This is a genomic window from Bdellovibrio sp. ZFWA1, assembly GCF_056175665.1.
This window is the reverse complement of record NZ_JBJKJH010000001.1, coordinates 1,898,753-1,944,437: the sequence shown is the minus strand read 5'-3', so window position 1 is coordinate 1,944,437 and position 45,685 is coordinate 1,898,753. Positions and strand designations below refer to the sequence as shown.

The window sequence follows — 45,685 nt, the reverse complement described above, 5'->3', positions numbered from 1 at the left end:
CTATTTTGAGAAAAGGCACTAAATTACATATTTAAATTATTTTAAGTTTACCAAAGTCTAGTTAGTTTGCTTAAAAAAAAAGAGATGCTCATCAGCATCTCTTTTTTTTGATTAACTTTCCAATGCCTCATTTCCAACGGTTTCGAAGGCTTTTTTCACTTCGGCGCGGCTTTGATCGCGCTTACGGAATCGGTCCATCAAAAGATAGCAAGTTGGCACTACGTACAAAGTTAAAACTGTCGACAAGAACACCCCACCAATCAAAGTGATTGCCATGGAACGATAAGTTTCAGCCCCCGCTCCAGTCGCGATTGCCGAAGGAATAGCCCCAGCAATGGTTGCCAATGAGGTCATCAAAATTGGACGCAAACGAACAGGACACGCTTCGATCAATGCGCGCTTGGCCTCGTCAACACCCGAATCGCGAACTTGGTTTGTAAACTCAATCAATAAAATAGAGTTCTTTTTTACAATCCCCATCAACAGTAAAAGTCCAATCATCGAATACATATTCAATGATTGCTGAGTGATCAGTAAGGCAATAAAAGCCCCCGCAATACTAAATGGCAATGCCATCAAAATTGAAACCGGATCCAAGAACGAATTAAACTGGCTGGCAAGCACCATGTAGGCTACTACCAACCCCATGATCAGAGCAAAGATCAAACCCTGGAAAGATTCCTTCATCGTCTTCGAAGCACCACCGGAATCAACAGCATATCCCACAGGCAGAACTTCTTTTGAAATTGCTTCGACCTTTTGCATCGCTGCAGTCTGTGAAATGCCTTTGTTTAAATTGGCCGTGATCGTGATCGCTCGCAAACGATTGGTTCTATTAATACTTTGAAGTGACTTTGTTTCTTCCACTTTTGTCACCCGAGTCAAAGGAATCAAATTTGCTCGCGCATTGCCGATCATCAAATCCTTTAGGTCGGCAATTTTATCACCGCTACTTTCAAGCTTCATTTTGATGTCATAACGTTTACCATCCTGAGGATAAGTTCCCGCCTTTACACCACCGATCAATGCATTGATCGTATTTCCAATCGACGACATGCTGACGCCATGTAAAGCAGCAGCCGTTCGATCAGGTCTAACTTGAATCTCGGGCATGCCTTTTAAGTAGTTCGAGTCCACGTCCACCATCAGGCCAGATTCTTCCATCTTTTTCATGATTTGATCTGCAGAATCCGCTAACTTTTCCCAGTTAGGTCCCAATATCGTGAATTCAACAGGGAAACCACGCCCCCCTGAAAATCCTCGCTGCGAAAGATCCATCAGAACCGGTTTTACATCTGGAATTTTAGAAAGCTCTTTACGAGCCACGTTCATAAACTCTTGCTGCGACAAACGCTTACCCGTCTCTGGGTCTACACCACGCTCTTTAGGTTCTTTTAAAGTAATAAACATCATCGTGACGTTGGAGTCAGAAGCGCCTCCACCAAAACCACCAATGCTGGCATAAACTTGTTTAATCTCGGGGCGACTACGCAACCAAGCTTCTGCTTTCTTAGTTTGCTCGTCTGTATACGCTAAAGAAGTGCCCACAGGTAATACCAAACGACCCATAAAAATCGACTGATCCTGAGCCGGCGACATTTCCTTCGGTAAAAATTTAACAAGTCCAAAAGCCACTACCATCACGGCCATCGAACCAAAGAAAACTTTTTTGGGATGATTTAAGGCCCAAGTTAATTGGTGAGTGTACTTGTCTCGAGTATTGTCCATCAAGCGTTCAAAAGCTTGCCCCATCTTCGAAGTTCGCACTCCATGCTCAACGAAGCTTGCACAACGCATAGGCGTGATCGTCAATGACTCTAACAGTGATAACATCACCGCCAAAGAAATCGTCACCCCGAACTGCAAGAAGAAAGCCCCAATAACCCCTTTCATGAAGGCCACGGGAAGAAAGATTGCAATAACCGCTACTGAAGCTGCCATTGCAGCAAAACTGATTTCTCGGGCTCCGACGATGGCAGATTCAATTCGCCCACGGCCTTTTTCAAAGTAACGGAAAATATTTTCAAGAACCATGATCGCATCGTCGACCACAATACCAATCGCCAAAGTCAAACCCAACAATGTAAAGGTGTTCAACGTAAAGCCGAAGAAATAAAGACCGATGAAGGCTCCCATGATCGAAGTCGGAATTGACAGCAAGACGTTAAATGTCGCCGACCAGCTTCCTAAGAACATCCAGCACACCAACGAAGTCAGGATCACGGCCAACACCAAGTGTTTGTTCATTTCGTTAACCGACTGCTTAATAAAAATAGTCGAATCAAAGTTGACCGCTAATTCCATTCCTTTAGGAAGATCTTTTTGAATTTCGCCCAATTTTGCTTTGATCGCATCCGCCACTGCCACCGCATTTGAGCCACGCTGCTTACGAATACCCAAACCCAAAGAAGATTTTCCGTTAAAGCGAGACACTCGGCGAATTTCATCAAGCCCCTCTGACACCTCGGCGACCTGACCAATTTTTATGGCCTGAGACGGATCCGTAATTCCTTGTCCTGCCCGCTTTGAAATCACAATATTTTTAAACTCTTCAACCGAGCGGGCCTCACCCATCGTGCGCACGTTGAAATTCACTTTCGGTGTTTCAACATAACCGCCCGGAAGTTCAGAGTGCTCTGCGCGGATCGCATCTTGGATATCGTTTGCAGATAAGTTGTAACGTCTTAAAGCCTCGGGCTTCACATTCACCCGCAAAACTGGGTCTGTGTAACCCGCAAGCATGATGTCACCAACTCCTGGCACTGTAGTGAAGCGATCTTTCAAGAAGTCTCGTGCATAACGCATCATAAACTCTTTGTCGCCGTCATAGGTCAATGCCAGCCAAATGATTGGCTGATCATCGGGATTGGTTTTGGAAATCGTTGGAGCTTCCGTATTTGTCGGCAAACGACGTTGTGCCTGCGCCACTTTTGCTTGCACATCTTGAAGAGCCGCATCGATGTCTCGGCCCAGCTCGAACTCGATGGTCACGTTGGCAGAACCCGTTTTCGATGTCGAAGTGATAGAGCGCACACCCTCTACGGTCATCAATGAATCCTCGAGGATATCAACCACCGAAGTTTCCATGACCTCTGGAGCTGCCCCATCTAAGGTGACCGAAACAGTAAGGACTGGAAAGTCGACATCAGGCAGCTGACTGACTCCTAGCCTAGAAAAAGAAATCGCCCCAAAAATAATTAGGGCTGCCATTATCATCCACGCAAAGACCGGGTTTTTAATTGAAATATCTGATGCTCTCATAATGTAGACCACTTTAGGCTGTATATTTGGGGTTTGTCATGCTGTGATTTATTCAACACATCGCTCTTTGTTGACTTGCCGCCCCCTCACTAATAAGCAGAAGGGCATCAACAAAAAGAGGTGTGCCTAATGAATACGAATTTAATTAGAATCTCTCGTGAGTTTAAATCGGTTTTCATTGTGTTTGCATTTGCAAGCGCAGCCATGACTGCCAAAGCCAAGCCCATGCTGTCAAAAAGCAATGAAAATACTCCATCGCTGATGACTATGGCCCTTAATGAAGTCAACGCTTCTGCCACTGATGTTAAAAAAGCCAACAGCGCTCAAATCCAGACGGACAATCAAATCACAGGCGCCTTGACTCTGGAAGATCCCAAGAAAGAAATTCTGGAACGAGATTTCAAATATTTATTTTCAATGAAGCTAAGCAACTTAAAGCTTCAAGGACAAATCTCCAACGACGTCAATGCCCAACTAAATCTTTCGCAGTCCAAAGCAAGTATGGGCCCCGCCTTGGAGTTTGGTATTTTCGCTGAAGCTTTGCACTTTACGAATTTCAAAGTTGGATTTGGCCTCAATGCCGGAGCGGCTTACTTTAATTCGGCCAATAACATGACGCTGCAAAGCGGTTATGTTGTCGACGATGCCCGACTAGTCACTTACATGGGGTATCTGAACCCTTACCTGTCGGTGCGTAGCCGCTGGCTTCCTCGTTTTACTTACTCTGTCGGGCCGCAGAATGGATATTTAAACGTTCTTCAATCAAGCAAAAGCGAATACGCTAATTTTAGCGCGAACACACGCTTTAATGGACTGACTCAAAGAATCGACTTCAAGCTTACGCAAAAATGGTCGGCTCTTGTCGAGTATCAAAAAATCGGAAGTGTCGCATCAACTAAGGACTCTAAAATTTCTTTAGATGATAGCGCTCTGATTGGAGTTAAAACCTTATGGTAAAAGCATCACTCTCTATCCTTCTAAGTCTTAGCCTTGTTTCGACAAGCTGGGCCGCACCACTTAAGATTTCGCAAAAGGAAGCCGCAGAGATGGCCTTAAACAAAGGCTCTCAGGCTAAGGAAATAAATCTTAACTACTTACAAAAACGCTTGGCTCCGGCTCAGGTCCTATCTGGCTATGACTGGAACTTGACCGCCCAATCAGGCTACGAAAAAGACCGAGCTGCTACATTCACAACTTTGACAGCCGATTACGAACGCTTCACGACGACGGCTCAATTGAAGAAGTCCTTCATCACGGGTACAGCTTTGACATTTGACTATTCACGAGTTTCGCAAAAAGCCAACCTGGGATCTAGTCAAGGATCTGTGCCGCCACAAGCGACTCTAGATAGTTTCGGTTTGATTTTAGAGCAAAGTTTGCTGGCCAATTCTTTCGGAGTTTCTGATCGCGCCAAGGTTCGCGCCGCGGAAACCCAATTCAAAGCAGACTCGATGACCCGAGCAAATGATCTTGAGGATTTGGTTTTACAAACTTTAAATAAATATTGGAATGCCTACGTGGCCCAACAAAACTTTAAAGAAAGTATGGCGGCTCGTGACCGCTACAAAAAACTTGTGGACAGTGTCCGCCGAAAAAGTGGCTACGGTTATTCCTCTCCGGGAGAGCTAACACAAGTCCAAGCCGAGCTAGAGGGCCGAGAACAAAATGTTAAAAAAGCATCTTTGGATTTTCTACAACAGATGGATGCCCTGAACGTTTGGTTGGATCTTCCCCCAGGAACCGAAGTCGAATTCGCCGTTCCTGAAAAACTGCCCACTCTACCGAATTTCGAAAAGAAAGATATATCTCAACTGCGTGAAACTCGCGCCCAAGAGATGAAGGTCAATGCCGCCAAAGACAATTTGCGAGCCAGCCGCTCGGCAAGTTGGCCCAATCTCAGCTTCATCGGACAATACTATGGATCGGGCCGAGACGAATCTGCCGATGGTTCGTGGTCGTCAACTTTAACAGGCACAAATAACAAATATTATGCTGGATTAAAGATGACGTACAATTTTGGCAGTGACGTAAAAAACGAAGACATCATTGCCAAGAAAGCGGCATTAGATATCGAAAAATCAAAACTCGAGCGCCAAACTCGTGAAGCTGCCGACAAACAAGAAAATGGCATCCGCAAAGTACAAAGCACCTTCGCCATCGTTGAAAGTGCAATGTTACAAAAAAGCTTCCGCGAAAAAACAGTCAATGAGTTAACGAAGACTTACACTCAAGGGCGAACAGATATAAGAGCCTTGATAGAGGCTATGAACTCTTATTTCACATCACAAGTCGATTACACCCGGGCGCTGGGCAACTATTATGTTGCTCTGAATGAATGGGCCGCTCTTCGTGATGAATTGATTCCAGAAATTAACGACGAAAACGCTATTGTTATTAAAGAGGACTTCGAATGAAAAATTTGATTTTAATCGTATTAGCAGCCACCAGTTTCGTTTCTTGCGCCTTCCGCGAAACCGATACTATCAACAAGCAAGAATCAGAAAACAATCTAAAGCTTGAAAAAGTGTATAGCGATATTCGCGGCGAGTACCAAGGCCGTATTGTCGGCGGTGCCACAACTCAAGAAGTCACCATTCAAATCTACACTTTGACCGAAAAAGACGGTTTGAATTCAGATGGAACAAATAAATTTCGCCTTGTGCCTAAGGCCTACATCAAACGCACCAATCCCTTAGGCGCATCACAGGTTATGGACGTGCGCTACATCCCTGAAAGTGGACAGGTGACTTTTATTGTCGAGCAGAACCAAAAACCGGGAGTCGATGATATTCACACAATCAACGCAACGGTCACCGGCCAAATACTGAAGGGGGAAGTCTTAAAACCCACTGGCCCCTACGGTCTTATTGAAGCTTCATTGGTTTCCCGTGAAGCCAGCACTCCAAAAAATGGCAGCGAAAAAGAAGAGATTGCTAGAAATCTTCTAGCGGAATACGAAAAAATTTCTGGCGAATACCAGGGGACTTTGAATAATTCGAAAGTCGACAATGGACTTAGCTACCCAATCCAAGTGCGCCTTTTTGTTGTCAAAGAAGTCGTGAATGGCAACATCTTCCCAGTGCTAAAAGGCTTCTTCAAACGTCTGGACGACGACGCCCAACTATTTGATTTAGCTTTGAATGTTGCTTATGACCCAACCGTTATCCCATCGACTATTACGATGAGTGGAAAAGGCGAGGGTCGCTTCTTTATTTCTATGGATGGCGTCGTTACAGGTGGGAAAGTTTTGGTGAATTTTAGTACCCACCGTGGCTACGCTGGCCAAGTAGAGCTTTCTAAAACCAAGTAAGCCTTGCTCTATGGATTAATTTAGCCTACAAAGGGGCCCTAAAGGCCCCTTTTTTTTATTACGAGGAAGAACAATGAAATTGATCCCATTTCAAACGGTAGACGCTGCCATTGAACTTGTTGCAAGCATCGACAACGACAATGACATGATTAAATTTTCTGATGCTTTTTTTGGAGCACAACCTGAATTGGCTCAGTTTCTTGTCGATTTTACGGCGGACCTTAACGAAGAAGCTCAAGACCTTATCGTTGTTATGGGTCTTATTGTATGGAAGTCTTTTGAGTCCGCATACGGTTCGTTAAGAACTATGACTCAAGAAGAAGTAGAAAAGGCTTACGAAGCTTTTGAAGCGGCAATGCCTGATGATGAAAACCTCACTGAAGAGTGGTTCTTATCTTTAGTTCAAAATGCCGACAGCTTCTGCCAACCAGAGGTCTTTAAATACGTTATCTCTGAACTGTTTACAGATGCGCCTGAAGAAGACACTTCTTTAACCGACGTTGAAAATACACAACTGACTTTGGGAATGAGATTCTTTACTCAGGCTCTTCATGAACTAGCCAAAGAAAAACAGCACTAACAATAAAGCCGGCCATCAAAGCCGGCTTTTTTATGAATTCGCACCTGCAACCTTTGCTTCCAGCTCTCCCCAGCGGGCATACGACTGCTCGATAAGAGACTGAAGCTTGCCAATTTCAGCATACAGCTCGGTGACCCGATTGGCATTACTAACCACTTCAGGCCTTTCACTTTCAACTTGAAGCTCAGCTAATTTTTGTTCCATCTCTAGAATTCGAGCTTCCATATTTTCAAGCTCAAATTTTTCTTTAAAGGACAGCTTACCCGGCTTTTTGGCACCGCCATCACTAGAAGACTCTTTGATGTTTGAACTATTCTTTTCTGACTGCTTTTTGAAACGATCTTTTTCCAACTCTTCCTGCTCGGTGAACCACTCTTCCCACTGAAGATAACCAGCAAACCGATGTAAAGAATTGTTGCCATCACTTTCCTTATGAAAAGCCAAAATATCGTGGGCGACCTGATCCATAAAATAACGATCGTGGGTTACTAAAATAACTGCGCCCTTAAAATCCCGAAGCGAATCTTCTAGAACCGTTAAAGTTGCCACATCAAGATCATTTGTCGGTTCATCCAGAACTAAGACTTGTGCTTCTCGCAGCATCAATTGCGCCAATCGCAGACGAGCCTGTTCTCCACCTGAAAGTCTTCCGACAGGCAAATCATGCTGATCCCGAAAAAACAGAAACCTTTCAAGATAAGAGCGTCCATACACAAACTGCCCCTGATATGAAACATAGTCCCCTTCGGGGCAGATATTTTTTAAGACTGACTCCTCGGGCTTTAGCGAGTCTCGGTTTTGTTCAAAATATGCGACCTTTAATTTTTCGGCCTGATAGATTGATCCGACATCAGGGTTTTCCAAACCCAGCAATACCCGAATCATCGTCGACTTACCACAACCATTATCCCCTAACAATGCTATGCGAGACTTGGGACTGACCAAAAGATCGAAGTCTTTAAATAAAACTCTTCCCTGATAAGCTTTTGATATATGCTTGGCTTCAATCAACTTCTGCGGAGACTTTTCACCCTCTTTAAATTCGATAGCAACATCACGAGATCGATTCTTTCCTTGAAGATCTTCAACTTCACCCTTCAGCGCATGTGCATTTTGAATACGGGCTTTTTGCTTTGTCTGTCGTGCCTTCGCTCCACGGCGAAGCCACTCAGTTTCACGTCTTAGTGTATTCTTAAGCACCTGCTCTTTTTGCTCTTGAGCCGCCAAAGTCTGCTCTTTAAATTCCAGATACTCCATGTAGCCACCTTGGCAGCTCATCAAATAGCCAGGGTTGCGCGGATCTAAATCAAATATTTTATTGCTGACTCGTTGTAGGAACAAACGATCGTGGGTAATGATCAAAGTCGCAAAAGGCGCTCGGGCTAAAAACTCTTCCAACCACAAGATCGACGTAATATCCAAATGGTTCGTTGGCTCATCCAAAAAAAGAATCTCGGGATCAAGCATCAACTCGCGGGCCAACGCCACTCGCTTACGCCAACCACCAGAAAGTTTTGAAACTAAAAAGTCCTCTCCAAACTGAGTCAACTCTAAACGCGCCATCCACTCGTAAGCCAAGGCCAAAGATTCTGTTGCATCTTGTACCTTAGACAGCAAGGCCTGCATGATAGTTTCTTCTTTTGCAAACTCCGGGGTTTGCTCTAGAAATCCCACGCGAAGACCTTTTTTGGTGGTGACTTGACCGGAATCAGAACTCATTCGACCACTTAAGATTTTTAAAAGAGTCGATTTACCAGCACCATTAGGTCCCACCAAGCCCACTCGTTCCCCGTCAGAGATCCCCATATTCAATCCCTGAAAAAGAGTCTTTCCTGCAAATGATTTTGAAACCTGAAAAGTAGAAATCAATAATGCCATAACAACCTTTAAATAGAGGCCTAAACCAGAGGCTCAAAGCCTGCCGCACGCTGAGCCGCAGCCAACATTTTTAAATAATCTTCACGCCCCACATAGGAGCCACCAAAGGACTCTGTGACCGGAGTCACCATCTGTATATCCATCCACTGATGCCCCGCAAGTTTCAGATACTCGACCAGCTCCCAAAACGCAATCTTTGAAGCATTCGGCGTTCGATGAAACATGGATTCCCCGGAAAACACTCCTCGCACTAGAACTCCGTATATTCCACCAACCAAAATATTGTTCAAACGCACTTCAACTGAAAGGGCAAATCCGGCTTCATAAAATTCGTTATAAGCTTTCTTAATCGCCGGAGTGATCCAGGTCCCTTGTTGATCCGGTCGCTTTTGCCGCGCACACTCTTCAACGACTTGACGAAATGACTGACTGACCGTGATCTCGAACTCTGGATGTTGGCGCCGAAACTTGGTCAAACTTTTTGGCACATGAAAATCCTTGAAATGAAGGACACCCCTTTTTTCAGGACAGAACCACAACATCGGATAGCCCTCTTGGGGCCACGGGAAAATACCACGAATGTAGGCATTGTAAAGAGTCCCCACATCAAGCCGTCCACCAACGGCAATCACCCCTTCAACCATGGCCAAGCTAGGATGTGGAAAATCAATCGATGACTTAAATACGCTTTCGTCAATCATCGTCGGAATCTTTCGGGACTGGATTTAGACACAGATCACATTGACCACAGATATCGGCCTGGTGGCCAAAATAAGAATAAATTTTTTGCAAGCGGCAACCTTCATCCATACTTGCATAACGGACCATTTCCAAAAGCTTCGAATTTTGATTTTTTAACTGAAGCTCTGCATTTTCCTCTTTTAATAATTCCATTGAAGGACGCTCGATGACCTTGAATGGGAACCGATCTTCCGACCGAGCCAAGCATCCCAAGCGCTCTAATATATTTACTGCGGCCTCTACGCGGAAATCTCGCCGATTTTTAAAACTCATCTGTTCACGCAAAAAATCAAAGCCTTCGGCATCCAAGCGCAGACGATTCGCTTCGATTAAGTCAAATACTTTAACAACGAAAGAATCCTCGGGATGGGACCACTTCAAAAACTCCATCTGGATACTGATGTCATCCTCGTCATACAGAAGATGGCAGTAGGAATCCAGACCATCACGGCCTGCGCGACCAATCTCTTGAAAGTAGCTTTCTAAAGAGCCCGGCGTTTCCAAATGCACAACAGCTCGAACATTCTGCTTATCAATCCCCAAACCAAATGCCGGAGTGGCTAACATCAACGGAGACTCTTGGCTTTGAAAGTCCCGCAACGAGCGCCGACGGGCCCCGGAATCTAAGTCTCCGTGATAAACTAAATGTTCAATTCCCAATTTGCGAAGTTCGGCACTGACTTTTTTTAATGTTTGAATAAGGGATACATAGACAATCTTGGCACCCACAATCTGGTGACTTAAGCCAACCAACTGACGGACTTTATCTTCGATGCCATAAACGGAGTGCACCTGCACACGTAAGTTTGGGCGTTCTAACCCCGCAGATATTACCGCCTCAGACCATAAATCTTTGTCGATGTCTTTTTGATTGCACAAGCCAATTTTTAAAAGAATATCCTTTTGAACTTCTGGAGTCGCCGTGGCCGTTAATGCCAGGGTTAAAGGATTTCCTAAGCGCTGACGAATCTCGCCGACTTTGCCATAATCAGGACGGAAATCATGCCCCCACTGCGAAATACAATGAGCCTCATCAAAAGCCAGCAATTGTATTTCGCCGCCCTTGTTTAGCATAGCCTGGATCGCAGCTACAAAATCGTTTTTTCGAAAACGCTCCGGAGTCACAAATAGTAATTTTAATTTATTTTCCGCCAATCGCCCTAGGACCTTGTCACGCTCTTCACGTGATTGAGCGGAAGACAAATGGGCCGCAGCGATCCCCATCTTCTGGGCTTTGTCCGTTTGATCTTGCATCAGTGCAATCAGGGGGCTGATTACTAAAACCAGTCCTGGATTCACCACTGCGGGAAATTGGTAACAAAGACTTTTACCCGTCCCCGTTGGCATCAAACAAAGCAGACTTTCACCCTCAGCCATACGCTGAAGGACTTCTTCTTGAACACCCCTAAAGTGATCAAACCCAAAATACTTCTTTAATTGATCAGATAAACCCACGTCGAAAACTTTAACATGGGACAAGATTATTGCACCAGATTATTGTAGTCTTAATGCCATTAAAACATTGGATACGGATTCGCCTTTGATACGGTAAGCATCAGGCACAATCCCCTGCTCTTCAAATCCAAATCTTTTATACAATCGAAGTGCTCGATGATTAGATTCGAAGACCTCTAAATCAATCCAGTTCAACCGAGACTGAGTGCGTGCCCATAAAACTGCAGTCGCTAAAAGAGCACGGCCATAACCATGACCACGATAAGCTTCTTCGATACCCATCCCTAACTTTACACGATGCCAAGCCGAGGCCAAAGGATGAGATTTCAAAGAGCAATGCCCCACAACCTTTCCATCAACAACTAATTTCCAAGCTATTTCCCAATTCGGACTCATCTCGGGTAAAGACCAACGAAGCATTAATTTTTCCGCAAAGTCCTCTTCATTCCAAATATGATCGGGCGAAAAGGGATGAGCAAACCCACCATCATCTGTCAGCTCTTTCATTTGCCGAACGCAATGGGCGCTAAAATCTTCTAGGTCTTGGGATTGCACCCGCGATATCATAGCGTCTAGCATTGAGAGGCCTCGACATGGGGAACAACAGCTTCAGCTCGCAGAACTGATGCAAATACATCAGAGTCTACATTCCCACCGGTCAAAACAAAGCCGGCTTTTAGACCTTTTAACTTTTCTTGCTCTATTAACATGGCTGCCAAACCCGCAGCGCCCGCCCCTTCGGCCACATTGTGGGTATCTGAAAACAAAATACGCATCGCCGACGACAGCGAAGGCTCGCAAACTTTTACAATTCGCGACACTCGTGATTTCATAAATTCAAATGCACAGGGGTGAGCCTTTTTACAGGCCAACCCATCAGCTAATGTAAAGCTCACCTCTGAAGAGGTGGGTTCTCCACACTGAAAAGAGTCATAATAAGCTGTCGCCTTCGTTGTGACGACGCCGACCAGCTCGGCTTTGTGTCCGATCAACTCTTTCACCAAGGCCATGGCACAAATTCCAGATCCCTGACCGATTGGAATATAAATCACATCCAAATCTGGGCAGGCCTGCAAAAACTCGTAAGCCGCAGTAGCAACCCCTAATAACAACTGTTTATGATAAGAGGGCACAAAGTGATAATGAAGTTGGTCCGCTAAATAGCGAGCGTACTCAACAGACTCTTGAAAATCTTGGCCATATTCAATGACCTCAGCCCCAAGGGCTCGCATGGCCGCATTTTTTTCCTTTGAGTTTCCAAAAGGCACAACCACCTTGCAGGCAATATCACCTTCGCGACAGGCGTAAGCCAAGGATTGGCCATGATTTCCTCGGGTCGCACAGACGACCCCCTCAAGAAATGGTTCTTCCTGCAAAAGCCAATCGATATATGTGAGTCCGCCTCGAACCTTAAAGGCCCCAACCGGAAGATGATTTTCGTGTTTAATCCAGGTTTCAAAACCCAGCCGTTGATTTAATAAGGGCCAAGAATATTGGGGTGTCGCAGGCATTCGCGAATAGATCAATTCTGCTGCAGCTTGAATGTCTTGCAACCCCAACCCCAGTCCAGTACTACTCACAGCCCCATTTACGAGAGACGACATAGGCCCCACTCCCTGCCCTTTAAACGGCTTGAAATTCTTATAGAAAAAAGGGTTAAAACCTTCCCCTCCCGTTGTCCAAAACAAAATATGACACGGTGAATCTAATATCTAGACTCCAAACTTTCTTTGCACTTAGTAACATTTGATGTTACTTCGAATTCTTCGAAAACAAGCACATATTAACAAAGGGTACAATCATGTCCAAAAATTGGAATATTGATAAAGTTCGTAATATCGGTATCTCTGCACACATTGACTCCGGTAAGACGACAACTTCTGAGCGTATTCTTTTCTACGGTGGTAAGATCCACGCTATTCACGAAGTTCGTGGTAAAGATGGCGTCGGAGCAACCATGGACTCCATGGACCTCGAGAGAGAAAAGGGTATCACTATCCAGTCAGCTGCAACGCAGGTTAACTGGAAAGACTACACTATCAACCTAATCGACACGCCGGGGCACGTTGACTTCACAGTTGAAGTTGAGCGTTCACTTCGCGTACTTGATGGCGCAATCCTTCTTCTTTGCGGTGTATCTGGTGTACAATCTCAGTCTATCACTGTTGACCGTCAGATGAAGCGCTACAGCGTTCCTCGTCTTGCATTCGTTAACAAATTGGACCGCCAAGGTGCGAACCCATTCCGCGTTAAAGATGCTTTGATCGACAAGTTGAAACTAAACGCAGTTATGATCCAACTTCCAATTGGTCTTGAAGACCAACACAAAGGTGTTGTGGATCTAGTAACTATGAAGGCCTACATCAACGAAGGTTCTTCTGGCGAAAACGTTATCGAGCAAGAAATTCCAGCTGATTTAGTTGAACAAGCTAAAGAATACCGTCAAATCATGATCGGTAAACTTGCGGACTTCGACTCAACTATCGAAGAAAAGTTCTTGATGGAAGAAGAGCCAACTCTTGAAGAAATCAAGGCGGCGATCCGTACTGGTACTATCACTTTGAAAATCGTTCCAGTTCTTTGCGGTTCAGCGTTTAAGAACAAAGGCGTTCAAAAATTGATGGATGCTGTTTGTGACTATCTTCCAACTCCTGCTGAGAAAAAAGAGCAAGCTCTTGATATCACCAAGAACGAAGAAAAATTCGACCTATTCCCAGACAATGACAAACCAACTGTTGCCTTGGCGTTCAAACTTCAAGAAACTCCGTTTGGTCAGTTGACTTACATGCGCGTTTACCAAGGTAAACTCTCTAAAGGTAACTTCATTGTTAACCAAACGAACAAAAAGTCTGTTAAAATTCCTCGTCTAGTGCGTATGCACTCTGACAAGATGGAAGATATCGAGCATTCTTACGCTGGTGACATCGTAGCGGTATTCGGTATCGACTGTGCTTCTGGTGATACTTTCTGTGACGAGCGCATTCAGTGCTCTATGCAATCTATGCACGTTCCAGAACCAGTTATCTCTTTGGCCGTAGCTCCTAAGGATAAAGCAGGTGCAAACAACTTCTCTAAGGCACTTCAAAAGTTCCGTAAAGAAGACCCTACTTTCCGCGTACACCGTGATGAAGAATCTAACGAAACTATCATCTCTGGAATGGGTGAGCTTCACCTTGAGATCTACGTTGAGCGTATGAAGCGTGAATTCGCTTGTGACGTAATTGTTGGTCAACCACAGGTTGCATACCGTGAAACTATCGCAGCTGAAGCAGCTTACGATTACACTCACAAAAAGCAAACAGGTGGTTCTGGTCAATTCGCTAAGATCGTTGGTAAAATCAAGCCTCTTCCTGCACAAGAAGATGGTTCTGTATTCAAGTTCTCTAACAACGTTGTCGGTGGTCGTATTCCTCGTGAATTCATCCCAGCTGTTGAAGAGGGTTTCAAAGAGCAAACGGTTAAAGGTCCATTGATTGGTTTCCCAATCGTGGGTGTTGAAGTTGATCTTGACGACGGTGCTTACCACGATGTCGACTCGTCATACATGGCGTTCAAAATCGCTGGTATGGCCGCTCTTCGTGAAGTTTACCAAAAAGCTAAACCAACAGTTCTTGAGCCGATCATGAAGCTTGAAACAACTGTTCCAGATGAATATCAAGGTTCAGCGGTTGGTCAAATCAACCAACGCCGTGGTGTTATCGTTGGAACAACAACTTTCGAAGGTAACTGCGTTATCGAAGCGGAAGTTCCATTGACTGAAATGTTCGGTTACTCAACAGATTTGCGTTCGGCAACTAAAGGTAAAGGTGAGTTCTCTATGGAATTTGCTAAGTACCTTCCGGCTCCACGCAATATCCAAGAAGAACTTGTTAAGAAGTACCAAGCTAAGAGAGCCGCAGAACAAAAATAGTTCTGTCTTTCGAAGAAAAAAGCTTCAAAAAGCCGATCGCAAGATCGGCTTTTTTATTTCGTTCAGCTTCAGTGAATTGAACATAAAAAAAGGACCTGCCCTGGGTCCTTTTTTTTATTTACTCGAATTTCGTTAAACGGCAGGGCATGTAGGCCCCATGGTAGTCTGTTATAAAATCCTGTTCGCCCGTTTGCCCTTGTGGACTTGTAAACGACCAAGAATGCTTCCATGTATTTTCAGGCCAATTATACTGAACTATGATGATAGCCTCTTCTTGCGTTGCTGGGTGGAGACGACGAGCCACCTCCAGACGAATGGAATCCCCAACAAAAAATTCTCGCTCCTTGGAAAGATCGGAGCTGACACTCCATTCAAAAGCCACCTGAGGAGCTTCACATTGAATCTGAATACGCGGAGCCGACTGCATTGCTATCATGGAAATTGCTTCTAAAATCATGTGAATTCCTCTAATAAAATCGCCCCATTGCGTCAATTGAAGATGGGTTTAGTGTATATTTTCTATCCTAATGCTACAATTTTCCCACCAATGACAACTATTATTATTCTATTCTTTCTTACAATCGGTATTTCTTTCGTCTGTTCCCTACTTGAAGCCGTCCTTCTTTCTTCAACCTCCGCCTATCTTGCAGTTCTTGGCGGCAAAGGACAAAAAAGCGCCAGTCTTCTAGAGCACCTGAAAGAAAACATCGATCGCCCCATTTCAGCAATTTTGACTCTAAATACAATCTCTCACACCCTGGGCTCAGCTTCTATCGCCTACCACGTTCAACATATCTATGGCGAATCCGTGGTCACCGCGGCTTCATTTATACTTACTTTTGCAATTTTAGTGTTTTCAGAAATTTTGCCTAAGTCCATCGGAAATGCTCATTGGCGCGCCCTGATCCCTTTTGCCGCTTACATGATACAAGCCATGGTCATTTGCCTTTACCCTTTTGTTCTTTTGTCGGAAAAGATCTCTAAGATCATCGCCAAAGAGTCCGATGATCCAGAGGTTACCCGCGAAGAGATCGTTGCGACTGCAGAAATTGGCGTCGAGGAAGGCACTCTTAAAGGCAAAGAGTCCACAATCATCAAGAACCTGATGATGTTAGACCGAATTTTTGTGTCAGATATCATGACCCCAAGATCTGTGATGTTTGCACTTGAAGATGAAATGACAGTGGGCGAAGTCTTTCAAAAATACCAGCCACTACGCTACTCTCGAATCCCGGTTTTCCACGACAGTATCGATAATATTATCGGAATGTGCTACCGCTATAAAGTTTTAGAGTCAGTTTCAAACGATAAGCACAGCGAAAAAGTCGCCAATATAGTTCATCCCATTTCTTCCATCCCTGAACGCATGACGGTGTCCCAGGTGCTTGATTTTTTCATTAAAGAAAAAGAACACTTAGCTTTGGCCGTCGATGAATATGGAATTATCACAGGCCTAGTCAGCCTTGAAGATGCCATTGAAACTCTGCTTGGAGTAGAGATTGTCGATGAACTGGATTCGGTCGAAGATCTACGTAAGTATGCACTTGAGCAATGGCAATTGCGCAAACAAAAGATGCGACGGAGCTAACAGTGGTTTTGCTCTATGTTCCCTGCCCTGACATTGAGACTGCGCGCCTTATCGCTAAAAATTGTCTTACTGAAAAACTCATCGGCTGTGCGAACATTGTCCCAAATATCGAATCCCACTACATCTGGGATGATGATTTAGAATCTAATTCTGAAATTCTAATGATTCTGAAAACCTTGAACAATAAGGATCTTATCGATCGCTTGTCGGCGCGGATCAAGCAATTGCATCCCTACGAGGTGCCTTGTATTATGACCCTCGAACCTTCGGGTATTAACACGGAATACAAAGACTGGTTGAAATCGAATATCTCTTTATAAGGAGTTAGCTGATGACCCACGCGGAGCTTGCAAAAAAAATCTATGAAGTTTGCCACCTCACCGGGCAATTCACGCTTCGATCCGGTCAAACCTCTACAGAATACTTCGACAAATACCGCTTTGAAGCCCAGCCCCATCTTTTAAAGGAAATTGCCCGTCAGCTAGCGCCTCATATCCCCGCTGGAACCGAAGCCCTGGCTGGTCTTGAAATGGGAGGCATTCCTATTGCTACGGCTTTATCAATGGAAACGGGCCTGCCTGTCGTGTTTATTCGCAAGGAAGCCAAAGAGTATGGGACCTGCCAATTTGCTGAAGGGCTTGATATCAAAAATAAAAAGCTCTGTATCATTGAAGATGTCATCACCACAGGAGGTCAAGTCGTCCTATCGACCCAAGATCTTCGCAAGGCGGGAGCGGACGTAAAAAATGTTCTTTGTGTTATTCATCGCGGCCAAGGCCAAGAGCCTAAACTGACAGAGATCGGCCTTCATATGAAAGCCCTTTTCAATATGAATGAACTGAAAGCGCACTTATCTTGAAAACTTGGAAATCATCTCAGCAATGGTGGACGTGGATTGTTTCTTTTCCAATCTGCCTACTTTCAGTCGGGCTTTACCTAGCACTCAAAGAACTCCAAGTTCATCCTAGTCTATATCTTCCACATGTGATTACTCTGACATTATGTATGTGGTGGGGGCCTCGAGTTCTTGTTGGCAGCTTCCTAGCAAATCTAATTTCCTCTAGATTACTATTCCCTGAGTTTAGCTTTGTCCAATCTCTGGTCTTTATCACTTTATGTGTTGGCTCTTCAGGACTAGCTTGGCTTCTTGCGGTTCAATGGCAAAAAATCAAAGTCAACTTGACCGAAAACAGAAGCCTGGTCCGCTTCATCATGTATGGCGGACTCATTCCGGGAATAGCATTAACGATACTTATGTACGGTTCGCTCCGCTTATTGGAGGCACCACTTCCCACCTTCAACCAATATTTTTTCTCGATGCTTATTTTCCACCTTTTTGGAACATTGATCGTGAGCGTTCCGTTACTGATGACTGTGACTCAAGTTCTTCACGAAAAAAATTGGCTCTGCGAAGGCGTCACCATTTATCCACCTAAAATTGTATTTTGGCCCGAAGGACATCTTGAAGAGAAATTGCAATTACTTCTAGTTACCACGTTACTGGTCAGCCTCAGCTTTATTTTCCCACTTAATACTCATTGGTACATTTTTGCTGTTGTCTTATTTTTTGCTTCGACCCGACTTAGACTCGCGGACACATTAATTTTAAATTCCGTTTTTATTTTCGTTCAGTTTTTTGGTCCGTTCTTTAAGTTTTATCCGGCACTTACTTTGCATTATTTTGATGGCAAAAGCATTGATGGCGAAATCACGCTGACTGCATTTCTAGTTTCAAGCCTCATTATTTCCACAGCTCTAGCCAATCTTAAAGACGAAGTGCAGGCTCACAAAATTACCGAAGCACGTCTGCAGGATGCCTCTATCGCAAAGTCTGAATTCCTAGCAAGAATGAGCCACGAGATTCGCACTCCTCTGAATGCGATTCTTGGCATGATCGATTTACTTCGCACTACGACCTTAAATGAAGAGCAAAAAAGATACATTCAATCCTTCAGCCACGCGGGTGAAAACCTTCAAGCCTTAATTAACGACATTCTTGATATTTCAAAAATCGAGGCCCGTCAGGTTCGAATTGAATCGGTGCCCTTTCACCTACGCGAAACCGTCAAAAATGTGTTTGAAGTGCTAGAACAACGAGCCGAAAGTAAAGGACTACTATTTACCTTTCAGGTTGAAGAATCGACCCCAGACTATCTTCTGAACGATCCCACCCGCATACGTCAGATTTTATTAAATTTGCTAAGCAACTCGTTAAAGTTCACAGATAAAGGCTTCGTCCAACTTTCCATTCGCGAGCACCTTGATCAAAACCATATGCCTGTTTTGCTGTTTGAAATTTCAGATAGCGGTATTGGAATCCCCAAAGACAAACAAAACTCTTTATTTCAATCTTTCACTCAAGCGGATTCAACGATCCACCGTCGCTATGGCGGCACGGGCCTTGGGTTAGCGATTTGCAAAAACCTAGTCGAACTGATGGGCGGGCGAATTTGGCTTGAATCTCAGGAAGGCAAAGGGACTCGATTCTATTTTGAACTACCCTACAAACTTGCACCAATTAGAAAGTTAAGCTTAACTAAGTCACCACAAGAACGCTTTGATTTGAATTCAACTGGCAAAGTCTTCAAGGTCATGATCGTTGACGACTCAGAGGACAATCTACTTTTACTAAGACACTTCATGAAGACGAAGCCAATCGAGCTTACCGAGGCGCGAAATGGCAAAGAGGCTGTCGAAAAATACAGTCAAATTTCATTTGATATAATTTTAATGGATATTCAAATGCCAGTACTTGATGGCCACGAAGCAACACAGAAAATTAGACAAATCGAAAAAGAAACGGGCCGAAAGTACATCCCCATTTTAGCACTCTCGGCCAATGCCCTTGCCGAGGAAATTAATAAGTCACTTTCAGCAGGCTGTAACGAGCATTTGGTTAAGCCCGTCAGTAAACTAACCTTGGACGAAGCCCTCAATCGTTATCTAAGCTAAAAAAAAGACCGAAGCTTCCTTCGGTCTTTTTTTATTTCTCCCCAACAACGTAGGCAATCCAACTTTGACAAGATTCGCCAGCTTCGGTCCTAGTGAAAACCCCGTTTCCACTTCCGTCCTTGGCTGTACCCTCCCAGTAGATGTGCGTTTTTTTAAAACCCACTTCTTGCATAATTTCGCGAATTTCAGGAAGACTCCACAAGCGCCAATCATACGTAAACACTTTTTCGACCTTTTTACCTTTCACTTTAAAGTGAATGTAAAACAATGCATGATTGTTTACCGGATCAAAACTGACTTGATCCCAGTAGTACGAAAAGCTGTCATGCTTAATCATATCTTCAATAGGTTCATAGCACTGAGAACCTCCGAAAATATCGACCAAGAAAATGCCATCTTTATTTAGACGGCGGTAAGCGTTGGCAAAGTACTTCTTCATTAAGTCTCGGGACTTAAAGCAGAAATAGGAAAAATTCATCGCCCCAATAATGTCTGCTTTAGGCAAGTGCGGATCAAGGACATTGCCCTCGATCAGCTTCAGTCTCTTAGCCTGCTCGGGCTTAAGTTTCGTCAAATAGTGATGTTTGCCGTACTCCATCGGTTCAGGATCTAAATCAACTCCTACGGCCTCAAAACTTGGAGACAACTTAATCCACTCGGTCGACAAAGCAAAGGTTCCACAAAAATCTTCACCAAAGACTTTGGCTTGTTTTCCCTTAAGCTCTCGGTAAGTCTCACGTAGAAATTGAACATCATTCTCGGCAGACTGAACAGACTTTCGATAAAGCTCATACTTATCAAAAACGACCGTTTCATTTTTCTTACTGACTCGACGACGTACTTTTTTTCGATGAGACAAAACCTTCATTAAGGAACCTCGTTAACAATTTCACGAACAGCCATTGCTATTTCGTGTTTCTGCGGTACCGAGTTATCTTCAAGACTTGGATGCAAACCAATACCAGGTAAATTTTTTCCAGCAATAACTCGAGGTCGAGCCAACAAGTGATAGAACAACTCTTGAACCGTTCTATACGCCAAGTGCTCACCGAAGTTTGTCACCTCAGTGTCCTCGTTCACGAATAATACACGCCCTGTTTTTTCAACAGAAGTTTTTATCATCTGCCAATCATAAGGATAGATCGATCTCAAGTCGATGACCTCGACCGAAATCCCCTCTGCTGCCAACTCATCCGCAATCTCGTTACAGATGTGCACCATACGCGAATAAGTCACAATAGTGATCTGATCTCCGCCACGAGTGATTTTCCCCTGGCCAATTGGCACTAAGTACTTTTCAAGCTGAGGCCACTTAGCCTTCCACTTCGAGCGGTCTCCAATTGGCGCATCAATCATCGCCTTTAATTCTTTTTCATCTTCGGGTTCGCCGGGAATCAAATCATCACCCTTATGTCTCATAAGAGCTTTTGATTTAAGATAAAGAACTGGATTTGGATCATCAATCGCCGACAACATCAAACCGTACGCATCTAAAGGATTTGAAGGAATCACAATCTTCCAGCCCGGAAGACGTGAGGCCCAAGCGTCAAAAGAATGCGAGTGGTATACAGAACCACGAATTCCCGCACCAACCGGAGTCATCACGACCATCGGTAAATTGTACTGCCCATTCGTGCACCACAAAGTATTGCCCGCAATTTTTAGAAGATCGATTGTATTAAAAATATAGTCTGCAAACTGAATTTCAGCCACGCAGCGATCACCCGCCATAGCAATTCCCATCGCCATGCCTATGATACCGCGCTCATCCAATGTCGAATTCCAAGTGTTTTTTAGCCCTTGAGTGGCCGTAAAAACTCCTCCAAGCGGAGCACCCACATCCTGACCGAAAATATCTTTTACACCCATATGCGTTTCACCATAGTGAAGCGCCATACGAATTGCTTGTGCCATATTAGCCATTAGAATTTCCTCCAATCGGCATTTTCATTTCCTACGAAAACATGATCCCATACCGAATCCCCAGTTGGAGACGGCTCTTTACGCACGATCTCTTGCGCCTCAACACCTTCGGCTTCAAACCCATCGGCCAAAGCTTTAATGTCCGAATCCTTCAAGAGTCCCGCTTTTTTCAAACGAGCTTGGAAGTCAGTCAAACAGTCCACTTCGCCCTGAACAAAGTTTGCACCACTTGCTGAAGAGTGACCGTACAATCTAGAGACATGCGCCTCGATAAAAGCAGGCTTTCCCGTTTTACGAATATAATCCATGCACTCTTTGATTGTTAAATAAGACTCAACGGGATCATTACCGTTGATAACAAATGATTTGATGTTGAACGCACGAGCTCGATCCGCGATATGAGTCTCTCCGTGTTGCCCTTCATACGGAGTAGAAATTCCGTATTTATTATTCTGAACTGTAATCAACACTGGAAGTTCTTGTCCTTTACGGGAAGCCAAGATCAAGCAAGAAGCAAAATCACCTTCAGCCGTGCCCGCATCTCCTCCGGTGACAATCGAAAGAGCTCCTTTGCCATGCCGCTTTTGTGCATGAGCAGTCCCACAAGCAATTGGATATTGCACTTCCAAAGGAGAAGTCACCGGCGCGACATTCCACTGCTTAAAGCAGTAGTGGTTAGAGAAGTTTCGTCCTCCGGTACAAACGTCGGTCGCCCGATTCATCATCATGCGAATTGAATCGATCATGGGCATTCCTATAGCCACCATCGTCGGCGTACAACGGTAGTGCAAATGGAAGAAATCTTTATCAAGCCCCTCGCCCACTCGAGCCAACATTCCCAATGGGACACCCCAAGCTTCTTCACCTGGCCCGCCAATCCAGAAGTAAGACTCACCCGCTTTATAAATTTTAATAAGTCGCTCTTCAAGAACGCGACTCTTTAGCATCAAACGATGCATTTCCAATAAGGTGTCTTTTGAAAGACCACCGAAATTATCTTTAGTTGCAGACTTTGCAGAAACCGACTTCGCAGCACTGCTTTTTACAGCCGTCTTTGACGACCCTTTTGGGGCAGCTGCCTTAGCTGCTTTTTTAGCGCTTTTTTGGGACATTTTTAAATCTCCTAAAATCCACTTTATGTAAGCGAAAACACGGGCCTATGTCTTGAATAAAAACTCTTTAACGCGGCAAATAAAAAACCCAGCTCTCCGAAATGGAAAAAGCTGGGTTTAATGTAAGGCTTAACTCATTTATTTTTGATTTGGCTCTGTCATTTGACGGCCATCTTGCAACTGAATGAGATCCGTCAATACGTTAGAAGCTTCTATAATGTCGGCACGTTTTAGGTACTCTTTCAACTTTTCAGCTTTCGACATTGTCTTTTTAGCCTTTTCTTTTTCTTTTTTATCCTTGGTTTCTTTGTCATTCATGATTTCTGAAACCTTGATCAATTTGCCACGAGCCTGTGCTTTTTTGATCTCTTCACGAACCTTCTTAAACTCGGGCTCCTTTTCGACGCGAATTTCAGATAAGGCCTTCAAAGTCTTAATCCATCCCGGATTGACTTCTTTCCATGCCCCTTTTCCGGTCTTAACGAAAGCTTCCTGAGAAATAAATGGTTCGATTGTTTTAGGCGGCAAAGAGTAATCCATATACTTTTCACCAATATCATCCGTGCTGAAAACGCCAGGTAATACAACATCCGCATCAACCCCACGGTGCTGCGTTGATTTTCCACCCGGCACAAAGAACATGCCCACGGTCACTTTGATTGCGCCCAAATTATTAGGCATTGGCAGTACCGACTGAACAGAACCTTTACCATAAGTGTGGTCACCACCCACAATCACCGCACGACGGTAATCCTGCAATGTTCCCGAAACGATTTCAGACGCAGACGCAGAAATACGGCTAGTTAAAACAACCAAAGGCCCCGCCCAATCAACAGTCGGATCAGTATCGGCCAATGCGGTCTCACCCCGCGCTTCGACTTTTGAGCTTTGTTTAACTACATTTCCTTCAGCAAAGAAAAGACCTGCAATCTTAACAGCGTCCTCTAAAGAGCCACCACCATTATTCGAAAGGTCTAAGACCAGACCATCCGCTTTTTTGTCATTGGCTTCTTTTACTAATTTCTTTAGATCATCTGCAGAGCTTCGACCGCCTCGACGAGAATCCGCATAGAAGCTTGGAAAATTGATGATTCCGATTTTTTTCTTCTTTCCACCGTCGATCTTTTTATCAATGAATGTGATGGAGGCCGCATCGTCCTCAAGGTTGACCTTGTCACGCACAAGCGTCACTTCAAAACGCTCTTTCTTATCCCCGACTTTTCTTAAAATAGAAAGACGAACCTTGGTTCCTTTTTTTCCACGAATTTTTTTAACGACATCTTTTAAATCCATATCGATGACGTTTTCCATCGGACCTGTTTCTTGTCCAACAGCTACGATACGATCTTGAAGCTCAATTTGGCCCGAGCGAGCAGCGGCTCCACCGCCAACAAGTTGTTCAACAACTGTAAATCCATCTTGAGACGACAGCGTGGCTCCGATACCCTCTAAAGACAATCTCATTTGAATTTCAAAATCTTCCAAAACATCACGGCTAAAAAATGACGAGTGAGGATCCAAGGCACCGGCAAAAGCATCAAGATAACTTGCAAATAAATCGTCTTGCTTCGTATCTTGCACTCTTTTTAGTGCCCGTTCATAATTCTTGATAACATTCGCCTTCGCTTCATCCAACTTCATATCCGTAGATAGATAGTTCGCAATTTGGAAGTGAACATATTTTTTCAAATACTCGTTGGCTTCGTCATTGGATTTCGGCCAGCTTTTTTTCTTCGGATCAAAAACAAATTCAGTTTTGATATCAAACTTATAGTCTTTTCCTAAAAACGACTTAGCAAAGTCGGCGCGTTCTTTGACTCTTTGAAGAACGATTTTTTGAATTCCATCTAAGAACGAACAATCGCGCTTTTTAGTTTTATCAAAAACATCCCCAGCTAATTTTTTAATTTGATCGATATCCGCCTGTGTTAAATAGATCTTCGAAGGATCCATGCGTTCGATATATTGATCAAGAGTGCGCCCCGAAAGCTCGGTAGACCTTTCAGAGTACTTAACGTGGTTTGCTAGAAACCCCGTTTCGATAACACTAAGAAAACGACACTCTAGTCCCTCTTTAATTTGCGCAGAAGCCGAAGCTCCAGCAAACAAAATAGATCCTGCAGTGGCAGCAATTTGAAGGTTCGAAATTAAACGATTAGACAGTGAACTCATGATGTTCCTTCCTTAAGTCTTCATAGAATACCAAAGTATCGGAAGGATTCATGTTTTTTGTTAGGACGAATTTGTTACTAGATGATAGTTCTGTCTTGATCTTATTTTTTCTCGAATAAAGAGAGCTGAGTAAATGACTCATTCGAAGTCACGCGTTGGGACTTAAGTCCTGACAGCATCACCTCGTGTTTAATGAAATTTCCATGCTGAGTTTCAACAAGGAAAAAAGACATTTCTGGATAATCGTGCTTCAAGCGCACCATTTCCTCGTAAATCAATTGAATATTTTTTGGATCATCATCACTCATACCAAAGCGATGATGTGGACTGTATCCATAAACTTGCAGTGCGGTCTGTACACTGGCTCTTATGGCGTTTTGCTTCAACTCCGCAGAACTACGGGTAAACTCTTTATCTCCAAGAATCTCGCGCGTAGGCTTGTGACTGACTGGATAAATCGACAACCAATTTGGCTCGATCGGCAAAACCTTATGTTTCACGAATTCGCGCACGCCTTCTTTAATAGTTTCGGGATGATGTCCTCGAGCCGTAATCAATGAAACCGGACGCTGATTGAAGGCCGCATGATAAAAACACTCCCAAGAGGGGCCCTTCCACTGGGCATCATGATAACCCAAGGCATCTGCAATATCCTGTACAAAGATCTGCTTTTTTCCGCTTAATTTTTCAACATCCTCAATGTGATGGTCCCTAAAATTTCTAAAGGTTCCCGTCATATCGCAATAATCAACTTTGTAATCGGCATAGGGACCGCTGATCCCAAAGTTTTGATGTTGCTGGGCAAACTCACCGCTACTTACCGCAAGTTCTTCGTTGGTTTCCTTATGAAATAAAATGAGAGGAGTCGTAAGAAATGCAATGTTGTCGTCGAAATCAAAAAAATAAAAAGAGCGACCACCCAGATGGTAATTCCGGTCTTTTTCGGGCTCTCGATTTATCCCCAGTTCTAACTGGCCTTTTACATTCGACATATCAATCCAATTTCACAGCACCGGAATCTTAACACAAAGGGGGTTTTGTCAAAACCCCCTGCTCAAGACCATTACTTCTTTTTCCGAGTGATCACTTTTTTGACACCCAGAGCTGCTGCCTTGGCCGCCGCCTTACCGGCTGCTTTGGCTGCCGCTTTATCTGCCGCTTTTTTTACAGGAGCTTTCTTCGCCGGAGCCGCCTTTTTCGCAGCCTTCTTCTTGCCGCCTTTTTTCGACCCCGCTTTTTGATTAATCAATTCAATCGCCTGCTCCAAAGTCACTGCCTCTTGAGTCACTCCCTCGGGCAAGGATGCATTGACCTTGCCTGATTTGATATAAGGACCATAAGGACCATCAAAAATTTGGATAGCTTCACCTGACTCCGGATGCGCCCCCATCTCACGAAGAGGTGTCGACGAACGGCCTCCGCGTCCTTTTTTAGGCTGACTCAACATCTCTAAAGCTTTTTCCAAAGTCATAGTAAAAATACTGTCACTTTTAGGAATCGAACGATAGTCACCATCATGCACTACAAATGGCCCAAAACGCCCCAATCCTGCTTTGATTTCTTTATTTGTCGTTGGATGTTTGCCTAAAGTTTTTGGCAAGCTCAATAAATCAATCGCCATTTGCAAAGTCACTTGCTCCGGCAATGTCCCCGGCGGCAATGAAGCTCGCTTAGGTTTGTCATTTTCCTCGCTGACATCACCCAGTTGAACATAGGGTCCAAAGCGACCGTTCAAGACATAAATTGGCAAATCAGTTTCAGGATCTTTACCAAGAGCATCTGCACCATTGATCTTTTGATCAATCAGCTTTTCGGCAATCTCAGGAGTAATATCCCCCGGAGATTCATTGTCTGGCAAAGAGGCACTGACTTTTTCGCCGTCTCGCTGAGTGGTTAAGTATGCCCCATAGCGACCCACGTGAAACTCATAACGATCCATCCCCTCTAGCTTAATACTTCGAGCATCTTCAGGATCAATTTTACCTTCTTGCTCTTCGACTCGGGCTCGTAAGCCCTTCGGACCTTTATAGATCGACGCCAAATAACTTTCACTATCAAGTTCGCCGTCTGCAATATTATCCAGGCTCTGCTCCATCGAAGACGTAAAACCCAGGTCCACAAACTCAGGCAAATGCTTTGACAATAATTTTGAAACTACCATCGCGGTGAAGGTCGGTATTAAGGCGTTTCCACCTTTTCTGACATAACCACGATCGATGATTGTACCAATGATAGAGGCATAAGTAGACGGACGTCCAACCCCTTCTTTTTCTAAGGTTTGAACTAATGTTGCTTCCGTAAAGCGAGCCGGTGGTTTAGTTTCATGAGCCGTTGCTTCAAGTCTTTGACACAGTGGAGTGTCTTTCACTTTCATTTCTGGAAGGCGAATCTCACGTTCTGCTAGCTCCGCATCTGGGTCATCACTGCCTTCGACATAAGCGCGCAGGAAACCTGGAAACTCGATAGTCATTCCACTGGCTGCAAAGATCGCGTCTCCGGCTTTAATTTTCGCGCTCACCTGTTTCTGCCTAGCATCCACCATTTGCGAAGCGATCGTACGCATCCAGATCAACTCATAAAGCTTGTATTGGATTCCAGTCAAACCTGTTTCGTCAGGATCTTGAAACACATTCCCCGCAGGACGAATCGCTTCGTGGGCCTCTTGAGCACCTTTAACTTTTTTAGCCGCATAACTGCGAGGTGACTCTGGTAAATAAGTCTTTCCATACTTTGTGGAAATACAACTTCTTGCGGCCGAGATCGCCTCTTGAGACAAGAAAGTCGAATCCGTACGCATATAGGTGATAAAACCTTGTTCGTATAGTTTCTGCGCAACTTGCATCGCTTCGCGCGAAGAAAGTCCTAACTTTCGGTTGGCTTCCTGCTGCAAGGTCGAAGTGATAAAAGGGGCTGACGGTTTTCTAAAAGTTGGCTTTTCATCAACTTCCGTCACCACAAAACTTTCATTACTTAAATTCTTCAACCAACTCTGAGCCGCAGCTTCATCCAAAACAATAAGATCTTTTCCAGCAGTCAATTTACCGGTAGTGCCATCGAAGTCTTTACCGGTGGCAACTCTTTGATCTTTTAAACTTTGAAGACGAGCTTCAAATTGAACATTGTCTTTTTTCAAGTGGGCCATCAAGCCAGAGTAGTTTGATTTTTTAAAACGAATTCGCTCAAGCTCTCGCTCGACAATCAGACGAACAGCCACGGATTGAACTCGTCCCGCCGAAAGACCATACGCCACTTTTTTCCAAAGCAAAGGTGAAATCGTATAACCGACCAAACGATCTAAAACCCGTCGAGACTCTTGAGCCCGTACTAAATTCAAGTCGATCTCGCGAGTGTCTTTCAATGCTTTCTGGATAGCTTCTTTAGTGATCTCGTGAAACACCATTCGCTTTGTTGGAACCTTAGGCTTCAAAATTTCCATTAGATGCCAAGAAATACTTTCCCCTTCGCGGTCTTCATCCGTCGCTAGGTAAAGCTCGTCAGCTTCAGACAACTTATCACGCAAAGTTCGGACAACTTTTTCCTTATCCTTCGGAACGCAGTATAGGGGCTCAAAGTTATGATCAACATTCACTCCCAATTGTGCCCATTTTTCTTTTTTAAATTTCTCTGGAATGTCTTTAGATGATTGAGGCAAATCACGAACATGCCCCATACAGGATTCAACGACGTAGTCTCTTCCTAAAAACTTACGAATGGTTTTTGCCTTAGTCGGAGACTCCACGATGACAAGTTTTATGCCGGTACTTAATGTCTCTTTTTTTGCCATATCATTCCCTCACACCTTCTTCATCCCGAAGAAGATGCTAATTATATAGATATAGAAACCATGAGGTGGTTAAAAGTTTTTTTCAAGTGCATTTTTTGACAGCTTGTATCATGCGCAGAATACAGCCATACTTAAAATATGAAACCGGTGACTGACTTTAATTCAAAGATTCAATTTCTTCTAACGGATATCGACGATACTCTAACGGATGAAGGCCTCCTCGGCTCCGAAGCCTATTCAGCACTCTGGCAACTTCACAAATCCGGAGTCCATGTCATACCTGTTACAGGACGTCCAGCAGGATGGTGCGAGATGATCGCTCGCGTCTGGCCGGTCTCTGGGATCATCGGTGAAAATGGTGGCTTTTATTTCCGCTATCACAATAAGAAAATGCATCGCCATTTTTTCTTTAATGAAAATATTCAATTGCAGAATCGAGCAAAACTTGAAGTGATTCGCAAAGAAGTCTTACAGAAAATTCCTGGCTGCGATATTGCCAGCGATCAGTTTTGCCGCCTAATGGATTTAGCCGTTGATTTCTGCGAGGACGTCCCTGCTTTACCAAAGGCTCAGATTGATCAGATTGTAGATATCTTTAAAGCTCACGGAGCAACAGCTAAAGTCAGCTCCATTCACGTCAACGGCTGGTTTGGCAACTACGACAAAGTCAGCATGGCGCAAACTTTTTTGCAAAATGAATTCCAACTCACACCAGAACAAATAAAAAACCACTGTGCATTTAGCGGGGACTCTCCTAACGATGAGCCCATGTTTGCATTTTTCCCACACAGTTTTGCAGTCGCAAACTTGACCAAATTCGAAAATCAAATCAAAAATTTTCCAACCTATATTGCGTCCCAAAACGGTGGATTGGGCTTTGTTGAAATTGCGAATACAATTTTAAAGAACAATGCCATGAATAATGGAAACAAAACCTAGGTACTGTTGCAAATCCGAATTGATCCAATTTCGAAACATTTTATTCCCGGCCTTCTGTTTATTCTTTGAAGAAAATCAAATCCTTTTTCAAAATAGAAGCTATACCAACTCAAGGGGCGGGAAATGTTTGGGCTGTTTTCAAAAAGAGCTAAGGTAGAATCCTCGATTGGTCAAAACACGAATCCCGCCATAGGCAGTCACTCCGTTGGATTTATGCATCTTGCCAATATGCTTAGCGAATCAGTTCCCAAACACGAAGTACGCCTGGCAGCATTGGAACACAAAGTTCGACAACTTGAAGCCGAAAGCATTGCCCTTAGAAATAAATTGGCCGATTTAACATCGACCAATATTAAAAAATAAACTTTAACCTCGAACTAAGCGCCGGCAACGCTCAAGGCCTTAACCAGCAAGTCAGGGCTGTAGATGGACTCCCCCTGTTCGCTCCACTCAGACCCAATCAATTCAATATCTTGCAACAACTGCAAAATGTTTCCTGAAACAACTATTTGATCCACCGGCTTAACTAGCTTTCCATTTTCATAATAGAAACCCTCAACAGGCATCGAGAAATCCCCTGTAGATTCTTTAAAGCCAGCGTGAAGCCCTCCGGCCACGTAGGTAACCCTTAATACTTTTGGATAGCGATTCAACATTTCTTGAAGACTTGCAGAGCCTTTAGCGATCTTCAATGTGCTTGGCCCAATATCCATTTTTGACTGGGGACTACGAATGGCACTTGCTGTGTGCGGAAGACTCATTTTTTCTGCGTACTCAGAATTAGTTAAGAAGCTTTTCAAAACACCCTGACTAATCAAAGTCGTTTTCTGGGTTGGCGCGCCTTCATCATCAAATGGACGCACACCAAGCCCTTTCAAATCATGAGGATCATCAATCAATTCAAAAGAATCAGCCGCCACTTTCTGTCCAAGCTTCCCATCCAACAACGAGGTCTTTTCAAAAACAGATTTCGCAGATAAGTAATCAATCAACATCTGTACAAATATTGGCATTGCATCGCGATCAATAATGACTGGATAGGTCCCGGTTTCTAGCTTTACAGCGCCCAAAGATGAAATTGCTTTTTCTACCGCACGCTTGGTCGCAATAATCGGATCCACATCAGCAAAACGTCGACCCACAATACCATCGCCACGCATCTTTGAATGTTCACCTTGCTTCGCCAAAAGATAAGAATAACCACTCCAATATTTTTGCTTAAACTCAAGATCGACGCCTTCAGAATTCAAAATGCGCTTCCAAGAAACGCTTTCAGTGAATCCATTGTAAGGCACACTCTGAACACGGCTATCAGCATCCAAAGCTCCGCTCTCGAAAAGAGATGCCTTCTTTTTCTTTTCAGACATATCTATCTCTTCATCGTTGTACAGAGTTGCAAATGCAGCTAAATCGATAGCACCTTTCGGCTTCCACATCTTCAGCTGCGATTCAGCCGCATGCGCTCCAGCCGTCAACGTCTCGACATTTTCAATCGCATCTTGAAAGGTCCTCATCAAAGAATCTTCCGATAAATTCTCTGTGTAAGAAACGCCCTGACTTCCATTTTTTAAAACCCGAACTCCCGCCACGGCAGAAGTCGTCGACTCAAATTTCTCTAATTGTCTTTTCTGAAATCCAAGCTTCAACGAGTCCCCACCCGTTAAAAGAAGCTCAACCTGAGCCCCTTTTTCTTGGGCTTTTGCTTTCATCTTTTCGAAAGTTTGCTTTATTGAATCCATTAAGCACGCCCTCCAACCGTAATACTGGAAACCAAAATTTGCGGCTGCCCTACTGCTGCAGGAATAGATCCACTGACAGATCCACACATACCAGTTGCTAGCTTTAAATCATTAGAGACCTTGGTGATCTTGCCAAGAGTGTCGATCCCCTTACCGATCAAACATGCGCCTTTTACAGCCTCTTCAACTCTTCCATTACGAATGATATAGCCCTCTTGAACTTGGAAATTATAATCTCCCGTTCCTGGATTGACAGAACCGCCACCCATCTTCTTCGCATAAAGACCGTGATCAACGTCCTTGATCATTTCTTCAAAAGAGTCATTCCCAGCCGCAATAAAAGTATTTCTCATACGACTGGCCGGAGCAAACTTGTACGATTGACGACGCCCACTCCCCGTGGCCGCGTACCCCGTCTGCAAGCTTCCCATTTGATCGACAATATAAGACTTTAAAACACCCTTTTCGATCAGCACAGTCTTCTGAGTCGGATTTCCTTCATCATCAATATTCAAAGAACCCCAACCATTGGTAATTGTTCCATCATCGATCGCCGTGACACATTCATTCGCAATTTTTTGCCCCAGCTTTTCGCAAAAGACCGAAGAGCCCTTAGCCACAGAAGTGGTTTCCAATCCATGCCCGCAAGCTTCGTGGAAAATCACACCACCAAAGGAATTATCAATTACCACCGGCATATCCCCTGCCGGAGCATATCTTGCTTTTGTTAGCAGCAACGCCCGATCAACATTTTCTTCGGCCAATTGCTTTAAGCTCACTCGATCAAAGAGTTCGCTTGTTCCCATATGACCAATATTATCTGACGAGCTTTCTTTAGCACCATTGATTTCAACAAAAGTTTCCATACCAGCCCGAGCATAAGCTCGCTCGTCGAAAGCATGCACACCTTTGGTGTTTGCGATTTGAACTTTTTGAAATTTCTCCATCAAATTGACCATCACCTGGGTCACAGCCGACGAGCGCTGGCGCGCATGCTGATCTGCCGAATACAACCACGCAAGCTTCTGATCGCGCTGACGCTCCCAGGGCTTCAAACCAAAAGTGTGAATGGAATCAAACTGACGATCCTGCAACGCCGACCGAACAATTTTACGCTGATCCCCACGGGTCTGTGCCGCCTGCAAAGCGGCCTTCACCAAACCAGCCTCTGAAAGGTCATTCGTCGTGACGTAGACAATCTCATTTCCAAAAAATAGACGAACCCCTGCCCCAAACAGCGTTCCCGTAATTGCGTTTTCAGGTTTTTGATTCAAAAGACTCAATTGCGAAGAGTAAGTTTCTTCAACAAAAATATCAGCAAAGTCGGCGCCAGTAGAGATGGCGGCATCCAGTGCCTTATCTAGAATAGACTTAGAAATTATCATATTCACCTCGAAACCAGTCTATCGAATCGAGGCCAAGGACTCCATCAAAAATGCTAAAAAACAAAAAAGCCCCACTGGGTGGGGCTTTTAAGTATCAGATATTACTACTTTCTGATTTTAGCTTTCGTCATTCTCTTCTTTTTAGTTAGACGCTTAGCTTTGTGACGACTGCTTTTTGTGCGGTTTTTCATTTTCTTCATAAGTTCTCCTTACTTTTTATTGACGTTCATTAATGCAGCAAATGGATTGTTAAATGGAGAGCCGGCTGGCTTTTGAGGAGCCCCGCCTCCACCGAATCCACCGCTTCTATTGTCTCTCTGATCGCGACCACCAGGACGTGGGCCACCTTTTTGATCAGGGCGACCACCACCAGCTGGACGCGCACCCATCGCTGGGCGAGGACCATCGGCACGCTTCTCACGAGGAGCCGATGCTTCCGGAGCATCATCCATCTTCATGGTCAACGAGATCTGGTTCTTCATTGTGTCAACTTTCAAAACTTTGACAGATACGTGATCACCTGGATTCACAACCTTGCGTGGGTCATCAACAAACTTGTGTGACAACGCAGAGATATGCACCAATCCATCTTGGTGAACACCGATATCGACGAAAGCACCAAAATTAGTCACATTCGTAACGATACCAGGGCAAATCATGCCCTCTTTAAGATCTTTCACTTCAAAAATATCTTCACGGAAAGTAAAGACCTTGAACGGATCACGCGGATCACGTCCAGGCTTCTCAAGTTCTTTCACGATATCATCAAAAGTAAACTCACCGACAACTGCAGCCCACTTTGCACGAGTGGCAGCCAATTTTTTAGCACCTTCGCCCAAAAGTTCAGACACATTCACGCCGATGTCAGCAGCCATGTCTTTCACGGCTTGGTAGCGCTCTGGGTGAATACCTGTCGAGTCCAAAACTGCTTTTGCATTTGGAATTCTTAAGAAGCCCGCAGCCTGCTCGAATACTTTTGCAGAGAACTTAGGAACTTTCAAAAGATCATCACGATCAGCGAATAGTTGTTTTTTGCGGAACTCAACAATGTTTTTTGCTAAAGCTGGACCAATACCTGATACATACGACAACAACGCCGCAGACGCCGTGTTCACATCAACACCGACATTGTTCACGCAAGACTCAACAACGGCCTCTAGACCCTTTTTCAATTGAGACTGATTCACATCATGTTGATACTGACCAACACCAATTGATTTCGGATCAATTTTCACAAGCTCTGCCAATGGATCTTGCAAGCGACGAGCGATCGAAATCGCACCCTTCACTGTCACATCCAAATCTGGAAACTCTTCACGAGCTGCCTCAGACGCAGAATACACAGACGCGCCCGATTCATTCACCATCACAACAGGGATATTTTTTCCAAGATCCTTCACAACTTTACGTAAGAACTGTTCAGTCTCACGTCCCGCTGTTCCGTTACCCACCGCAATTGCCTCGATCACGATGCTTTTAAGAACATCACCAATCAAGCGTTTTGCTTTTTCCTCTGCATCGTCACCCAATGTGTAAAGAACTGTGTGAGAAATAAAGTTACCGCCCTTGTCAATCAAGGCCACTTTGCAACCTGTTCTCAAACCAGGGTCCACCCCAAGAACACACTTCGGCCCATACGGAGAAGCCAAAAGAAGACGGCGTACGTTTTCAGCAAATACTTTGATCGCATCTTCATCGCCACGCTCTTTAAGCATGCGGTGAACTTCATTCACAACAGATGGCAATACGTAAACGTTCAAAGCCAACTTCGCACATTGAGCCAAATAATCCCCAATAGCGTTGTCTGGATTTGTTGTTGCGAATGCGACATATGATTTCAACAAAGCTTCATCGTCACCTTTGACATCAACTGAAAGCTCTTCTTCCTGCCAACCACGGCGCATCGCCAAGTAACGGTGTGAAGCTTTTGCTTCTAGTAAGTTTTTAGCTGGTTCTTCAAACTCTTTATACATTTCGTATTTAGAGTTTGGCTTGTAGCCCTTAGCCGCTTTGGAAATAATACGACCTTGATCTAAATAATTTTTCAAGACAGACGCACGAAGATCAGCGTCGTTGGCAATTTTCTCTACCAAGATATCCTGAGCCCCTTTAAGAGCTTCTTCGTAGGTAGCAATCTTCGCCGCTGGATTTAAGAAAGTCTTGGCTTTCATTTCCATGGTCTCGCTGTCTTTCAGCTTGCCATGACCCATGTCCCAAATCCAATTTGCCAATGGCTCCAAACCTGCTTCGCGAGCCATTGTCGCCTTGGTTTTCTTTTTCTTTTTGAATGGCTTGTAGATTTCTTCAAGCTCACCAAGATCCCAAGACAATTCAATACGCTTTTGAATCTCGGCCGTTAAGTTGCCTTGCTCTTGAATCTCTTTTACCAAGAAAGCTTTTCTCTTGATGATCTCATTGAAAGTTTCATGAGCATCAATAACTGCACGAATTTGAACTTCATCTAGATTGCCTGTTTTCTCTTTACGATAACGAGCAATGAAGGGAACTGTTGCACCTTCTGCGGCAAGTTCAATTACGGCCTGCGCAGATTTCGCAGGAACATTTGATACGAAACGAGCTAAATAGCCCTGAAGAGCCTGATCCATAGTACCTCAGCTACTTATAATTCAATTATTGATTGCTTAATTTAGAAGCAATAAAGCTTCTCTACAAAAATTGTAGACTAAATTGGTAGACCAGATCAGATAGTGAAGCAATGAAATTCTAAAAAGAAAGCCCTCGTTACGAGAGCTTTCGGTTTGATATCAACATGCGGCGTCCATCTTTAAAGATAACCTCTAATCTATCGAACTCATTACTCAAAATGAATCCCCAACCAAAGAGTTTATGCTTCAAAGGAGTTTTCGCCTCGAAAACTTCAGAAATTTTATAATCTGGAGCAGCATCAGCATAATGCCTTTCATAAAGCTCGTGCCATAAAATTTCATCTTCTGTCATATTTGCTTTTTCAGCTTTAGATAACTTCCGAACTTCTGGCGGAGGTGTTTTCACTTCAGGAACTCGAGGTGCTTCTTGCTTAACAGCCTTTGGTGCAACTTTGGGAGCCTCGACTTTTGCCGCCTTCGCTACAGCGGCTTTAGCTGGAACTTTAGGCTCGACGGCCTTTGCCGCGGCTTTTGCTGGAGCTTTTGCTGCGACCTTCGCGACAGGTTTCGCTACAGGTTTGGCAGCAGGCTTCGCAGTTGCCTTTGCAGCAGGTTTCGCTGTTGGCTTTGCTTTAGCAGCAGGTTTTGATTTTTCAGCTACCTTTTTGGCAGGCGCCGACTTTTTCACTGGTTTCGCGACAGCTTTTTTGGCCATTTCTGCAACAGTCTCCTTCACTTAAGAAAGAATTAGAAAATAACTTTCATTTCACCACTATACCAATACAAGGTGTCTTGACATCAAAAAAATAATTTGAAAATGTTTATGCGCAGCACAACACGTTCTGCATTACACAGCACGAGGTTTTCAATGATCGCAGCTTCAATTATTCAAGAACTTCACTCTCCGGAAATCACCCACATCCAAGGCCCGCTCGAAGCCGTAGCGGCTAAAGTTCTTCCTCCTGAGATCTGCGATTCAAACTGTCTGGTTTTTGTTTCAAAACCCGATCAACTTCAGCTGGCCGTCACTAAAAAAGCTCCGATCATCATTGGTTTAAAGTCACTCAATTGCCCTGCTGACTATGCCGGAGCGTTCTTCCACACAACAAATATTCAAATGGCAATGTCGGAAATACTCCCGCTGTTTGACGGCAAAATGAATCGCTTCAACCAAGAACAAAAAATTCACCCGCAAAGCTTTATCCACCCCACTGCACATATTGGTAAAAATGTTTTAATTGGCCCGTTCGTTGTCGTAGGCGAACATGCTAGCATTGGGGACAACTGCACTGTGGGTGCAAATACTGTTGTCGAGCCCTACGCAAAAATCGGCCACAATACACTCCTTCACCCGACTGTTTTTGTAGGGTCGCACTGTATTGTTGGTGACTCTTGCGAAATTCACCCTCACGCGACGATTGGGTCTGATGGCTTTTCTTTTTGCCTCACCAAAGAAGGTAAGACTAAAAAAATTCCGCAAATTGGAATTGTCCGCATCGGAAATCATGTCGAAATCGGCGCCAACTGCGCCATTGATCGCGCTGCCCTTACAGAAACAGTGATCGGCGACGGCACGAAGCTCGATAATCTTTGCCATATAGCACACAATGTTCAGATCGGTCAGAATGGTCTTTTCGCTGCAGGGTTCATGACCGCAGGCTCAACAAAGATCGGAAATAACTTTATGTGCGGAGGCTCGGTCGTAGCCGCAGATCATATCGAAATTGCAGATCGCGTGATTATTGCGGGACGCTCGACAATCACAAATGACATTAAAGAAGGCGGACAATATGGAGGTTATCCCGTGGAGTCTTTCAGAGATCACCTCAAGACAGTGGCCAGTCTTCCAAGCCTTCCGAAGCTTCGTAAACAAGTCAGTAAAATTATGAAGCATTTGAACCTCAACGACGAAGCATAGAAATTCCAGATACTTGCCGCAGTCGCTTATGGCTTGTTATTCATAGACGTTCTGTTATCAATGGAGTCACCACATAGGAGGCTCCATGTCTTACCAGTTTTATAAAGTTCTGCATCTTCTTGGTCTCATGACAATGTTCTTTGGATTCGGTGGAATTCTTATCGCTACATTTGCTGGCATCAAACTCGACGGCTCGGCTCGAAAAATGGCGTTCATCACTCATGGAATTGGCTTAGCACTGATCCTAGTGAGTGGTTTCGGAATGGCAGCTCGTTTGGGTCTTGTGAGCGGATTACCAGGATGGATTCACGCTAAACTTGCGATCTGGGTTCTTTTAGGTGCAGGTGTTGCTTTAGCAAAAAGAAAAGGTCAATTGGGCTGGCCCATTGCGATCCTTCTTCTTGGCATCGGAACCACAGCTGCCTACATCGCAATCAATAAGCCATTCTAGTTTTGTTACGAATTTTCGATAAATTGATAAATAGATTTCGTTTACTTTCATTGCTCCTGCATTTCATCGCAGGAGCAACTTTCTATTTCTTGTTGAAAAACCCGCACTCCCAAATCACGCCGGTAGAGATCACTTTTCTAGAAAATCCGTCCCAGGCTCAAGCAACTCTCAATAAGGCCATCTCTTCCGAGGGTAATAAAAAAGTCTCAAGAAACGGTTCCCTTGGAAATCAAAGTGCGCTGAACTTGAAGAATCATCTTCTTAATGAATTAAAATACAACTCGATTAAGTCCTTACAAGCATCCGACGCCCAGGCACTGACCGGGGAGGCTGCCGATAAAGTTCGCGATTTTCAAGGGAGTGGCGCCTTCGTCGAACAAGTCGGATTTCAAGAAGGCTTAGAATCCACGACTTTCTGGAGCCATCTTTTAGCAAAAGTAGAGGCCAGCTTCGATTACCCTCAAGACTTCGCGGATCAAAGAATTCAAGGCGACGTAAAACTCGAATTTTACGTCAATCGTAAAGGACAAATCATCGACGAATTCAAAGCCATTAATGGCAGTGAACCTTTACTGAACTTATATGCTATGGCCGTTATTCACCAAAGCCTTAAAGAACCTCTACCCCGAAATTTTTGGAGTGCCTCGGATAAAGAAAAACTGGCAGTTAGCTTTACGATCAGATTCGAATATTACCAGATGGATGAAACCAAAGTTAAAAATATCGCCCACCATCAAAACAATGACTTTTTCATTCGAAAAACTCGTTACGTCATGCCTTTGCTTCTAGCTAAGATTGATAAAGTCTTTACTCGCTATATTCCTCCTATTATCCCGGTTCCGGGCGGAGTCTACATAGACATTATTCGCTTAGCCCAATTTAGCTACAACTTAGTCAATGGAACACCCGATCCAGACGAGATGCGAAAGCAAAGAATTAAGGCAACTCGGCAGCAACTCGAACTTAGTTTAAGAAAGAAAAATCCATAAAAAAAGGCGCCATCAGCGCCTTTATCTTTTATTTGCTTTAGGAACTAATCCCTTGCCTGAAGTAAAGACCCCTCGAAGCCAAGCCATAAACGAATCTTCCTCCCCCGGAAGTCGATCCGTCAACATACGACCGTCTTCATCCAACTCGCGGATAAGTTTCTTAATTAGCTTCAGACTCTCGTGAGTGTGCTGAAACTGAATTCCATACCCATGATCACCCATCATGCGATGATGAACGACGATGCCGCTTACTAGGTAATTAGAGTTATTATAAGTAAACTTAATTTCCACCGCGGCATCATCCTGAAGTTGAACAGCTGTTTTATAAAACAACCCACCTTCAGAAATATTCACAATCTGACCGATCCCTTGCCCAGCAACCTCGGCCTCAAGGTCGGCACGATAACGATGGGCCGATTCCCACCAACGCAATCTTGGGTCCATATAAACCTGCCGAACTGCAGGCACCATAAAGTATGCAACAAGGAAAAAATCAACAACCAGAACCGCAACTAAGTAGATGAAATTAAGCAGATTCACATCCGTCGAGAAACCATACAAGCTGACAGCGAAGATCAAAGCCAAGCAAGCCAAGTAAGCGTAAAAACTCCAACGCTTGCAGATGTAAATCAAAACACCAGCCACGATTGGTACAAAAACATAAGTGGACACGACCATTTTTGGTAGATAAGCCCACCACAAATTCCACAGCTGAGCCATCGGAATATTATGGCGAAACGAATTCATAAACAGATTACCAATAGGAGCAAAAACATGGAGAAGCGCCAAAATGATTAAAGGCCAAGGTCGTCTTTTCATATAGGAAAAGTCTAAACCACTGGCCTTTAAAATCAAGACTCTGTTTTAGTGTGAGTCTAGTTTAAAATGAAACAATAATATTAAAACATCTCGTACTTCAAGAAACGGCACTCGATATTTCCGTTATACACAAAGAACTTTCTGGTCGATTTCAATTTTAGGTCTTGAATCAAGTCTTTGCTTCCCGACAACAACCAACAGTTCCACCCTTTAAAACGATGTTTCAAAGTGTAGCCTAAGTCGCGGTACACATCTCGCAAATTGTCCTCGTCTCCGATACGCGCTCCGTAAGGTGGATTTACAATAATCAGTCCGGCTTCAACTGGGGGTTCTACTGTGGCAACGGGTTCTTTTTTAAGCTCAATCACGTGGTCAACACCCGCTCTTTTCGCGTTGTCTTTAGCAATCATGATAACCCGTCGATCGATATCATAACCATACAGTCTAAAGTCGAGGTCTTCTTTTTCCGCCGCTGTCGCCTCATCCAATATTTTTTCCCATGCTTCAGCGTCGAAGTTTTTCCATTTCATAAAACCAAATGAGGCCCTATGCATTCCCGGGGCAATATTTAAAGCCATCATTGCGGCTTCAATTAAAATTGTCCCTGAACCTGCCATCAAATCAACGATGGGTGATTTTTGATCCCAGCCCGCCAATAAAATCAAACCAGCAGCCAAGTTTTCTTTTAATGGAGCATCACCAACTTCTTTTCTATAACCACGCATAAACAAACTGTTCCCTGAGGTATCCACAGAGACTTGGAAGTTGTTTTTGTAAGCCTTCACATGAATGCGAAGGTCTGCATTCGCATTATCAACATCAGGACGTTTTCCGAATTTATCGCGAAACTGATCCACAATGGCATCTTTAATTTTCATCGCAACAAAACGCTGATCGCGCATCATTGACTCTTTGATAGAACAATCAATTGCAATGGTTTGATCTGGATCGATGTATTTGGTGAAATCGTGTTTTTGAATATTGTGATAAAGCTCTTCCGGCTGATACGCTGGGAAATCCAAAATAGGTTTCAAAATACGACTGGCAGTGCGTGAATGCAGATTGGCCTTATAAGCGCCTTCCCAATTACTTTCGAAAAAAACTCCACCCGCCGTTTTGTCGGTCACTTTCAGGCCAAGTTGTTTAAGTTCGATTTCCAAAGGGTCGACAAGTCCATGAGCTGTCGAAGCGAAAAATTCAGGCATAGATGCTCCTACGTTAAAGATCGAAGCCTCCCTCGGGCTCGATCCTGGGTTTATTTGAAGGAGCACTTGTAGCAAAGGCCCAAGGGAAAAACAATGTGTATAAATTCCCCTCTCTGACTAAGCCCTAGTCACAATAGCCTAAGCACCAGTCACCTAATAAAAAAGCCCGGTAGCTACAACAGCCACCGGGCCCACTTAAAACAGATTTGACGATACCTCACGATATCAACTCTAACCTACACCTTAAGGTGCGGCCTCTGCTTATACCTCACGGTATTGTGGCCCACCGCCACCCTCTGGCACAGTCCACTCGATGTTCTCTGCCGGGCATTTGATATCGCAAGTTTTACAATGGATACAGTTCGTATAGTTAATTTGAAGGTCTTTTTTACCTGGATCCTTCGCCGACGGAAGCATTTCATAAACCGCTGCCGGGCAGAAATGCGTGCACGGACTCTTGTATTTAGGTTCACAAACCGTACGGCAAATATCTGCATTTTTCAGAATCAAATGATTCGGAGAATGCTCGTCATGCATAGTTCCAGTTAAATACACGCTTGAAAGCTTATCAAAGAAAAGGACTCCATCTGCTTTTGGCAGTTGGTTCTCTTCCGCATCGAGCCCCTGCGGCCCCCAAACCTCAACAACAGAGTCGGTCGCCGTCGCATCTTTATGTGCCGGCATTGCGTCTTCAAGCCCACGCCCCCCCGTCAACTCTTGTAAAGCAATCAATGGCAAAGAGGCCACAACGCCCTTACTTAAAGTTTGGTGGAAGTTACGTACTCGATACAATTCTTTCTTCACAAAACTTGAGTGAATTTTAGACTCGTAAGACTTAGTCGTCGTCGCGCTGAAATCCTGCTTCACGATCGCTTCGATAGCCGTCTCGGCTGCCGCCATACCTGACTTCATCGCCAAGTGAATACCCTTCAACTTCTGCACATCCACCATACTTGCTGAGTCACCAACAACAACCCAACCGTTTCCGTAAAGCTGAGGCATCGAGTACCAACCACCGGCTGGTAAGGTTTTACCCCCGTATGCAACAACTTTACCACCTTTGATCATCTTTTGGATGAATGGGTGCGTTTTCAATTTTTGCAACTCACGGTGTGGATCTAACAAAGGATCATGAGTATCAAGATACGCCACCAATCCCAAAATAATTCGATCATTTGGTAGAGTATAAATGAAGGTTCCCCCGATAGACTTTGTTAACGGATAACCCAAAGTATGAATGACCTGACCAGCTTCAACTGTACCTGCAGGCATTTGAATAATTTCTTTTACGCCCTCTTCAAATACCTCTTCATTTTTACCGGCGCGAAGATTCAATTTTTTGCTAACTTGTTTAAACAAGGAACCACGAGTTCCCTCGGCAAAAATCGTCAGCTTTGATTTTAAAATTAAACCTGGCTCGAAGTTCGCCTTTGGCGTTCCATCTTTATCACGACCTTTATCACCCGTACGAACCCCAACAATTTTATCGCCATCATACAAGGCTTCAACTGCCGCAAAGCCTGGGAAAATATTGATCCCTTTTTCTTCACACTTAGAAGCCAACCAACGATTCATTTGGCTCAGCGAAACAATATAATTTCCATCATTGTGAAATGGCGGAGGAGTGATTGGCGCCTTTACAGCGTAATCAGAGCCAAGATAGTAAACTGCGTCTTTTTTAACTTCCGACTCAAACGGGAAACCCTGTTCTTTAAAGTCAGGCATTAACTCTTTAAGGGCAGACGGGTTTAATACCGCTCCCGAAAAACTGTGTGCTCCAACCTCGGCACCTTTTTCTAAGACCACAATCATTTGCTCTGGAATTTGCTCACCCTTGATTTTACCAGAAGCTACATCTTCGTTGTGCTTTTGAATTTGATTCTGTAAGTGCAAAGCGCAAGACAAACCCGCAGCTCCACCACCGACGATCAAAACATCAACTTCCATTTCTTCTCGAGTCACACCTTCAGGAAGACTATCGTAAACCATTTTTCACTCCGCTTATAAAAACAAAAATTGTTGCAGCTACACTCAATCACCTTAGGGTGATTAAAACCCATCTCCGCCTGCAGGCGTCGCTGGAATTTCAGTTGTCGGACCTAGCTTACGAACAGTTTTCGGAAGCTCGACTTGAACTTTCAAGTCATCCTCGTCCTGTCCCCCCGCATAGGTTCGGTTTTTCACGACATGCTCAATTTCTTTTTCGGCAGCTTCGTCGTAGTTGGTTCCAGCCAAAACTTCTTCTGCAAAAGCTTTCTGAACACTTACCACCCCTGCGACCGCTAAAAATAAAAGCGCTGTTAGCGACTTTTTATAAATCCTATCCATAGGACCTCCGACTAAAAGAGAAGCCATTGTTGTCGTTCAATGGCTCCATATAAAAACTAAATGAGAAACTTGTCTAGTATTCTGATTCTATTTTTGAATTTATTTAACAATTTCCACTGGTAAGCGTCTATGGCCTAACATCGGAATCTGGCTTCGGACCTCATTGATGAGATCTCTTTTCAACTCTGTCACGACGACGCCCTCTTGGCGCCCTAAAACCTCTAGAATTCGCCCCCAAGGGTCTACCGCGATCGTATTGCCATAGGTTTCCCGGCGTCCCCGCTCGCTTTGATGGACACCCCCTTGAGCGGCCGACAAAACATAGGCCTGGCTTTCAATCGCCCGTGCCCGATTCAAAATCTCCCAATGCGCTTCCCCGGTTTTAGTCAAAAAAGCTGCGGGTATCAAAATCGCATCGACTTGCTGCCGAGCATACTGCGCATAGAGCTCGGAAAAACGTATATCATAACAGATGCTCTGTCCAAACTTCCAGCCATCTACTTCAAATATCGAGGGCCGTTGTCCATGTCGAAAGACATCGCTTTCTCGAATAGGAGCCTGCCCCGTAAGTTGAATATCAAACAAATGCATCTTTTGATACGAGGGCACAATGGCGCCTTGATCTGTAATCAGAACAGCCGAGTTGAAAAGATGTCCGTCCAACAGAAGCGGAATCGAACCCAAATGAATAAACACCTGATGGGCAATAGCGAACTGAGCCAGTGCGTGTAGGTGTTCCGAATCAACAGTCACACCACGAATCGATTCGCCTTCCTTTAAACGCATATACAACGCATTTTCGGGAAACAAAATTAGACGAACGTCAGGGTGAGCCCTAACAATTCCGTCCATTTGATTTTTCATATTTTTTAAATTGATATCAAGATCGTCGACAGAGGTGGTTTGACATAAAGCCACCTTCAAATTTGGTTTCATTGCGCGCCTTCAGCTGATTGCAGTTCCGAGATTTTAGCTTCTTTAGCTTCCTTACACTTCCAACCACCAGCTTCAAGGTTCTTTCGAACCCCCTCGATAATGGTACTGCAATTAGTAGGATTTAAGGTCGAACCACCAATTTGTGAGTCGATACCTTGCTTAGTGTAAATGGCTTTGCAACTTGTTGCCCCAGATTCAGTTCTTAAAGTTCGAACTTCTTTACCCAGACGACATAAAATCAAAGCATGTGATGGGCTTGCGACAAATAGAAACAGCACCGAGCCAAATATGGCTGGTGCTGTCTTAGGAACTGCTTTAAGAACTCTCTCGAGGATGCTTGGACACTTGGTCCATTTTGTCTTGAGTTCAGATGTTTGCTTCACAGCGCCTCCCTATTTTTTGTTTAGGCTATAGCTTGATACTATGCGCTAAAATAAGGAATGCGGAAGCTTTTGAACCCTGAGAGGACCAAATTTAGACTTTATTCTTAGGCTGTTTTTGCCTTAGAAGTCTTTTTTGACGTCTTTTTCTTATCGCCAGAAGCCGCTTCGATCAATTTCACGTTAGAGTAATCAATGAAACCTTCTTTTTTAAGAAGACCATCTTTTTTATCGTAGTGAGTTTGAACTTTTACGCCTTGGATCTGAATTTTCATGGCTTTAGCGTTCACTGCCAAAACAGTGCCTTTTTTGCCTTTATCAGCGCCAGCAATAACTTGGACTGTAGAACCTTTTTTGATGTTTAATTTCATGGCCTACCCCTAATTAGTTCTTTTTAGAGTTCATTTTTTTCTTAAGTCTAGCCTTGATAGCCAAAGCGTGCTTTGACATCTTAGAGTCATCTAGATTCAAGATAAAGTTATCGAAACCGCCCATGTGTTCCATGTCACGGATTGCTGAAGTAGCAATTTGCAAACGAACCATTTGGTTCAAAGTGCGGCTAAATAGGCGTTTCTTTTGAACATTTGGTTGGTTGATCGATTTAGTTTTGATGTTAGAATGGCTCACCAAGTTTTTAACAACTGGGCCTTTTCCTGTTAGTTCGCATCTGCTCATACTAAGCTCCTAATATTTTGGTCCTCAACGAGACTTTTAAAACAGAAACAACGATATATTGAAAAAGACACTTGATGGCAACCAGTTTTTTTATTATACCCTAGGACTCGCCCAAATTACTTAAAACGACCCGCCGGTATGGGAATTTTGGGAATTAGGCGTTAAAAGAAGCTAAAACTTAGAAATTGTCTTAGAAATCAAGACAGATGCTGGACTTAAAGGGAAAAAGGCTTTAAAACGTCTCCACTCAAGTCCACCAGAAAAATCTGGATTAAGACTTAGGACTTCGATCCAGATCAGAAAGATATATAAAGAGGAATTACGATGAAAAAAACTACTCGTTCAAAATACCGTCAGGAGTTCTCTGGTGATCATAACTTCGATTACAAAGATCCTGCATCTCTTATGCGTTTCGTAAGTGACGCTGGCAAAATCACTCCTTCTAGAATTTCTAAATTGAGCATCGCTCAACAGAAGAAAGTGACTGCTGCAGTTAAGAAAGCTCGTAACTTGGCTCTTATGCCTGCAGGTACTGACGCTTACGATACTTTCAACCGCGTTGAAGCTATCAGCCCAGTTCCATTCGAAGCTTAGTTTTCGACTGTCTTAGATATCTAAGTTAAGCTAAGAAAAAAAGCCACCCTCGGGG

40 protein-coding genes are annotated in these 45,685 nt (G+C 44.1%); 15 read left to right on the top strand and 25 right to left on the bottom strand.

What is annotated here, in order from left to right; translation table 11 throughout:
• Positions 1–111: 111 nt before the first annotated feature.
• Positions 112–3,261, bottom strand: coding sequence for an efflux RND transporter permease subunit (locus tag AC04MN_RS09540; protein WP_475382950.1), 3,150 nt, complete (start codon positions 3,259–3,261; stop codon positions 112–114).
• A gap of 129 nt (positions 3,262–3,390) precedes the next feature.
• On the opposite strand from AC04MN_RS09540, the gene AC04MN_RS09535 reads away from it, so the two are divergent.
• From AC04MN_RS09535 to AC04MN_RS09520, 4 genes are all read left to right on the top strand, one after another.
• Positions 3,391–4,218: a hypothetical protein gene (locus tag AC04MN_RS09535; RefSeq protein WP_475382949.1), complete on the top strand. Its 828-nt coding sequence runs from the start codon at positions 3,391–3,393 to the stop codon at positions 4,216–4,218.
• Entirely contained in the window at positions 4,212–5,675 is a 1,464-nt protein-coding gene (locus AC04MN_RS09530; RefSeq protein ID WP_475382948.1) for a TolC family protein, read from the top strand. The genes AC04MN_RS09535 and AC04MN_RS09530 overlap by 7 nt, the downstream gene beginning before the upstream one ends.
• Complete coding sequence (locus tag AC04MN_RS09525) at positions 5,672–6,571, top strand: hypothetical protein (protein ID WP_475382947.1); 900 nt, start codon at positions 5,672–5,674, stop codon at positions 6,569–6,571. Before AC04MN_RS09530 ends, AC04MN_RS09525 begins: the two co-directional genes overlap by 4 nt.
• A 73-nt stretch (positions 6,572–6,644) precedes the next feature.
• Entirely contained in the window at positions 6,645–7,151 is a 507-nt protein-coding gene (locus AC04MN_RS09520) for a hypothetical protein (RefSeq protein WP_475382946.1), read from the top strand.
• A gap of 30 nt (positions 7,152–7,181) precedes the next feature.
• Here AC04MN_RS09520 and AC04MN_RS09515 read toward each other — a convergent pair whose 3' ends face one another.
• The 5 genes from AC04MN_RS09515 to AC04MN_RS09495 are packed head-to-tail and all read right to left on the bottom strand — an operon-like array spanning position 7,182 to position 12,829.
• Entirely contained in the window at positions 7,182–9,029 is a 1,848-nt protein-coding gene (locus tag AC04MN_RS09515) for an ABC-F family ATP-binding cassette domain-containing protein (RefSeq protein ID WP_475382945.1), read from the bottom strand.
• 20 nt (positions 9,030–9,049) lie between these two features.
• The gene (gene aat / locus AC04MN_RS09510) at positions 9,050–9,730 is read right to left on the bottom strand and encodes a leucyl/phenylalanyl-tRNA--protein transferase (RefSeq protein ID WP_475382944.1); all 681 of its coding nucleotides are present in this window, start codon (positions 9,728–9,730) and stop codon (positions 9,050–9,052) included.
• Positions 9,723–11,225 carry a RecQ family ATP-dependent DNA helicase gene (locus AC04MN_RS09505; protein WP_475382943.1) on the bottom strand — a complete coding sequence of 501 codons (1,503 nt, stop codon included), beginning with the start codon at positions 11,223–11,225 and terminating at the stop codon, positions 9,723–9,725. Before AC04MN_RS09505 ends, aat begins: the two co-directional genes overlap by 8 nt.
• A gap of 39 nt (positions 11,226–11,264) precedes the next feature.
• Positions 11,265–11,804: a GNAT family N-acetyltransferase gene (locus AC04MN_RS09500; protein WP_475382942.1), complete on the bottom strand. Its 540-nt coding sequence runs from the start codon at positions 11,802–11,804 to the stop codon at positions 11,265–11,267.
• Positions 11,798–12,829: a threonine dehydratase gene (locus AC04MN_RS09495; protein WP_475382941.1), complete on the bottom strand. Its 1,032-nt coding sequence runs from the start codon at positions 12,827–12,829 to the stop codon at positions 11,798–11,800. The genes AC04MN_RS09500 and AC04MN_RS09495 overlap by 7 nt, the downstream gene beginning before the upstream one ends.
• Positions 12,830–13,026: 197 nt before the next feature.
• Between AC04MN_RS09495 and fusA the strand changes: the two genes are divergently transcribed.
• Positions 13,027–15,135, top strand: a complete 2,109-nt coding sequence (fusA, locus tag AC04MN_RS09490; RefSeq protein WP_475382940.1) for an elongation factor G — start codon at positions 13,027–13,029, stop codon at positions 15,133–15,135.
• Positions 15,136–15,253: 118 nt separating this feature from the next.
• On the opposite strand, the gene AC04MN_RS09485 is transcribed toward fusA, so the two are convergent.
• Positions 15,254–15,592 (bottom strand): hypothetical protein, encoded by a 339-nt coding sequence (locus AC04MN_RS09485; protein WP_475382939.1) that lies wholly within the window; start codon positions 15,590–15,592, stop codon positions 15,254–15,256.
• A gap of 90 nt (positions 15,593–15,682) precedes the next feature.
• Here AC04MN_RS09485 and AC04MN_RS09480 point away from each other — a divergent pair, with 90 nt between their 5' ends.
• From AC04MN_RS09480 to AC04MN_RS09465, 4 genes are read left to right on the top strand one after another with little or no spacing between them, the layout of a single operon-like run.
• On the top strand, positions 15,683–16,723 hold the full coding sequence (locus tag AC04MN_RS09480) for a CNNM domain-containing protein (RefSeq protein ID WP_475382938.1): 1,041 nt from the start codon (positions 15,683–15,685) through the stop codon (positions 16,721–16,723).
• The gene (gene cutA, locus AC04MN_RS09475; protein WP_475382937.1) at positions 16,687–17,043 is read left to right on the top strand and encodes a divalent-cation tolerance protein CutA; all 357 of its coding nucleotides are present in this window, start codon (positions 16,687–16,689) and stop codon (positions 17,041–17,043) included. Before AC04MN_RS09480 ends, cutA begins: the two co-directional genes overlap by 37 nt.
• 11 nt (positions 17,044–17,054) lie before the next feature.
• Positions 17,055–17,582, top strand: coding sequence for an orotate phosphoribosyltransferase (gene pyrE, locus AC04MN_RS09470; protein WP_475382936.1), 528 nt, complete (start codon positions 17,055–17,057; stop codon positions 17,580–17,582).
• Positions 17,579–19,675, top strand: coding sequence for an ATP-binding protein (locus AC04MN_RS09465; RefSeq protein ID WP_475382935.1), 2,097 nt, complete (start codon positions 17,579–17,581; stop codon positions 19,673–19,675). Before pyrE ends, AC04MN_RS09465 begins: the two co-directional genes overlap by 4 nt.
• A 31-nt stretch (positions 19,676–19,706) precedes the next feature.
• Here the strand turns inward: AC04MN_RS09465 and AC04MN_RS09460 are convergent, their stop codons facing one another.
• The 6 genes from AC04MN_RS09460 to topA form a co-directional block, all read right to left on the bottom strand.
• On the bottom strand, positions 19,707–20,543 hold the full coding sequence (locus AC04MN_RS09460; protein WP_475382934.1) for a class I SAM-dependent methyltransferase: 837 nt from the start codon (positions 20,541–20,543) through the stop codon (positions 19,707–19,709).
• Complete coding sequence (locus AC04MN_RS09455) at positions 20,543–21,598, bottom strand: alpha-ketoacid dehydrogenase subunit beta (RefSeq protein ID WP_475382933.1); 1,056 nt, start codon at positions 21,596–21,598, stop codon at positions 20,543–20,545. The genes AC04MN_RS09460 and AC04MN_RS09455 overlap by 1 nt, the downstream gene beginning before the upstream one ends.
• Positions 21,598–22,710, bottom strand: coding sequence for a thiamine pyrophosphate-dependent dehydrogenase E1 component subunit alpha (locus AC04MN_RS09450; RefSeq protein ID WP_475382932.1), 1,113 nt, complete (start codon positions 22,708–22,710; stop codon positions 21,598–21,600). Before AC04MN_RS09450 ends, AC04MN_RS09455 begins: the two co-directional genes overlap by 1 nt.
• 138 nt (positions 22,711–22,848) lie before the next feature.
• Entirely contained in the window at positions 22,849–24,882 is a 2,034-nt protein-coding gene (locus AC04MN_RS09445) for a S41 family peptidase (protein ID WP_475382931.1), read from the bottom strand.
• Between the two features lie 101 nt (positions 24,883–24,983).
• Positions 24,984–25,874 carry a hypothetical protein gene (locus AC04MN_RS09440; RefSeq protein WP_475382930.1) on the bottom strand — a complete coding sequence of 297 codons (891 nt, stop codon included), beginning with the start codon at positions 25,872–25,874 and terminating at the stop codon, positions 24,984–24,986.
• A gap of 71 nt (positions 25,875–25,945) precedes the next feature.
• Positions 25,946–28,666, bottom strand: coding sequence for a type I DNA topoisomerase (gene topA, locus AC04MN_RS09435; protein ID WP_475382929.1), 2,721 nt, complete (start codon positions 28,664–28,666; stop codon positions 25,946–25,948).
• Positions 28,667–28,804: 138 nt separating this feature from the next.
• Between topA and AC04MN_RS09430 the strand changes: the two genes are divergently transcribed.
• Together AC04MN_RS09430 and AC04MN_RS09425 are read left to right on the top strand one after the other, a co-directional pair.
• Positions 28,805–29,605 (top strand): HAD family hydrolase, encoded by an 801-nt coding sequence (locus AC04MN_RS09430; protein WP_475382928.1) that lies wholly within the window; start codon positions 28,805–28,807, stop codon positions 29,603–29,605.
• Positions 29,606–29,728: 123 nt separating this feature from the next.
• Entirely contained in the window at positions 29,729–29,968 is a 240-nt protein-coding gene (locus AC04MN_RS09425; protein WP_475382927.1) for a hypothetical protein, read from the top strand.
• 14 nt (positions 29,969–29,982) lie between these two features.
• Here the strand turns inward: AC04MN_RS09425 and AC04MN_RS09420 are convergent, their stop codons facing one another.
• From AC04MN_RS09420 to AC04MN_RS09405, 4 genes are all read right to left on the bottom strand, one after another.
• Positions 29,983–31,344, bottom strand: coding sequence for a TldD/PmbA family protein (locus AC04MN_RS09420; RefSeq protein ID WP_475382926.1), 1,362 nt, complete (start codon positions 31,342–31,344; stop codon positions 29,983–29,985).
• A complete protein-coding gene (locus AC04MN_RS09415) occupies positions 31,344–32,729 on the bottom strand; it encodes a TldD/PmbA family protein (RefSeq protein ID WP_475382925.1) in 1,386 nt (461 codons plus the stop codon). Before AC04MN_RS09415 ends, AC04MN_RS09420 begins: the two co-directional genes overlap by 1 nt.
• A gap of 209 nt (positions 32,730–32,938) precedes the next feature.
• Positions 32,939–35,335: a helix-hairpin-helix domain-containing protein gene (locus tag AC04MN_RS09410; protein WP_475382924.1), complete on the bottom strand. Its 2,397-nt coding sequence runs from the start codon at positions 35,333–35,335 to the stop codon at positions 32,939–32,941.
• A 136-nt stretch (positions 35,336–35,471) separates the two neighbouring features.
• The gene (locus AC04MN_RS09405) at positions 35,472–36,050 is read right to left on the bottom strand and encodes a hypothetical protein (protein ID WP_475382923.1); all 579 of its coding nucleotides are present in this window, start codon (positions 36,048–36,050) and stop codon (positions 35,472–35,474) included.
• Between the two features lie 108 nt (positions 36,051–36,158).
• Between AC04MN_RS09405 and lpxD the strand changes: the two genes are divergently transcribed.
• The 3 genes from lpxD to AC04MN_RS09390 all read left to right on the top strand — a co-directional run bounded on the left by lpxD (position 36,159) and on the right by AC04MN_RS09390 (position 38,693).
• Positions 36,159–37,253, top strand: coding sequence for a UDP-3-O-(3-hydroxymyristoyl)glucosamine N-acyltransferase (lpxD, locus tag AC04MN_RS09400; RefSeq protein ID WP_475382922.1), 1,095 nt, complete (start codon positions 36,159–36,161; stop codon positions 37,251–37,253).
• 85 nt (positions 37,254–37,338) lie between these two features.
• Positions 37,339–37,704 (top strand): hypothetical protein, encoded by a 366-nt coding sequence (locus tag AC04MN_RS09395; protein WP_475382921.1) that lies wholly within the window; start codon positions 37,339–37,341, stop codon positions 37,702–37,704.
• A gap of 89 nt (positions 37,705–37,793) precedes the next feature.
• Positions 37,794–38,693, top strand: coding sequence for an energy transducer TonB (locus AC04MN_RS09390; RefSeq protein ID WP_475382920.1), 900 nt, complete (start codon positions 37,794–37,796; stop codon positions 38,691–38,693).
• 21 nt (positions 38,694–38,714) lie between these two features.
• Here AC04MN_RS09390 and AC04MN_RS09385 read toward each other — a convergent pair whose 3' ends face one another.
• From AC04MN_RS09385 to rpmB, 8 genes are all read right to left on the bottom strand, one after another.
• Entirely contained in the window at positions 38,715–39,440 is a 726-nt protein-coding gene (locus AC04MN_RS09385) for a PilZ domain-containing protein (protein ID WP_475382919.1), read from the bottom strand.
• A gap of 152 nt (positions 39,441–39,592) precedes the next feature.
• Positions 39,593–40,717 (bottom strand): THUMP domain-containing class I SAM-dependent RNA methyltransferase, encoded by a 1,125-nt coding sequence (locus tag AC04MN_RS09380; RefSeq protein ID WP_475382918.1) that lies wholly within the window; start codon positions 40,715–40,717, stop codon positions 39,593–39,595.
• Between the two features lie 261 nt (positions 40,718–40,978).
• Positions 40,979–42,706 carry an electron transfer flavoprotein-ubiquinone oxidoreductase gene (locus tag AC04MN_RS09375; protein WP_475382917.1) on the bottom strand — a complete coding sequence of 576 codons (1,728 nt, stop codon included), beginning with the start codon at positions 42,704–42,706 and terminating at the stop codon, positions 40,979–40,981.
• Positions 42,707–42,766: 60 nt separating this feature from the next.
• Positions 42,767–43,045: a hypothetical protein gene (locus AC04MN_RS09370; protein WP_475382916.1), complete on the bottom strand. Its 279-nt coding sequence runs from the start codon at positions 43,043–43,045 to the stop codon at positions 42,767–42,769.
• A 99-nt stretch (positions 43,046–43,144) separates the two neighbouring features.
• Positions 43,145–43,981, bottom strand: a complete 837-nt coding sequence (locus AC04MN_RS09365) for a carbon-nitrogen hydrolase family protein (RefSeq protein WP_475382915.1) — start codon at positions 43,979–43,981, stop codon at positions 43,145–43,147.
• Positions 43,978–44,364 carry a hypothetical protein gene (locus tag AC04MN_RS09360; RefSeq protein ID WP_475382914.1) on the bottom strand — a complete coding sequence of 129 codons (387 nt, stop codon included), beginning with the start codon at positions 44,362–44,364 and terminating at the stop codon, positions 43,978–43,980. The genes AC04MN_RS09365 and AC04MN_RS09360 overlap by 4 nt, the downstream gene beginning before the upstream one ends.
• A 104-nt stretch (positions 44,365–44,468) precedes the next feature.
• Positions 44,469–44,732 (bottom strand): KOW motif-containing protein, encoded by a 264-nt coding sequence (locus AC04MN_RS09355; RefSeq protein ID WP_475382913.1) that lies wholly within the window; start codon positions 44,730–44,732, stop codon positions 44,469–44,471.
• A gap of 13 nt (positions 44,733–44,745) precedes the next feature.
• A complete protein-coding gene (gene rpmB, locus AC04MN_RS09350; protein ID WP_475382912.1) occupies positions 44,746–45,036 on the bottom strand; it encodes a 50S ribosomal protein L28 in 291 nt (96 codons plus the stop codon).
• Positions 45,037–45,360: 324 nt separating this feature from the next.
• Between rpmB and rpsR the strand changes: the two genes are divergently transcribed.
• Complete coding sequence (rpsR, locus tag AC04MN_RS09345) at positions 45,361–45,630, top strand: 30S ribosomal protein S18 (RefSeq protein WP_475382911.1); 270 nt, start codon at positions 45,361–45,363, stop codon at positions 45,628–45,630.
• Positions 45,631–45,685 lie beyond the last annotated feature (55 nt).

Bases quoted from the DNA above. Each gene is read 5' to 3' on its own strand.
- rpsR (WP_475382911.1), top strand. From the start codon at position 45,361: ATGAAAAAAACTACTCGTTCAAAATACCGTCAGGAGTTCTCTGGTGAT.
- AC04MN_RS09495 (WP_475382941.1), bottom strand. From the start codon at position 12,829: ATGTCGTCTCTCGTAAATGGGGCTGTGAGTAGTACTGGACTGGGGTTG.
- AC04MN_RS09450 (WP_475382932.1), bottom strand. From the start codon at position 22,710: ATGTCCCAAAAAAGCGCTAAAAAAGCAGCTAAGGCAGCTGCCCCAAAA.
- AC04MN_RS09365 (WP_475382915.1), bottom strand. From the start codon at position 43,981: ATGAAACCAAATTTGAAGGTGGCTTTATGTCAAACCACCTCTGTCGAC.
- AC04MN_RS09535 (WP_475382949.1), top strand. From the start codon at position 3,391: ATGAATACGAATTTAATTAGAATCTCTCGTGAGTTTAAATCGGTTTTC.
- AC04MN_RS09540 (WP_475382950.1), bottom strand. From the start codon at position 3,261: ATGAGAGCATCAGATATTTCAATTAAAAACCCGGTCTTTGCGTGGATG.
- AC04MN_RS09425 (WP_475382927.1), top strand. From the start codon at position 29,729: ATGTTTGGGCTGTTTTCAAAAAGAGCTAAGGTAGAATCCTCGATTGGT.
- AC04MN_RS09375 (WP_475382917.1), bottom strand. From the start codon at position 42,706: ATGGTTTACGATAGTCTTCCTGAAGGTGTGACTCGAGAAGAAATGGAA.
- AC04MN_RS09405 (WP_475382923.1), bottom strand. From the start codon at position 36,050: ATGGCCAAAAAAGCTGTCGCGAAACCAGTGAAAAAGTCGGCGCCTGCC.
- AC04MN_RS09520 (WP_475382946.1), top strand. From the start codon at position 6,645: ATGAAATTGATCCCATTTCAAACGGTAGACGCTGCCATTGAACTTGTT.
- AC04MN_RS09515 (WP_475382945.1), bottom strand. From the start codon at position 9,029: ATGGCATTATTGATTTCTACTTTTCAGGTTTCAAAATCATTTGCAGGA.
- AC04MN_RS09410 (WP_475382924.1), bottom strand. From the start codon at position 35,335: ATGGATCAGGCTCTTCAGGGCTATTTAGCTCGTTTCGTATCAAATGTT.
- pyrE (WP_475382936.1), top strand. From the start codon at position 17,055: ATGACCCACGCGGAGCTTGCAAAAAAAATCTATGAAGTTTGCCACCTC.
- AC04MN_RS09355 (WP_475382913.1), bottom strand. From the start codon at position 44,732: ATGAAATTAAACATCAAAAAAGGTTCTACAGTCCAAGTTATTGCTGGC.
- AC04MN_RS09380 (WP_475382918.1), bottom strand. From the start codon at position 40,717: ATGCCTGAATTTTTCGCTTCGACAGCTCATGGACTTGTCGACCCTTTG.
- AC04MN_RS09455 (WP_475382933.1), bottom strand. From the start codon at position 21,598: ATGGCTAATATGGCACAAGCAATTCGTATGGCGCTTCACTATGGTGAA.
- topA (WP_475382929.1), bottom strand. From the start codon at position 28,666: ATGGCAAAAAAAGAGACATTAAGTACCGGCATAAAACTTGTCATCGTG.
- AC04MN_RS09415 (WP_475382925.1), bottom strand. From the start codon at position 32,729: ATGATAATTTCTAAGTCTATTCTAGATAAGGCACTGGATGCCGCCATC.
- AC04MN_RS09440 (WP_475382930.1), bottom strand. From the start codon at position 25,874: ATGTCGAATGTAAAAGGCCAGTTAGAACTGGGGATAAATCGAGAGCCC.
- AC04MN_RS09395 (WP_475382921.1), top strand. From the start codon at position 37,339: ATGTCTTACCAGTTTTATAAAGTTCTGCATCTTCTTGGTCTCATGACA.
- fusA (WP_475382940.1), top strand. From the start codon at position 13,027: ATGTCCAAAAATTGGAATATTGATAAAGTTCGTAATATCGGTATCTCT.
- AC04MN_RS09430 (WP_475382928.1), top strand. From the start codon at position 28,805: ATGAAACCGGTGACTGACTTTAATTCAAAGATTCAATTTCTTCTAACG.
- AC04MN_RS09485 (WP_475382939.1), bottom strand. From the start codon at position 15,592: ATGATTTTAGAAGCAATTTCCATGATAGCAATGCAGTCGGCTCCGCGT.
- AC04MN_RS09500 (WP_475382942.1), bottom strand. From the start codon at position 11,804: ATGCTAGACGCTATGATATCGCGGGTGCAATCCCAAGACCTAGAAGAT.
- aat (WP_475382944.1), bottom strand. From the start codon at position 9,730: ATGATTGACGAAAGCGTATTTAAGTCATCGATTGATTTTCCACATCCT.
- rpmB (WP_475382912.1), bottom strand. From the start codon at position 45,036: ATGAGCAGATGCGAACTAACAGGAAAAGGCCCAGTTGTTAAAAACTTG.
- AC04MN_RS09420 (WP_475382926.1), bottom strand. From the start codon at position 31,344: ATGGATTCAATAAAGCAAACTTTCGAAAAGATGAAAGCAAAAGCCCAA.
- AC04MN_RS09370 (WP_475382916.1), bottom strand. From the start codon at position 43,045: ATGGATAGGATTTATAAAAAGTCGCTAACAGCGCTTTTATTTTTAGCG.
- AC04MN_RS09530 (WP_475382948.1), top strand. From the start codon at position 4,212: ATGGTAAAAGCATCACTCTCTATCCTTCTAAGTCTTAGCCTTGTTTCG.
- AC04MN_RS09385 (WP_475382919.1), bottom strand. From the start codon at position 39,440: ATGAATTCGTTTCGCCATAATATTCCGATGGCTCAGCTGTGGAATTTG.
- AC04MN_RS09480 (WP_475382938.1), top strand. From the start codon at position 15,683: ATGACAACTATTATTATTCTATTCTTTCTTACAATCGGTATTTCTTTC.
- AC04MN_RS09525 (WP_475382947.1), top strand. From the start codon at position 5,672: ATGAAAAATTTGATTTTAATCGTATTAGCAGCCACCAGTTTCGTTTCT.
- AC04MN_RS09460 (WP_475382934.1), bottom strand. From the start codon at position 20,543: ATGAAGGTTTTGTCTCATCGAAAAAAAGTACGTCGTCGAGTCAGTAAG.
- lpxD (WP_475382922.1), top strand. From the start codon at position 36,159: ATGCGCAGCACAACACGTTCTGCATTACACAGCACGAGGTTTTCAATG.
- cutA (WP_475382937.1), top strand. From the start codon at position 16,687: ATGGCAATTGCGCAAACAAAAGATGCGACGGAGCTAACAGTGGTTTTG.
- AC04MN_RS09445 (WP_475382931.1), bottom strand. From the start codon at position 24,882: ATGAGTTCACTGTCTAATCGTTTAATTTCGAACCTTCAAATTGCTGCC.